Annotated in this window: 42 protein-coding genes and 1 pseudogene; 18 read left to right on the top strand and 25 right to left on the bottom strand. The window is 71.3% G+C overall.

The features are described 5' to 3' along the window. Positions 1-79: 79 nt before the first annotated feature. The 3 genes from V6V89_RS28305 to V6V89_RS28295 all read right to left on the bottom strand — a co-directional run bounded on the left by V6V89_RS28305 (position 80) and on the right by V6V89_RS28295 (position 2,321). Complete coding sequence (locus V6V89_RS28305) at positions 80-691, bottom strand: class F sortase (RefSeq protein ID WP_442935234.1); 612 nt, start codon at positions 689-691, stop codon at positions 80-82. Next, on the bottom strand, positions 688-1,152 hold the full coding sequence (locus V6V89_RS28300) for a hypothetical protein (RefSeq protein ID WP_334622505.1): 465 nt from the start codon (positions 1,150-1,152) through the stop codon (positions 688-690). Before V6V89_RS28300 ends, V6V89_RS28305 begins: the two co-directional genes overlap by 4 nt. 71 nt (positions 1,153-1,223) lie before the next feature. Then, the gene (locus tag V6V89_RS28295) at positions 1,224-2,321 is read right to left on the bottom strand and encodes a cellulose binding domain-containing protein (protein ID WP_334622504.1); all 1,098 of its coding nucleotides are present in this window, start codon (positions 2,319-2,321) and stop codon (positions 1,224-1,226) included. Between the two features lie 55 nt (positions 2,322-2,376). Here V6V89_RS28295 and V6V89_RS28290 point away from each other — a divergent pair, with 55 nt between their 5' ends. The 3 genes from V6V89_RS28290 (at position 2,377) to V6V89_RS28280 (ending at position 5,040) form a co-directional block, all read left to right on the top strand. Next, entirely contained in the window at positions 2,377-3,066 is a 690-nt protein-coding gene (locus V6V89_RS28290; protein ID WP_442935233.1) for a hypothetical protein, read from the top strand. A 327-nt stretch (positions 3,067-3,393) separates the two neighbouring features. Next, the gene (trmB, locus tag V6V89_RS28285) at positions 3,394-4,023 is read left to right on the top strand and encodes a tRNA (guanosine(46)-N7)-methyltransferase TrmB (protein ID WP_334622506.1); all 630 of its coding nucleotides are present in this window, start codon (positions 3,394-3,396) and stop codon (positions 4,021-4,023) included. 39 nt (positions 4,024-4,062) lie between these two features. Then, on the top strand, positions 4,063-5,040 hold the full coding sequence (locus tag V6V89_RS28280) for a C40 family peptidase (RefSeq protein WP_334622502.1): 978 nt from the start codon (positions 4,063-4,065) through the stop codon (positions 5,038-5,040). On the opposite strand, the gene V6V89_RS28275 is transcribed toward V6V89_RS28280, so the two are convergent. Genes V6V89_RS28275 through V6V89_RS28265 form a run of 3 tightly spaced genes read right to left on the bottom strand, consistent with a single transcriptional unit; the run spans position 5,029 to position 11,157 of the window. Next, positions 5,029-7,875 (bottom strand): AfsR/SARP family transcriptional regulator, encoded by a 2,847-nt coding sequence (locus V6V89_RS28275; RefSeq protein ID WP_334622500.1) that lies wholly within the window; start codon positions 7,873-7,875, stop codon positions 5,029-5,031. The two genes, V6V89_RS28280 and V6V89_RS28275, sit on opposite strands and share 12 nt — an antisense overlap. A gap of 25 nt (positions 7,876-7,900) precedes the next feature. After that, positions 7,901-8,032: a hypothetical protein gene (locus V6V89_RS28270; RefSeq protein WP_334622498.1), complete on the bottom strand. Its 132-nt coding sequence runs from the start codon at positions 8,030-8,032 to the stop codon at positions 7,901-7,903. Beyond that, positions 8,029-11,157, bottom strand: a complete 3,129-nt coding sequence (locus V6V89_RS28265) for a S8 family serine peptidase (RefSeq protein WP_334622497.1) — start codon at positions 11,155-11,157, stop codon at positions 8,029-8,031. The genes V6V89_RS28270 and V6V89_RS28265 overlap by 4 nt, the downstream gene beginning before the upstream one ends. A 232-nt stretch (positions 11,158-11,389) precedes the next feature. Here V6V89_RS28265 and V6V89_RS28260 point away from each other — a divergent pair, with 232 nt between their 5' ends. Together V6V89_RS28260 and V6V89_RS28255 are read left to right on the top strand one after the other, a co-directional pair. Next, on the top strand, positions 11,390-12,358 hold the full coding sequence (locus V6V89_RS28260; protein ID WP_334622496.1) for a TrmB family transcriptional regulator: 969 nt from the start codon (positions 11,390-11,392) through the stop codon (positions 12,356-12,358). 34 nt (positions 12,359-12,392) lie between these two features. After that, positions 12,393-14,861 carry a DEAD/DEAH box helicase gene (locus V6V89_RS28255; protein WP_334622495.1) on the top strand — a complete coding sequence of 823 codons (2,469 nt, stop codon included), beginning with the start codon at positions 12,393-12,395 and terminating at the stop codon, positions 14,859-14,861. Positions 14,862-15,071: 210 nt separating this feature from the next. Here V6V89_RS28255 and V6V89_RS28250 read toward each other — a convergent pair whose 3' ends face one another. Genes V6V89_RS28250 through V6V89_RS28210 form a run of 9 tightly spaced genes read right to left on the bottom strand, consistent with a single transcriptional unit; the run spans position 15,072 to position 25,932 of the window. Continuing rightward, positions 15,072-16,166 (bottom strand): DUF4185 domain-containing protein, encoded by a 1,095-nt coding sequence (locus V6V89_RS28250; protein WP_334622494.1) that lies wholly within the window; start codon positions 16,164-16,166, stop codon positions 15,072-15,074. A gap of 13 nt (positions 16,167-16,179) precedes the next feature. Then, positions 16,180-16,947, bottom strand: coding sequence for an SDR family NAD(P)-dependent oxidoreductase (locus V6V89_RS28245; RefSeq protein WP_334622493.1), 768 nt, complete (start codon positions 16,945-16,947; stop codon positions 16,180-16,182). Continuing rightward, positions 16,944-17,924 carry a DUF4432 family protein gene (locus tag V6V89_RS28240; RefSeq protein WP_334622492.1) on the bottom strand — a complete coding sequence of 327 codons (981 nt, stop codon included), beginning with the start codon at positions 17,922-17,924 and terminating at the stop codon, positions 16,944-16,946. The genes V6V89_RS28245 and V6V89_RS28240 overlap by 4 nt, the downstream gene beginning before the upstream one ends. Continuing rightward, positions 17,921-19,132 carry an enolase C-terminal domain-like protein gene (locus V6V89_RS28235; protein WP_334622491.1) on the bottom strand — a complete coding sequence of 404 codons (1,212 nt, stop codon included), beginning with the start codon at positions 19,130-19,132 and terminating at the stop codon, positions 17,921-17,923. Before V6V89_RS28235 ends, V6V89_RS28240 begins: the two co-directional genes overlap by 4 nt. After that, positions 19,129-22,152 carry a hypothetical protein gene (locus V6V89_RS28230; protein ID WP_334622490.1) on the bottom strand — a complete coding sequence of 1,008 codons (3,024 nt, stop codon included), beginning with the start codon at positions 22,150-22,152 and terminating at the stop codon, positions 19,129-19,131. The genes V6V89_RS28235 and V6V89_RS28230 overlap by 4 nt, the downstream gene beginning before the upstream one ends. Before the next feature lie 27 nt (positions 22,153-22,179). Further along, the gene (locus V6V89_RS28225; protein ID WP_334622489.1) at positions 22,180-22,986 is read right to left on the bottom strand and encodes a carbohydrate ABC transporter permease; all 807 of its coding nucleotides are present in this window, start codon (positions 22,984-22,986) and stop codon (positions 22,180-22,182) included. Then, positions 22,983-23,924 carry a carbohydrate ABC transporter permease gene (locus V6V89_RS28220; protein WP_334622488.1) on the bottom strand — a complete coding sequence of 314 codons (942 nt, stop codon included), beginning with the start codon at positions 23,922-23,924 and terminating at the stop codon, positions 22,983-22,985. The genes V6V89_RS28225 and V6V89_RS28220 overlap by 4 nt, the downstream gene beginning before the upstream one ends. Next, on the bottom strand, positions 23,924-25,204 hold the full coding sequence (locus V6V89_RS28215) for an ABC transporter substrate-binding protein (RefSeq protein WP_334622487.1): 1,281 nt from the start codon (positions 25,202-25,204) through the stop codon (positions 23,924-23,926). The genes V6V89_RS28220 and V6V89_RS28215 overlap by 1 nt, the downstream gene beginning before the upstream one ends. 17 nt (positions 25,205-25,221) lie before the next feature. Next, positions 25,222-25,932, bottom strand: a complete 711-nt coding sequence (locus V6V89_RS28210; RefSeq protein ID WP_334622486.1) for a FadR/GntR family transcriptional regulator — start codon at positions 25,930-25,932, stop codon at positions 25,222-25,224. A gap of 105 nt (positions 25,933-26,037) precedes the next feature. On the opposite strand from V6V89_RS28210, the gene V6V89_RS28205 reads away from it, so the two are divergent. The 3 genes from V6V89_RS28205 to V6V89_RS28195 all read left to right on the top strand — a co-directional run bounded on the left by V6V89_RS28205 (position 26,038) and on the right by V6V89_RS28195 (position 28,441). Further along, positions 26,038-26,748, top strand: coding sequence for a FadR/GntR family transcriptional regulator (locus V6V89_RS28205; RefSeq protein WP_334622485.1), 711 nt, complete (start codon positions 26,038-26,040; stop codon positions 26,746-26,748). A gap of 1 nt (position 26,749) precedes the next feature. Then, entirely contained in the window at positions 26,750-27,649 is a 900-nt protein-coding gene (locus V6V89_RS28200; RefSeq protein ID WP_334622484.1) for an AraC family transcriptional regulator, read from the top strand. 63 nt (positions 27,650-27,712) lie between these two features. Further along, the gene (locus V6V89_RS28195) at positions 27,713-28,441 is read left to right on the top strand and encodes a phytanoyl-CoA dioxygenase family protein (RefSeq protein WP_334622483.1); all 729 of its coding nucleotides are present in this window, start codon (positions 27,713-27,715) and stop codon (positions 28,439-28,441) included. Positions 28,442-28,500: 59 nt separating this feature from the next. On the opposite strand, the gene V6V89_RS28190 is transcribed toward V6V89_RS28195, so the two are convergent. Beyond that, positions 28,501-30,108, bottom strand: coding sequence for an alpha/beta hydrolase (locus V6V89_RS28190; RefSeq protein ID WP_334622481.1), 1,608 nt, complete (start codon positions 30,106-30,108; stop codon positions 28,501-28,503). 89 nt (positions 30,109-30,197) lie between these two features. Further along, positions 30,198-33,293, bottom strand: a complete 3,096-nt coding sequence (locus V6V89_RS28185; protein ID WP_334622480.1) for a M14 family metallopeptidase — start codon at positions 33,291-33,293, stop codon at positions 30,198-30,200. Between the two features lie 305 nt (positions 33,294-33,598). On the opposite strand from V6V89_RS28185, the gene V6V89_RS28180 reads away from it, so the two are divergent. Continuing rightward, on the top strand, positions 33,599-34,735 hold the full coding sequence (locus tag V6V89_RS28180; protein ID WP_334622479.1) for a metal-dependent hydrolase family protein: 1,137 nt from the start codon (positions 33,599-33,601) through the stop codon (positions 34,733-34,735). Here V6V89_RS28180 and V6V89_RS28175 read toward each other — a convergent pair. From V6V89_RS28175 to V6V89_RS28165, 3 genes and pseudogenes are all read right to left on the bottom strand, one after another. Then, positions 34,732-35,175 (bottom strand): DUF6232 family protein, encoded by a 444-nt coding sequence (locus V6V89_RS28175; protein WP_334622478.1) that lies wholly within the window; start codon positions 35,173-35,175, stop codon positions 34,732-34,734. The two genes, V6V89_RS28180 and V6V89_RS28175, sit on opposite strands and share 4 nt — an antisense overlap. An 80-nt stretch (positions 35,176-35,255) precedes the next feature. After that, a pseudogene (hrpA, locus tag V6V89_RS28170) lies at positions 35,256-38,903 on the bottom strand (ATP-dependent RNA helicase HrpA); the annotation flags it as partial. Between the two features lie 87 nt (positions 38,904-38,990). Next, on the bottom strand, positions 38,991-40,337 hold the full coding sequence (locus tag V6V89_RS28165; RefSeq protein ID WP_334622477.1) for a glutamine synthetase family protein: 1,347 nt from the start codon (positions 40,335-40,337) through the stop codon (positions 38,991-38,993). A gap of 73 nt (positions 40,338-40,410) precedes the next feature. Here V6V89_RS28165 and V6V89_RS28160 point away from each other — a divergent pair, with 73 nt between their 5' ends. Together V6V89_RS28160 and V6V89_RS28155 are read left to right on the top strand one after the other, a co-directional pair. Next, positions 40,411-41,277, top strand: a complete 867-nt coding sequence (locus V6V89_RS28160; RefSeq protein WP_334622476.1) for a response regulator transcription factor — start codon at positions 40,411-40,413, stop codon at positions 41,275-41,277. A gap of 194 nt (positions 41,278-41,471) precedes the next feature. Continuing rightward, on the top strand, positions 41,472-42,392 hold the full coding sequence (locus V6V89_RS28155) for a hypothetical protein (RefSeq protein WP_334622475.1): 921 nt from the start codon (positions 41,472-41,474) through the stop codon (positions 42,390-42,392). Here V6V89_RS28155 and pdxR read toward each other — a convergent pair. Then, positions 42,376-43,800: a MocR-like pyridoxine biosynthesis transcription factor PdxR gene (gene pdxR / locus V6V89_RS28150; RefSeq protein ID WP_334622473.1), complete on the bottom strand. Its 1,425-nt coding sequence runs from the start codon at positions 43,798-43,800 to the stop codon at positions 42,376-42,378. The two genes, V6V89_RS28155 and pdxR, sit on opposite strands and share 17 nt — an antisense overlap. A gap of 89 nt (positions 43,801-43,889) precedes the next feature. Between pdxR and V6V89_RS28145 the strand changes: the two genes are divergently transcribed. Beyond that, on the top strand, positions 43,890-45,158 hold the full coding sequence (locus tag V6V89_RS28145; protein WP_334622472.1) for an APC family permease: 1,269 nt from the start codon (positions 43,890-43,892) through the stop codon (positions 45,156-45,158). On the opposite strand, the gene V6V89_RS28140 is transcribed toward V6V89_RS28145, so the two are convergent. Further along, positions 45,110-48,112 (bottom strand): AfsR/SARP family transcriptional regulator, encoded by a 3,003-nt coding sequence (locus tag V6V89_RS28140; RefSeq protein ID WP_334622471.1) that lies wholly within the window; start codon positions 48,110-48,112, stop codon positions 45,110-45,112. The two genes, V6V89_RS28145 and V6V89_RS28140, sit on opposite strands and share 49 nt — an antisense overlap. A gap of 186 nt (positions 48,113-48,298) precedes the next feature. Beyond that, on the bottom strand, positions 48,299-48,748 hold the full coding sequence (locus V6V89_RS28135) for a hypothetical protein (protein WP_334622470.1): 450 nt from the start codon (positions 48,746-48,748) through the stop codon (positions 48,299-48,301). Positions 48,749-48,796: 48 nt separating this feature from the next. Here V6V89_RS28135 and V6V89_RS28130 point away from each other — a divergent pair, with 48 nt between their 5' ends. Both V6V89_RS28130 and V6V89_RS28125 read left to right on the top strand, forming a co-directional pair. Next, on the top strand, positions 48,797-50,173 hold the full coding sequence (locus tag V6V89_RS28130; protein ID WP_334622469.1) for an acyl-CoA synthetase: 1,377 nt from the start codon (positions 48,797-48,799) through the stop codon (positions 50,171-50,173). Between the two features lie 29 nt (positions 50,174-50,202). After that, complete coding sequence (locus V6V89_RS28125; RefSeq protein WP_334622468.1) at positions 50,203-51,249, top strand: winged helix DNA-binding domain-containing protein; 1,047 nt, start codon at positions 50,203-50,205, stop codon at positions 51,247-51,249. A gap of 139 nt (positions 51,250-51,388) precedes the next feature. On the opposite strand, the gene V6V89_RS28120 is transcribed toward V6V89_RS28125, so the two are convergent. Next, the gene (locus V6V89_RS28120; RefSeq protein ID WP_334622467.1) at positions 51,389-52,168 is read right to left on the bottom strand and encodes a hypothetical protein; all 780 of its coding nucleotides are present in this window, start codon (positions 52,166-52,168) and stop codon (positions 51,389-51,391) included. A gap of 186 nt (positions 52,169-52,354) precedes the next feature. Between V6V89_RS28120 and V6V89_RS28115 the strand changes: the two genes are divergently transcribed. Beyond that, positions 52,355-53,047, top strand: coding sequence for a FadR/GntR family transcriptional regulator (locus V6V89_RS28115; RefSeq protein ID WP_334622466.1), 693 nt, complete (start codon positions 52,355-52,357; stop codon positions 53,045-53,047). Between the two features lie 33 nt (positions 53,048-53,080). Next, positions 53,081-53,701 (top strand): bifunctional 4-hydroxy-2-oxoglutarate aldolase/2-dehydro-3-deoxy-phosphogluconate aldolase, encoded by a 621-nt coding sequence (locus tag V6V89_RS28110; RefSeq protein ID WP_334622465.1) that lies wholly within the window; start codon positions 53,081-53,083, stop codon positions 53,699-53,701. An 84-nt stretch (positions 53,702-53,785) separates the two neighbouring features. On the opposite strand, the gene V6V89_RS28105 is transcribed toward V6V89_RS28110, so the two are convergent. Continuing rightward, a complete protein-coding gene (locus V6V89_RS28105; RefSeq protein ID WP_334622464.1) occupies positions 53,786-54,901 on the bottom strand; it encodes a hypothetical protein in 1,116 nt (371 codons plus the stop codon). A 286-nt stretch (positions 54,902-55,187) separates the two neighbouring features. On the opposite strand from V6V89_RS28105, the gene V6V89_RS28100 reads away from it, so the two are divergent. Continuing rightward, positions 55,188-55,526, top strand: coding sequence for a PKD domain-containing protein (locus V6V89_RS28100; protein WP_334622463.1), 339 nt, complete (start codon positions 55,188-55,190; stop codon positions 55,524-55,526). After that, the gene (locus V6V89_RS41870; RefSeq protein WP_442935232.1) at positions 55,517-55,636 is read left to right on the top strand and encodes a hypothetical protein; all 120 of its coding nucleotides are present in this window, start codon (positions 55,517-55,519) and stop codon (positions 55,634-55,636) included. The genes V6V89_RS28100 and V6V89_RS41870 overlap by 10 nt, the downstream gene beginning before the upstream one ends. Positions 55,637-55,744: the final 108 nt, after the last annotated feature.

The following is a 55,744-nucleotide window of genomic DNA, read 5'->3' as shown; positions in this document are numbered from 1 at the left end:
GGCGCGGCAGGCGCGGCGCGGCAGGCGCGGCGGGCCGGGGAGGGCAGGCGCGGCGGGCCGGCGCGGGGCGGGGGTGGCGCTACGGGTCTGTGGTGTCTATCAAGGAGGCGAAGACGATGATGTTGTCGGCGTAGCCGGTGCTGCCGCCGCGCCACTGGCCGCCGCATGTGATCAGGCGGAGGCTGGGGCGCGAGAAGTCGCCGTATACGCGCTGGGTGGGGAGCTTTGCCTTGTCGAAGCGCTCGACGGAGTTCACCTCGAAGATGGCCACGGCGCCGTCGCGGCGGGTCACCTCGACGTGGGCGCCGGCGCGCAGCTTCGGCAGCTTGTAGAAGACCGACGGGCCGTCGCGGGTGTCGGCGTGCCCGACCAGGATCGCCGGCCCGAACTCGCCTGGTGTGGGGCCGTCCTTGAACCAGCCGGCCTCGTTGTGCAGGCGCAGCGACGGCACCGCGATCGAGCCGTCGTCGGCCAGTCCGACGCCGTGTACCGGGGCCTTCACCCCGATCGACGGAATCTCGATTTTTCTGGGGCGGCTCGGTTCCAGTACCGGAAAGTCATGCGGCGGCGGTTTCTTCTCGCCGCCGAGCAGCGCGCCCCAGCCGCTCTCCCATCCCAGCCCCGCGCCCACCGCGAACACGCCGACCAGGGCCAGCGCGATGGCGGCCGGCCCGGTCCAGCGGGTCTTCATGTGCGGCGCCGACGCACCGTGACCAGGCCGAGCGCGGCTGCGGCGGCGAGCGCCGCGAGCCCCGCGGTGAGCAGCAGCGTGCCGGTGCCGCCGCCGGCCATGCCGCCGAACCCGGTGGCCGGGCCGCGGCTCGGCTCGACGGCGGCGAGCACGTTGAGCGTCGCGGTCGTCGAGTCGTCCGCGCAGGTCAGGGTGACGTCGTACTCGCCGGGCTTGGCGGCCTTGGGCACGGTGACCGCCGCGGTGAGCTTTTGGTCCTGCGGTTGCACGGCGACCTCGCCGAACACGTCGGACTTCACGGTCACCGGTTTGGTGTTGTCGGTGCAGGTCGCCTCGATGCCGACCAGGTAGCCGGCTTGCACGGTCGAGGGCGTCAGTTTGAGCGTAGCCGCGGCGGCTCGCGCGGGCGCACCCGTCACGAGCACTGCCACGGCGGCGAGAAGGAGCGCCGCGACCTTCATAGACAGATCTTCCCCGCCTCGCGGCGGGCCCACAAGTCACCCATGTGGACACCCGCCGCGAGGTGCTGCTGTCAGGTCACGGTGCAGGTCGGTGTCGGGGCTGTGTTGGTGCCGGTCCAGGAGGCGAGGAACCCGAAGGTCGTCGTGCCGCCCGCCGGTATCGCGCCGTTGTAGCTGACGTTGGTGACGGTGACGTCGGCGCCGTTCTGGCTCCGGACGCCGTTCCACATCTGGGTCACCTGCTGGCCGTTCGCGAACGTGAACCGCACCGTCCAGCTCCGCGTGGTGCTGGTGCCGCCGTTGCGCACCGTAACCTCACCCTGGAAATTGCCCTGCCACTGACCCGCGATCCGGTACGTCGCGGTGCAGGCACCGGCCGGCGGCGTGGTGACGGGCGGTGTCGTGACGGGCGGTGTGGTCACCGGCGGGGTCGTGGTCGGCGGGGCGCTGCCGAGCGCGGACACGAGGGCCGGGTACCACTTGTCGGACATCTTCTGGTCACCGGCGCTGTTGGGGTGCACGCCGTCGTAGGTGTCGCTGCCGGTGCTGAACCCGGTCCACTGGTCGACGACCGTGATCGGCGACGCCGACGTGGTCTTGCCGGCCGCCCAGCCGGGGATCGCGTTGTTGAGGTTGATCACGCGCTGGGCGCACTCCGAGCAGCTCCGGGCCGAGTCCATCGGGATGATCTTGGCGACCAGGATGCGCATCCCCGCGTTGCTGGCCCGCATCTGGTCGACCAGCTTGCCGTACGCGGCGAGGATCGTGTCGGTGGGGCGGGCGCTCCAGACGTCGTTGGTGCCGAAGTGCATCAGCACGATGTCGGGGCGGGTCGCTGAAAGCCAGCCCACCAGCTGGTTCTGGTCGGCGACTGTGGTGACCAGCGCCCCGCCGTGCCCCTCGTTGTTGCCGTCGTGCGCCTGCGCGCAGCCCTGTGGCGGCAGCGTGCCGACAAAGTCGATGTCGGTGTGTCCGGTGCTCTGCAGGCGGTTCCACAGGAGGGAGCGCCAGCATCCGGGCGAGCCGGTGATCGAGTCACCGAGCGGCATGATGCGGACCGGCGCGGCTGCGGCGCTCGTTTCGACCGACAGCGCCGGCCGCGCGACGGCCAGCGCGAAGGCCACGAGCACGCCGGCGAGCACGGCGGCGAGGAGCGATCGGGTTCTCACGGAACGTATTGAAACATCTAGATCTAGCGAACTCAACCGGTTCAGATGCGTTAGAATGTATGTACGAAAGCAGCTCGCTACAGACAGCAAGGAGAGCGTCGTGATCGCCCGTACTTCCGGTGGATCAGCCCCCTACGCCACGCTCCTCACCTTCACCCGCTATGTCGGTCGCACCGGTCCCGGCAAGGCCACGTTCGTCAGCGGCGCGCGCAAGCAGCGCGAGTCCGGTTCCGGGTTCAACCCACACGGTTCACTGATCAAAGCGCTCAAGGCAGACATCCAGTTCCGTTCCGGCGGCGCCCACGTCACGGCGGCCGTCGACGTCGTCCGGCCCAGGTGGCGGCCGCTGTACGAGGCCCTGGTGCCCGGCACGCTCACCTACCTGCGCTCCCTCGGCGACCCCGCCGGCGTCGGCCTCGCGCAGACCCGTGACGCGCTCGGCGTACTTGGCGGCCTTTCCGTCAAGGTCAACCCGCACCTCGGCCTGCGATACGACGACGGTCGCGCCGAGGCGGTCCGGCTGTACTTCGACCCCGAGCCGCCCACAGGGGAGGCTCTCGTGGCGACCCTGCACCTGATGTCCCGCCACATGGAGCAGGTCCTGCCGCACGCCGAGCCAGTGCTGGTCGACGTGCGCCGGGGCGCGGTGCACCGGCCCGACCCGGCCACCAAGCCGGCCGACGTCGAGCGCTGGCTCACCGGCGAGGCCGCCGCCTTCTCCGCGATGTGGGGCGCCGCCGCCTAGGCCCGTCCTGTCGATCATGTCGAGCCGGGCAGGGCCTACCCCGTATCCTGGGCAGATCATGACGGTTACGCTCCCTCACCTCCGGTCGCGATGGCCACGCGCCTCTAAGCCGCCCTGTAGCCGCCAGTCGCTCCGGTCGCTGCAATCCTGGCCCGAAAGCCACCCCGTAGCCGCCAGTCGCTCCGGTCGCTTCGCTCCCTCCACTTGGTGGCGGCTGCGGGCGGCGCGCCCTCACAGCTGCCTACGCTTGGCGGCGGCTGCGGGCGGCGGCGCGTGACCATCGCTCACCCTGCCCGGGTACGCACGTTTCATCCGCGCCGCGGGCGGATGACCGGCCGCCATTTCGACGCTCTTGAGCGGCTCTGGCCGCTGTACGGCGTGCCCATTCCGGGCGCGCCGATCGATCCGGCCGCTCTCTACGGGCGGCGCGCGCCGCTAGTACTGGAGATCGGCTCCGGCATGGGCGAGGCCACACTGGCCATGGCCGGAGCCGATCCCGGGCGCGACTATCTCGCCGTCGAGGTGCACACGCCGGGCGTCGCCAACCTGCTCGCCATGATCGAGCAGCACGGGCTGACCAACGTGCGGGTCGGCTTCGGCGACGCGCTCGAACTGGTCCGGCACATGCTGCCGCCGGCCAGCGTCGACGCGGTCCACGCCTTCTTCCCGGACCCGTGGCCGAAGGCGCGGCACCACAAGCGCCGCCTGATCCAGCCGGAGCACGTGGCGCTGCTGCGATCGCGCCTCGCTCCCGGCGGGGTCTTCCGGTGCGCCACCGACTGGACCGAGTACGCCGAGGCGATGCTGGAGACGCTCGTGGCCGACCCTGAGCTGGTCAACGAGCACGGCGGGTACGCGCCGCGCCCGGCCGAACGGCCGGTCACCAAGTTCGAGCAGCGCGCCCTCGACGCCGGCCGCGAGATCCGCGACCTGTCCTTCCGTCGTGACAGGCGTTGATGTATTCGTCGTGTATCTCGGGCGCGCAACCTTAGGCACATGCTGGACACCACGCCACGCCTCGGCATCAACGGGCACGCCGCGCTCACCGAGGTACACGCCGACGTCCGCGCGGTAGCGGTCGCCGGTGCCAACCTCTGGACGTCTCCGGAAGCCGTGCGCGCCCTCGACGCGGCAGCCGTCTCCGCCAAGCCCGACCTGCGCCGCTGGACCGGGGCGCACGACGTGGAGGAGCGCCGGGGACTGTGGGGCCGGGTCACCAGCCAACTGCTGCTCGGCGAGCCGGTGACGGTACACGAGGAAGTCGACGGGTGGGTAAGGGTGACCGCGCCGTGGCAGCCTTCCGCCCACGACCCTCGCGGATATCCGGGCTGGCTGCCCGCAGGGCAGCTCGCGCCTTCCAAGAACGCGCCGTCCAAGAGCCTCGCCGCCCCCGTGAGGACGGCCGTGGTGACGGCCGCGACCACCGCGCTGCGCGACGCGCCCGCCGGGCGCGTCATCGTGGCGGACGTCAGCTTCGGCACCGTGCTGCCGCTACGCGACGAGACCCCCGGCTGGCGGCACGTCGCGTTGCCGGACGGCCGCACGGGCTGGCTGTCGGTGGCGCACACCCGCGCCCGCCCCGCGATCGTCGAGCCGCCGACCGCGACCCAGGTGATCGTGGCGGCCCGCCAGCTGCTCGGCACGCCTTACTTCGTGGGTGGCACGAGCGGCCTCGCGGTGGACTGCTCGGGGCTCGTGCACCTGGTCTACCGGCGGTTCGGCGTGACCGTGCCGCGCGACGCCGATGAGCAGTACGCGCTGGGCGAGCCGATCGACCCGTCCAACGCCGAGGCCGGTGACCTGCTGTTCTTCGCCCCGCCCGGCGCGGCACGCTTCGACCATGTGGCGCTCTGCCTCGGCGGTGACCAGATCCTGCACGCCTCGCAGGCGGGTTGGCAGGTGCTGGAGGAGCCACTCCCGACCGCACGCAAGAGCCACCTGATGGGCGTCCGGCGGTTCGTCTCACCCCGGTGAGGAGGCCCGCAGAGCGCGCAAGCGAGCCGCCACCGCCGCCTCCTGGGCCGGTACGGCCAGGTCACGCCAGGTGGAGAGGGCCCGCGTCAGGTACTCCTTGGCGCGGTTGGTGCGGCCAGCCGCGCCGTGCCACTCGCCGAGCAGCGCGGCGATGGTCGCCTCCGCCCGCCGGTCGCCGAGCCGTTTCTGCACGCTGAGCGAGTCGGCCAGGAACTCCCCCGCCCGCCGCGGGTCGCCGAACCGCAGGTGCAGCTCACCGATGCTCTGCCGTACGTAGGCGGCGCACGCGTCGTCACCCAGCTCCTCCAGCAGCCCCAGGGCGCGGTGCAGCTCCTCGCGGGCCCGGTCGGGCCGGCCGCGCCCCTGGCGCAGGGTGGCGAGCCGGTGCAGGGCCAGCGCCTGCCTGTGGCGGTCGCCCAGCTCGACGGCCAGCTCGTACGCGGCGGTCAGCCAGCGTTGAGCCGGCCTGTACTGCCGCAGCCCCAGGTGCGCCAGCCCCATCGAGCCGTACACGACCGCCTGGCTGTGCCTGTCGCCGAGCCGCTCGAATGCTTCCAGTGCCCGGCGGTACAGGTGCAGGGCCCGGTGGTGCCGCCCGGCGATGCGGTGCACGGTGCCCTGCCCGGCGAGCGCGATCGCCTCGCCGCTCGAGTCGCCGGTCGCGCCGAAAAGCTCCCGCGCCGCCGTGAACGCCGCCGCGGCCTCCTCGTACCGGTCGTGGTAGAGGTGCAGCTGGCCGATGTCGCGCAGCAGGATCGCCTCGCCGTGCCGGTCGCCGGCCCGCCGCGCGCTGGCCAGCCCGGTCTGGTGGACGCGCCACCAGGTGTCCCGCCGCCCCCGCAGGTCGAAGTACGGCGCGAGAGCGGCCGCGATCCGCCACGCATGCCCGTCGAACCCGTTCGCGTGCGCCAGCTCGACGGCGGCCACGAGCGCGGGCAGTTCGGCCCCGAACCACGCCATCGGGTCGACGACGAAAGGCGCCTCCAACACCTCGGCGGAGACGCCGAAATAGTGCACCGGCATGCGCTCGCGTGCGGAGGAAGCCAGCGCGAGCCAACCGTCCAGCACCCGTCGCACCGCCGCCTGCCGGGAAACGACCGTGTCGCCTTCGGCACGCTCGACGCCGTAGCAGCGCAGCAGGTCGTGCAGCCGGTACCGGGCCTGGCCGGCGCCGTCCATGCCGACGAGCTGGAGCAGGTTCGCGTCGACGAGCAGATCCACGACGTCTTCGGTGGCTGGCGCGTCGATCAGCGCACTCACCACCCACGCCGGCACCGGCCCGGGGCCGAGCGTCCCCAGCAGCCGGAACGCCCGCGCCGCCACCGGCGGGAGCAGCCGGTAGCTCAGCTCGACGCTGGCGCGTACCGCGAGGTCGCCGGCGCGCAGCTCGTCGAGGCGGTGCCGTTCCAGCTTCAGGCGGTCGGCCAGGACGGCCAGAGACCACCCCGGTCGCTGGGCCAGCTTGGCGCCGGCGATCCGCACGGCGAGCGGCAGGTGGCCGCAGGCGCGCAGGATGTCGCGGGCGCTCTCGGGCTGCTCCACGACCCGCCGCCGCCCGGCCACGCGGCTGAACAGCTCCTGCGCCTCCTGGTCGGTCAGCACGTCGACGTTGACTCCGAGGGCGTCGCACAGGTCGGGCAGGCGCATCCGGCTGGTGGCGAGCACGGCGCACGCCCCGACGCCGGGCAGCAGCGGGCGCACCTGCCCGGCGTGCGCCACGTCGTCGAGTACGAGCAGCATCCGCTGGGTGGACAGGCGGGACCGCAGCAGCGCCGCCCGGGCCGGCACTCCGGCTGGCAGCGCCGGCTCGGCGACGCCCAGCGCCCGTAGGAGCTCCGCGAGCACCTCACCGGGATCGCGGGGCGCCTCGCCGGTCCCCCGCATGTCCACGTACAGCTGCCCATCCGGGAACGCCGCCCGCACCGCGTGCCCGACGTGCACCGCGAGCGCCGACTTGCCGACGCCGGGCGCGCCGGAGATCGCGACCACCGCCGGGCGGCGGCCGGTCAGGTGCGCCACGATCTGGTCGACCAGCGGCCCCCGCCCGGTGAAGTCGGGCGGGTCGAGCGGGAGCTGGCAGATCGGGCCGGGCGCCTGCGGCGCCGCCCGCAACACCAGATCAAAGGCGGCGCGCAGTTGCGGTCCGGGCCCGACACCCAGCTCGTCGGCGAGGACCTGCCGGGCATCCGCGTACGCCCGAAGCGCCTCCGCCGTGCGCCCGCTCGCGTGCAGCGCGAGTACCAGCCGGCGCCAGAAACCCTCGTGCAGCGGGTCGGTGGCCAGCAGCCCGCGCAGTTCGGCGGCGGCCACCTCGTGCTGCCCGAGCCCGATCCGGATCTCCATCGCCAGCTCGACCAGCGCCGTCTTGAGCGCGGTCAGGCGGCTCTCCACCGCCTCCCACGCGGGGCTGGCCGGCAGGTCTTCCAGCAGCCGCCCGCGCCAGAGCCCGATCGCGTCTTCCAGCAGCCGCAGCGCTCCCGCCGCGTCACCGGCTGCCCACGCCATCCGGGCCTGCTCGGCGCGCGCCTCGAACAGGGTCAGGTCAAGGGCCGCCGGCTCGACCGCGACCGCGTACCCGTGCGGCTTTGTGATGATCGCGTCGTCGGACAGCCGCCCGCGGAGGCCGCGGACGTACGTGCGGAGGTTCGCCACCGCCGACGGCGGTGGCGCGTCTGGCCACAGGACGTCGACCAGTACGTCCGTGGAGACCACCCGGCCCGGCTGGAGCAGCAGGGTGCCCAGCAGGATCCGGGGCATCCGCCCGCCGAGAGGCACGGTGCTCCCGTCCGCTCCCACCTCGAGCGGACCGAGGACGCGGTACGAATGCGTATGCACCGGGGCCGATCGTACGGATAGGGGGTTACCAGATCCAGAGCTCGGGGCGACCGCGCTCCGACCGTTTGCTGACGTCCACGAGCACCGCCTCGGCGCGGCGAGCGGCGGTCTCCCTATCCTTCTCGTCGGGCGGTGGCTCGCCGCAGATCGGGCTCATCGGGTCACCTTCCAGGCACGGGTAATGGTCTGGTCGATCCGGTTGCCGGCACCGTCGGTGGCGATGACCCGGATCGTCGCGAACTTCGCGCCGGGCGGGGCCGCCGGCACCGTCGCGGTCACGCTCCGCCCGCCGGTGGTCGGCACCGCGCGCCAGTGCGCGCCGTCGTCGTAGGAAACCCGGACGTCCGCCGCGATGCGGCCGCCGCGCTGATAGCCGGGCTGGTAGCCCAGTTCCAGCTTCATCGCGTACGGCCGACGGGCGCCCACGGTGTTCGATAGGTCGGTGCGGATGTCATACCCGATCTGGAGCAGCGGCAGCACGGCGACGCTGTCCCCGCGCGGCCGCCCGGACCGGAACGTCCACGTCGTCGTCGTCGCCGTCGAGGTGGTCCACCACTCGCGATCGTCGGTGAACCGGTCCCGGGCCACGTCCAGCGTCAACCGGTACGTGGCCTCGCGCCCCGGCACCGTGAACTGCGTGTACGGCAGCGTGGTGTCGCCGACCACGGTGTTGCCCCGGCGCAGGGTCAGCCGGCCCCGGTCCGAGCGGTAGTCCAGCCAGCCGTACTGCCCGACGCCGCCGTCCGCGTACTGCGGCACCGCGACCCGGATCGCGTTGTGCGCCCGGTTGACCGGTGCCCCGTACGCGTAGTCCGCCCCGGTGTCGGGCAGCGCGGGCCGCACCAGCGCCCCGAACCACACCTCGCGCGCCCGCTCGCCGGCCTTGTACGCGCGACTGAGCTGGTGCATGCCGCCCTTGCGCCCGAGCCCGAAGTCGAGCTCCTGCACCACCTCGTGCCGCCACGTCACGCCCCGGGTGCTGACGTAGTCGGTGCGCACACCGGCCCGGTCGACCGACCGGCCGAAGCCGAGCGCCACATCCACCCCGTCGGCGAACCCGCCCCGGGTGTCGCGCGCCCGCAACTCCACGCCGTGCCCGTGGAACTCGCTCTCCACTGTGGCCAGTTCGGTGGCGGCCTGCCGCGGCTTGGCCGGCACCCGCCCGGTCTCCACGAAAAGCAGGTCGTACCGGTAATCCGTCCCGGCGAGGTCCCAGCGGGTCAGGAAGCGGAACGTGCCCACGGCGGCCTGGCCCGAGGCGGTGGCGTAGACGGCCGTCTCCGGGTTGAACGAGTTGCCTTCCAGCAGCGACCGGTTGGCGGTGACGCGCTGCCAGACGACGCCCAGACCGGCCACGGCGGCCGGTCGCGGCGTGTCCACGCGCAACCGGGTGGCGGTGCGGCCGTCGTAGCGCAGCTTCCGGTCGCCGGCGACGGTCAGCTCCGGCTCCGAGACCGCGGTGGCCTCCCGGATCTCACCCGTCCCGTCGATGCCGAAGAGCAGCCCCGTCAAGGCGTACCGGCCTTCGGGCACCTCCACCGTGGTCGTGGCGTTCCCGCCGAAGTGGGCGTAGTGGCGGGCGCCGCTGTCCAGGTTCCAGAGCATGACGTTGCTCCAGCTGTCCGGCGCGCTCCCGTCGTGGTTGACGCCCTCGACGGTCAGCGTGCGCACCGGGGCGGTCTTCGTCACGCCCACCGGGGTGCGGACCTGCTGGCCGCCGCCGCGGGCGGTGAGCAATCCCGCGTACGTGCCGGCCGGGGTCCCGGCGCCGACGCGTACCGTTGCAGTGATCGTCTCCCCCGCCGGCACCGTCAGGCGGCTCGGCGAGACGCGGAGCGTGGCTGGCGTGGGGGTGGCGCCGGTGCTTGCCGCGGTCGCGGAGAGCGTGAGCGTCACCGGCTTCTTGCCGGTGTTTCGGTACGTGACCTCTGCCGACCCTTGGTCGACGGTGAGCGCGGCTGGCTCGGCGACCACCTGCTGCGTCATGGCGGCCGCCACGTCGACCCGTCCGCTGCCGACCGCCCACAGCGGCCCCTTCACCGGCGCCGCGCTCGCCACGAGCGCCGCCTTGAGTTGCCCGGCTTTCCAGTCGGGGTGCCGCTGGGCCAGCAGCGCAGCGGCGCCCGCCACGTGCGGGGTGGCCATCGAGGTGCCCGACATCGCGGTCAGTGACCCGCTCACCACCTCGCCGAGGCCCGTGCCGGCGGCCCGCGCGGCGACGATGCCCACGCCCGGTGCGGTGATCTCTGGCTTGACCGCGCCGTCGCCGAGTCGCGGGCCGCGCCCGGAGAACGGCGCCAGCCCGTCCTCTTTGGACACCGCGCCGACGGTCAGCGCCGAGGTGGCGGTGCCGGGCGTGGTGACGGTCTGCATGCCGGGGCCGGAGTTACCGGCGGCCACCACGAAGAGCGCGCCTGAGCTGGCGGTTAGCGCGTCGACCGCTTCGGTGACCGGGTCCGGTCCTTCGAACGCCTCGGCGCCCAGACTGACGTTGACGATCCGGGCGCCCTGACTGACCGCCCACTCCATGCCGGCGATGACCCACGACAGGTCGCCGGCGCCTGTCCCGTCGAGCACCTTGCCGACCAGGAGATCGGCGCCGGGCGCGACGCCTTTCCTGGCGCCCCGGCCGGCCACGGTCGCCGCCACGTGCGTGCCGTGGCCGAAGCGGTCGACGGTGTCCGTCTCGTCGGTGAAGTTCGCCGCGGTGCTCACCCGGCCCGTAAGCGCGGGGTGCGTGGGGTCGTACCCGCTGTCGAGCACCGCCACCTTGACGCCCCGCCCGTCGTATCCGGACCGCCACGCCGTGGGTGCGCCGATCCGCGGGACGCTGTCGTCGAGCGTCGCCCGCACGCGGCGGTTCAGCCACATCTTGCGCACCTGGCCGGCGGTGAGTGCCCCCCAGGACTGGCGCGCCTGGTCCTTGTCCTGGTCCAGGGCGAGCGCGCCGATGCTGCGCAGCTCGCGACCCCGCGTGGCACCCAGGGTGGCGGCCCCGGGCCCGGTCACCAGCAGCGGCAGCGTCTGGCTGGCCCCGTCGTGGTACCCGGCGGCCGCCAGGTCGGTCAGGTTGAACAGCGCCTCGTCCACCTGACCGGAGCGCACGTACGGCACCGCGGCGTGTGGCACCGCGTACACATCGCCGTTTCGCTGGGAGATCTGGAAGCCGCGACCCTCGTCGACCGTGGCGACCTGCCGCCCGTCGGCCAGTGTGGACAGTCGCACGACGTCGCCCGTGACGAGGGTGAGGTCGTGCGCTTGGCGGACGGTCGCGGGGGCCAAAGATGGCGCTACTGCGCCACTGGGGGGCTCGGCCCCCGCGGGTCCGGCCGCTGCGGTGACGGTGATCAGGGAAGCGGCCAGAATGAGTACTCTGCGTAACGGTCTGACCACGACTCCCCCAGTAACGTCCCGCGCTGTGCCGAGGGCAGCGTCACACCTTGTCATCACCGCCGTAAAGGATCTACGGTCAGCGCAGGTGCGCCATGTCCCAGTTGCGTCAAAGGAGGCCCGAGTGCTCCAAGCGGCCGGCCTCACCGCCGCGGAAGAATCCACCTACCTCACGCTGGTGCGGCAGGGCAGCGCACCCCTCCCCCAGCTCGCCGACCGCACCGAGCTGACCGCCGCACAGGTCCGCCGCGCGCTCGCCGGGCTGCACCGCAAAGGGCTGGTGCACCGCACGCCGGCGCCACACGACAAGGTGGTGCCGGTGCCGCCCGACCTGGCCGTCGAGCAGCTCATCCAGCGCCGGATGGAGGAGCTGGAGCGCACCCGCGAGGCCGCGCACCGGCTCGCCGACGAGGCGCAGCACCGCGTCGCGGACCGCAGCACCGAAGATCTCATCGAGATCGTGTCGGGGAGGGCTGCGGTCGGCCGCGCCTTCGACCGGGTGCAGCGCACCGCCCGCCGCGAGATGCGGGTGCTGGTGGCGCCCCCGTTCGCCAAGCCCAACGAGGTCAACCGCACCCAGCTCGACCGGGAGGCTGCCGGCGTGGTCTACCGGGGCGTGTACGACGCCTCCGTGCTGGACGACCAGGCGAGCGCCGCGGCCGCCGCCGTGCACGTGCGCTCCGGGGAGCAGGCCCGGCTCATCCACTCGCTGCCCACCAAGCTCGCCATCGCCGACAGCGAGCTGGCCCTGCTGCCGCTCTCGTACAGCACGACCGCCCACGACGCGGCCCTCCTCGTGCACCCGTGCGGCCTGCTCGACGCCCTGGTCGCCCTCTTCGAAACGGTGTGGGCCCTCGCCACCCCGCTCTCCCTGGGCGCCCGCGACGAGCTGGCCGGCGACCAGGGCATCTCGGCCGGCGACCGGCAACTGCTCTCGCTCCTCGTGGCCGGCCTCACCGACGAGGCCGCCGCCGCCCGCCTGGGTGTGAGCCGCCGCACCGTCGTCCGCCGCGTCCAGCACCTCATGGAGATGACCAACTCCCGATCACGCCTTCAACTGGGCTGGCAGGCCCGCGAGCGCGGCTGGCTCTGACCGGCGCCCCGGGACCTGGCACTATTGACGGGCCATGACGCTTACCGCCCGGATTCCCCCTGACCCCAGCCCCGACGCCGTCTTCGACGCGTTCGCGGGCTGGGCCGCTGATCAGGGGCTCAGCCTCTACCCGCACCAGGAAGAGGCGCTGATCGAGGTGGTCTCAGGCGCCAATGTGATCCTCAGCACGCCCACCGGCTCCGGCAAGAGCCTCGTCGCCACCGGCGCGCACTTCGCCGCGCTCGCCACCGGGCGCACCACGTTCTACACCGCGCCCATCAAGGCGCTGGTGTCCGAGAAGTTCTTCGCGCTCTGCGACGTCTTCGGCGCCGCCAACGTCGGCATGCTCACCGGTGACGCCAGCGTCAACGAAGACGCGCCCATCATCTGCTGCACCGCCGAGATCCTCGCCAACATGGCGCTGCGCGAGGGCGCCGACGCCGACGTGGGCCTCGTCGTCATGGACGAGTTCCACTTCTACTCCGAGCCCGACCGGGGCTGGGCCTGGCAGGTGCCGCTACTCGAACTGACGCAGGCGCAGTTCGTGCTCATGTCCGCGACGCTCGGCGACGTGACGTTCTTCGAGAAGGACCTGACGCGGCGCACCGGGCGGTCGACCGCCGTCGTCCGCTCGGTGGAGCGGCCGGTCCCGCTCATTTTCTCGTACGCGATGACGCCGTTGCACGAGACCATCGAGGAGCTGCTCTCCACCAAGCAGGCGCCCGTCTACATTGTCCACTTCACCCAGGCCGCCGCGCTGGAACGCGCGCAGGCGCTCATGAGCGTCAACGTCTGCACCCGCGCCGAGAAGGACGCCATCGCCGAGATGATCGGCAACTTCCGGTTCACCGCGGGCTTCGGCAAGACGCTCTCCCGGCTGGTCCGGCACGGCATCGGCGTACACCACGCGGGGATGCTGCCCAAGTACCGCCGGCTCGTCGAGACTCTCGCCCAGGCCGGGCTGCTCAAGGTGATCTGCGGCACCGACACGCTCGGCGTCGGCATCAACGTTCCCATCAGGACGGTGCTGTTCACCGCGCTGAGCAAGTACGACGGGACGAAGGTGCGACTGCTCAAGGCCCGCGAGTTCCACCAGATCGCCGGCCGGGCCGGGCGCGCCGGCTTCGACACCGTCGGCACCGTGGTCGTGCAGGCGCCCGAACACGTCATCGACAACGAAAAGGCACTCGCCAAGGCCGGCGACGACCCCAAGAAGCGCCGCAAGGTGGTGCGCAAGAAGCCACCCGAGGGGTCCGTGGGCTGGGGCCATCCCACGTTCGAGCGACTGGTATCCGCCGAGCCCGAGCCCCTGACGTCGGTCTTCGCGGTCAGCCACTCGATGCTGCTCAACGTCATCGGCCGGCCCGGCGACGCGTTCGCCGCCATGCGGCACCTGCTCACCGACAACCACGACGACCGCTCCGCCCAGCGCAAGCACATCCGGCGAGCCATCGCCATCTATCGCGCTCTGCTGGCCGCCGGTGTCGTTACCGCGTCACCGGTAAGACTCACCGTCGACCTCCAGCTCGACTTCGCGCTCAACCAGCCGCTGTCGCCGTTCGCGCTCGCCGCGATCGACCTGCTCGACCGCGAGTCGCCCACGTACGCCCTCGACGTGCTGTCGGTCATCGAGTCCATCCTGGACGATCCGCGCCAGGTGCTCTCCGCGCAGCAGTTCAAGGCCCGGGGCGAGGCGGTCGCCGCGATGAAGGCCGACGGCATCGAGTATGAGGCGCGCCTCGAACTGCTCGACCAGGTGACCCACGCCAAGCCGCTCGCCGACCTGCTCGACGTCGGCTACGAGGCCTACCGCAAGGGCCACCCGTGGGTCTCCGACTACCAGCTCTCGCCGAAGTCGGTCGTGCGCGACATGTACGAGCGGGCGATGACGTTCACCGAGTACGTGGCCTTCTACGGGCTGTCCCGGTCGGAAGGGCTGGTGCTGCGGTACCTGGCCGACGCGTACAAGGCGCTGCGCCAGACGGTGCCCGACGAGGCCAAGACCGAGGAGCTGATCGACCTCATCGAGTGGCTCGGCGAGCTGGTCCGGCAGGTCGACTCCAGCCTCATCGACGAGTGGGAGCGGCTGCGGTCCGGCCTCTCCACCGTCCCGTCGACGCAGCAGCGTCCGCCCGAGGTCTCCCGCAACGTGCGCGCGTTCCGCGTGCTGGTGCGCAACGCCCTCTTCCGCCGCGTCGAGCTGGCGGCTTTGCGCCGTTGGGACGAGCTGGGCCAGCTGGACGCCGAGTCCGGCTGGGACGCCGACGCCTGGGAGGAGGCGCTGGCGCCGTACTTCGACGAGCACGACGAGATCGGCACCGGTCCCGATGCGCGCGGCCCCGCCCTCCTGATGATCGACCAGGGCCGCGACAGCTGGACGGTACGCCAGATCCTCGACGACCCCGAGGGCCACCACGACTGGGCCATCACCGCCGAGATCGACCTGGCCGCCTCCGACGACCTAGGCGCAGCCGCCATCCGCATCACGTCCGTGGGCGCCTAGCGCGCCGCTCTCGCGCCCCGCGCACCCCTTCGTCCCGCCGATCAAGGGCAAACGCACGTACTTTGATCTCAGATCCGCGTGCATTTGCCCTTGATCAATGCGAAGTTCCTTGATCGGCGGGGCTACGGCAGTGCTCCGGCCCGTGCTGCCCGACGTACGGGCAGCGGTGGACTCGGCGGAGACGGTGGTGCTCCGCCGAGCCCACCGAGGTCAGGAGAAGGTGACGTTGACGAAGCGACCGCGGTAGATGGTCACGTCTTCGTACAGGTCGTCGCCGTTCAGGCTGTTGACGTTGTACGAGACGACCACGCGGTTGTCGGTGCTCAGCTCGGGATGGGCATGCGGGTTGTACGTGTACACGTTGGCGTTGCGGTAGGTGCCGAGCGCGCCCGTCTCCGGCGTCGTGTAGAGCAGCGTCTTGTCGGTGAACGGACCGGTCGGGCTGTTGCCGACATAGCCGACGATCTTCGCGCTGAACAGTTCGGTGGTGTCCTGGGTGACGAGCAGGTACTTGCCGCGCCACGGCGTGACGCTGTGCTCATTGCTGACGCCTTCCAGCACGCGCACCGAGTCGGCCTCCCGCGTGGACCAGCCGCTGCCCGTCCAGTACTCCCACTGGGCGCGCAGGTTGCGGCCGGGCGCGCGGGCGACGTGCAGGTACTTGCTTACGCCCAGGTCCTCGACGCCGTACACGTACACGTGGTCGCCGATGACCTGGAGCCAGGCCGCCCAGGTCACCTCGGTCGACGACGGGAGCGGTGTGATGCTGATCGGCCGGGTGAGCTGGGCGGCGGGGATGCGCGCGAGGTACGTGCCCATCCACGCGAAGTCCCACTGCCCAGGGCCGGTCTTGCCGAACTCGACGACGGTCTGGTTGAGCACGCCACCGATGCAGATGCCCGCTCCTAGCCAGAACCAGTTGTCGGGGTTGGACGGCTTCAGCAGCGTGTCGGGCGCGGAGGCGGTGCCGCCGTGAACGGTGGTGAGCCTGCTGCCGTTCTGCACGATGAAGGAGTTGCGCAGGAACGGGGTGTCGAGGGGGCGGCCGAGGTTGGAGTCGACCGGGCCGAGAAACGTGTCCGAGTAGATCCACAGCCGCTTGCCGCCGGGGATCGAGGTGGAGTAGGTGCTGTCCGCGCCGGTCCAGCCGACACCGCTGTTGCCGTACCTGTTGAAGAGGTTGTTGAGTGCGGTGTTGGGGGCGGCCGACGCGACGGGGAGGGCGGCGGCGGAGGCGGGACGGGCACCGGCGAACGTGAGGGCTGCGGCGCCGGCCACGCCACCGAGGAGGGTGCGTCTTTGCATGACTCTCCTTTTCCTAACGAGGGGGTGGTTCAGGAGGCAGAGCGGCCGGGTTGACGGCGAGGAGGCCACCGTCGACCCGGTATTCGGCACCGGTCACGAACGACGCACGGTCGCTGGCGAGGAACGCCACCACCTCGGCGACCTCTGCGGCGCGCGCGACCCGGCCGAGCGGGTGGCTGCGTCCCCAACCGGCGACCGTGTCGTCCACGGTGGACCCACCGCGGAAGAGGTCGGCGGCCCAGCGCAGCATGGGTGTGTCGACAGAACCTGGACAGACGGCGTTGACCCGGATGCGGTCGGCGGCGTGGTCGAGTGCCATCGATCGGACCAGCGCGTTGATGCCGGCCTTGCTGGCGGCGTACGCGGCCACGCCCTGCTGCGACACGAACGCCTGGACGGACGAGACGGCCACGATGGCGCCGCCGCCCCGGGCCCGCAGGTGCGGCACGGCGGCCCGGCAGGCCAGGAAGACGCCGGTGAGGTTGACGTCGAGCACCTCGCGCCACAGGGCGTCGGTGGTGCTTTCGACGGTGCCGTACCGCTGGATACCGGCGCTGGTGACGAGGATGTCTACGCCGCCGAAGCGCTCGACGGCGGTGGCGACGAGACGTTCCATGTCGGCGGGCACGGTGACGTCGGCGCGAACGCCCACGACCGTGTCGGTTGCCGGCGGTGGCTCGTCGAGTCCGCAGTAGACGACCGAGGTACCGTCGGCGGCGAGCCGCTCGACGACGGCGGCGCCGATCCCCTGCGAACCACCGGTGACGACAGCGACCTTCATATGACCTCCACCGACCAGTCGACGGATTTGGACGACCACGGGGCCAGGGTCAGAGCCGAGCCGTTGGCGACGGCGTCGGGCAGGCCGTTGGTCGGATAGCTGGAGAACGGTTCGAGGCCGGCCACGTAAGCCCGACCCCACCACGGGTGCCCGGTCATGTCACCGAACTCGTGCCACAGCCACAAGTACGGCAGCGTGGCGGCGTCCCACTCGACGCGCACCCCGGCGTCGCCGTCTGGCCGGCGCAGCTCGTACCAGCCCTCCGTGAACCCGGTCAGGTAGCAGACGTCGCTCGGCGCGCCCGGCTCGGGAATCACCGACAGGTCGACCGTGCCGCCGTCGGGTGTGGGCACGACGGGCCACGGGTACGGGCCGCCCTCGACGACCGCCCGGCGCGGCGGGTTCAGGTTGACCTCGTGCGGCCGCACCGTCACGCCCGGCGGCAGGGTGATCCGGGATCCGGGCACCAGGAATGGCGCCCCGTACGCCAGGTGCTGCCCCCACATCGCGTGCGTCCGCACCGGTGCCTCGCTGGTGATCGTCGACGACACGGACAGGCGCGCCTCGCCCGAGGCGAGGCTGAGCACCTTGGACACCCGGAACGGCGTGCGCCGGGTGCGCACGGTCAGGCGCACGGCGACCCGCTCGGGCTCGTCCTCGACCACCTCGCACTCCCACGGCAGCGCGACCGCCTCGTCGTGCTGGTCCAGCACCGCGCCCCGGTACGTCGCCGGGGCGCCGCCGTTTGGGAAGACCTCCTGCCAGCCGCCCGGGTACGAGTCGAAGAAGTCTCCCTGACCGGGCCAGGAGTTGCCGGGCCGCAGCCAAACGAAGTCGAGGTCGCGCGGCTTGTGGTTGAACTCGATGACGTGTGCGCCTTGCAGCAGCACGGTGATGCGGAGCAGTTCGTTCTCCAGCACCACGGCCGGTGTGCCGCGTAGGGCGGCGTGATGTATGCGAGCAGCGAAGTTTCTCAAGATGGGTCCGCCCAGCGGTCGTTGGGGATCAACGGGTACCAGCCGGGCCGGGCGGGGTCACGGTCGTACGGGTAGCCGCCCAGTTCGCGGTAGAGCTCGGCGTATCGGGCCACCCGTTCGCGGTCGAGCCGCACGCCGAGTCCCGGCCCGTCCGGCACCGCGATCGTACCGTCCACATAGGGCATTTTGCCGCCGACGATGACGTCGTCGCGCAGGTGGTGGTAGTGCGCGTCGGCGGCGTAGGTGAGGTTGGGCAGCACGGCGCCGAGATGCAGCATGGTGGCGAGCTGGATGCCCAGCTCCCCCGACGAGTGCACGGCCACGCCGAGCTGGAACGTCTCGCACACCGCCGCCGCCTTGACGCACGGCCGGATGCCTCCCCAGAACGTGGTGTCGAGCAGGATCACGTCGACGGCGGGGTCGCGCACGTTCGTGGCGAGCTGCTCGAAGTTGACGACGACCGTGTTGGTGGCCAGCGGGATGCCGAGGTCGCGCAGCTGCCGCAGGCCGTTGAGGCCCCAGGTCGGATCCTCGAAGTACTCGTTGGGCAGGTCGCGGATGGCGGTACCGAAGCGCCGCGCCTCGGCCACCGACATCGACCCGTTGGGGTCGTACCGGTACCGGTCGCCCGGCCAGGCCTCGGCGAGCGCCCGGTAGCACTCCAACTCGTACTCGGGCGGGAAGACGCCGCCCTTGAGCTTGTGGACGGTGAACCCGTGCGCTTCGCGCAGCTCCCGCGCGTGCGTCACGAGCTGGTCCGGCGTCCGCACCTCACCCTCGCCGCCCGCGGAGGCAAGCCGGAAGAACAGGTACGACGCGAACGGCACCCGGTCGCGCAGCTTGCCGCCGAGCAGGTCGTACACCGGCACGTCGAGGTGCTGCCCGATGAGGTCGAGGCAGGCGAACTCGACCGCGGCAAGCAGCTGCGTGCGGTTGTTGTAGAGGCTCGCGGTCGGGTTGGCGATCGCGAACCGCAGCGCCTCCAGCGCGAACGGGTCGTGCCCCACCAGGTACTCCCGCAGTCCCCGGATGGCGGATTCCGCGCTCTCTCCCCCGCCGCCGAGCTCGCCCAGGCCGATGAGGCCGTTGTCGGCTTCCACCTCGACGATCGTGCGGACGAACCGCCCCCAGTGGGCTCCGTTGGAGTGCCGCAGGGGCGCTTCGAGCGGCACCGTCACGGTCGTGGCGCGGATGTCGACGATTTTCATCGGGCGGTCCGGTCGCGTCGGGCGGTCCGGTCAATCGAGACCGCGACGAAGCCACCGGCCGGCACCTCGACGTCGATAGCGCCGTCCGATATGGACAGCAGTTCCAGCGAGCGTTCCAGGCTGGTGCCCAGCCAGGCGCGCTCGACACCAGGGAAGCGCAGGAAGGTGCGCACGGGCGCGTCCGAGACCGACGCCAGATACACCACCGCGTCGTGGCCGCGGCGCGACGGCCCGACGCCGGCGACCCGCACCAGCGGGTGGTCGACGGAGGCGACCCGCCCCTCGGCGGGTGACGGGGCACCGGTGCCGGTCAGCGGCACCGCCACGAACGCGTCGGTGAACCCGGCGGCGGTGGCCGGTCCGAGCACCCTAGGGTCGGCGCCGGCCGCCGAGGCGACCGCGTACCGGAACGTGGTCTCGCCCTGCTGCTGGGCGGGGAAGTTGGTGTCCCAGATGTTGTTCATCGCCCAGGAGTAGACGGTGCCGGGCTCGGCGGGTGACGGGTCGAGCGTCGGCGGGAACGGCGCGTACGGCAGGAAGATGTCACCGAACATGACGAGCGGCGCCTGCAATGTCGCCCACACCGCCGTCACCTCGCCGTCGTCGAACGCGACCCAGTGCCGCACCGGCGTCATGTGGCTGGCGGCACCCGGCACGATCGGGGCGTCACCGCCGCCTACGCCGCCGGTCAGTTCCCACGCGACCGGGGCCGGCATCGCGAAGGGGAAGGCGAAGAACACGCTCTCCTTGGCGGGCGCGCCGTCCTTGTACAGCTTGTTGGTGATGTCGACGCGCGGCACCCCCGCGCTCAACGTGATGGTGGTGCGCAGCCAGCGCACGCCGTCACCGTCCAGCTCGACCTCCAGCGTCTCGCCGATGGCCGAGCGCGTCGAGCGGACGAGCGATGCCCGCCGCCCGATCGACCGTCCCGCCAGCAGCGCCAGGTCACCATCGGGCGCCTCGATGTGCCCGGAGAGGTGGTTGACGTGCGGCGCGGTCGAGTACCGCTCGTACACGTACTGGTTCATGCCGGCGTACGCGCCGCCATTGACGAGCTCGCGGCCGGCGCGCTTGTCGAAGATGGAGGTCAGCACGGCGTCGCGCGGGTCAACGCTGACCCGGTAGTACTCGTTTTCGATCTGCCAGGAGTCGAGCGCCTCCACCGGGCCCGGTCCGCCACCCGCGACCACGTCGACGCGCAGGTGGCCCACCGCCGGCACGTTCGGGGCCACGAACCGAAGGTGGCGCCCGGCCGGTCGGGTCGGCCACTCTTCGGGCCGCACAGCCTCTTCCTCGTGTGGCAGCACGGCGCCGCTGCGGCCATCCACGATGGACACGGGTTCGTCGAGCGGCACGACGCTGGCCGGCAGGAAGGCCTCCGCGAGATCGGTGCGGTCCGCCGGCCCGAGGTTGGTGACGAGGTACGACGTGAGCGCGGCGGACGCCGGAGCGAGGCGCGCGCCCAGCCGGTGCGCGCCGGCGTGCCGCAGGTCGTCGGCGTCGTCGGCACCGGAGTACGCCATTTCGCACTTGCGGGCCCACTGCAACCCGCCGGAGTCGAAGCCGTCCTCGTGGTCGTGCCACGGGTTCGCGGCGCCCCAGGTGTGCTCGTCGAAGAGGCCGAGCTTGTCGTAGACGGCGTCGACCTCGGCGGTGGCGTCGGTGCCCGCGAGCGTGTGCAGCGTCTCGGCGTGACGCACCGCGTGCTGGGCCCGCCGGGCGTATCCGAGCGGCCGCGCGCCGGAGCCGAGCCCGTCGGCCCACCAGTCGGTCCAGTCGCCGCTGTGCTCCGGGACCCGGTCGCCGAAGCGGGCCTCGGCGTCGACGAAGAAGTCGGTGTTCGTCGACATGCGCAGCTTCGGGTAGGCGTACTTTTCGTTCCAGGCACGCACCACCGACGGCGGCACGATCGACGGTCCGGCGTTGTCCGCGTTGCCGCCCTGCACCCGCAGGTGAAGCACGTCGTGTGGATAGGGCTGCTTCTCAAGAAGGGCGTGCCCGTTCCACCCGAAGGCCTCCCGGCCGTACGGCACCGGCTCGTTGGCGAGCAGCCACAGGTACCCGGGCAGGAAGTCCTCCGCGGCCGGGAAGCTCTCCGCCAGCCCGACCACGTTGCCTTCCATGTACGCCATGCCGTGCGGGGTGTCGGTGAACCACACCAGCACCCTGTTGCCGGCCGGCGACCGCCACCAGAACGGGCGGCCCAGTTCCTGCCCGCCGGTGAGGAACGGCACCGAGCGGCCGGCCCAGTTGTGTGCCGCCGACAGGTACCGCACGCCGCTCGCGGCGAGGGCGTCGACGAAGCCGACGACCGCGCCGGGCACGTCGGTGTGCATGGCGGAGGTGATCGGGATGCCGTGGCGCTCGCGCAGGTCGTCGGTGAACCGCAGCAACCGGTGCAGCTCCTCCACCGAGCACGCCTCGGTGTGCAGCTGGAACGGCATCGCGGTCACCTCGATGCGCCCGTCTCGGGCCAGCGCCACGAACCGGTCGACGGCCGCCTTGTCGCGGGCGTCGAGCCACCGCCGCACCGGCAGCGCCGACTCGACGCTCCACCGGAAGCGGGCGTCGTCGGGCCAGTCCTCGGTGGCGGCGGCCAGGTCGAGCGCGGAGTCCAGGTACTCCAGGTGGTTGCGCAGCACCACGCCCTGCCGGTCGGTGTAACCGATGTCGAGGTGCGAGTGGTGTACGACGTGGACGGTCCACTTGCGCTGCGGTTCGACGACGAAGGCGCCGGAGCCGACACCCTCGACGGACACCGTGACGGTGCGGGGCTCGCTGACCTCTGGCAGCCACAGGTCGTCGCCGGCGGTGCCCCGGTCGAGCACCTCGTCGCCGTCGCGCAGCTCGATCGCCGCTCCGGCGGGCGCGCCGGTGACCCGTACAGCCTGGTGGAGCGGGTCGCCCCTGAACAACGGCAACGCCGCCGCGCGCACGCCACCGTCAAGGGAGGTGCCAGCGAGCCGGAGCGTCGTGCGCATGTCGTCGTAGCCCGGCGAGCCCAGGCTCGCGCGCAGCAACCGACTGGTTATGGTGTCCTTTCGAGGTCAGAACTGGCCCAGGGCGAGACCCCGCGCGAAGATGCGCTGGGCGCCGAGGAAAACGAGCACGGTGGGCAGCGACATGATGATGCCGGCCGCGAGCACCACCGGCACGGTGCTGCCGGAGTACGCGCTGGACAGCGACAGCAGCGCTGTCATCATCGGACGGACGGTCTCGCCCTGCGACAGGGTCAGGCCGAAAAGCAGCTCGTTCCAGACGAAGACGAATGACAGGATCAGCACGGCGCCCAGCGCCGGCACCGCGAGCGGCAGGTAGATCCGCCAGAAGATGCGCCAGACGGTGGCGCCGTCGACTCGGGCCGCCTCGTAGATGGTGTAGGCGACGCCGGTGAAGAAGCTGCGCATCACGAGCGCGGCCAGCGGCACGCAGACCGCGGTGTAGATGAGCACCATCCCGAGCCGCCGGTCGTACAAGTCGGCGCTGCTGTATCCGAGGAAGAGCGGGATCAGCAGCATCTGGGTGGGGAAGATGGTGCCGCCGAAGAGCAGGAGGAACCACCAGAACCCGGCCCGCAGCCGCAGCACCACGATGGCGTACCCGGCCATGGCGCCGATGACGACGGCGATAACCGGCGACGCGACGCTGTAGAGCAGCGTGCTGGCGATGCTCGGCCCGAGCCCGGCGGCCTCCCACGCGAACTTCACGTTGTCGAAGAACCCGAGGTTGGAGTCGGGCACCCAGATCTTCGACGCGTCGAACTCGGTGCTCGGCCGGAACGCGTTGACCAGCAACAGATACACCGGGATCAGCCAGATGATCCCAAGGACGCCGAGGACCCCTCTACGAATCACGACAAGTCCTCCCGTGCCTTGACCTGGCGGCGCAAGTACGCCAGCGTGACCGCGCCGGTCGTGAGCGTCAGCACCATCGCGACCGCCGAGCCGTACCCGTACTCACCCGCCACGAACGCGTCCCGGTACATGGTCACGGCCAGGGTCTCCGAGTTGCGCCCCGGGCCGCCCTGCGTCATCACCCACACGATGTCGAACGTCTTGAGGCTGGACACCAGCGCGAGCCCGACGACCACTGTGGTCAATGGCGCGAGCAGCGGCCAGATGACGTGCCGGAAGAGCCGCCAGCCGGTGGCGCCGTCCAGGCGGGCCGCCTCCAGCGGCTCCTTCGGGATCGACTGGAGACCCACCAGAAAGAAGAGCGTGTTGACGCCGGTCTGCTGCCAGGTCCAGGCGACGATCATCGAGATCGTGTTCCATGGCTCTTCCAGCAGGAACGACGTCTCGGCACCCGGCAGCCCCAACGCGCCGAGCACGTCGTTGGCCGCGCCGCCGCTCTGCAGGATGAAGCCCCAGATGACGCCGAGCCCGGCCCCCGAGAGGGCGTACGGGAGCATGAACGGCAGCCGCAGCCAGGTGCCGCCGCGGATGCCGAAGCTGAGCAGCGCCACCAGCAACCCGAGCGCAACCGGTATGACGGTGGTGCCCACCACCCACATGACAGTGTTGCGCACCGACGTGCCCATGGCCGGGTCGTCGAAGAAGCGGGTGAAGTTGTCGATGCCAACCCACTGCGGAGACGTCAACCCGTCGTACTCGGTGAAGCTGAGCACGACCGTGTAGAGGAACGGCGCGTAGAGCAGAAGCAGCACGACGATGGCCGCCGGCGAGACGAACCCGAGGGCTCCCCACCGCGCGCCGGAGTCGCCGCGCCCGGCCCGTTCCCCGGCGGCCGGAGCCGCCGGGGAACGGGTGGGAGTCGCCGTGGCGACCGACATCAGCGGCTCTTCCAGTACTCGTCAGCCGCCTTCTGGATGTTTTCGAGCTGCTTCATGTAGCTGCCCGGGTCGACCATGAACGCGCCGAACGCGTCGAGCGCGGCGGTCAGCACGGGCGCGGGTGCCGCCTCGAAGTAGCGGTTGGCGAGGCTGTACTCGCCATCGCCAGCCGCCTTGGCGATGGCCGCGAGGCCGGGGTCGGGGATCGCCACCTTCGGGTTCGCCGAGACGTCGCCGCGGCTGTTGGCCCACTTCTCCTGGGCGGGCTGCTGCACCCACCACTTCATGTACTTGGTGCTGGACGCGGTGTCGGGCGCCTTGGCGAGTGAGCACAGTGGACCGCTCTCGAACGCCACCGTGTTCTTGCCGGAGCCGGGGGTGACGGTGGGGATGACGAACATGCCGTAGTCCTGGCCGGGCTTCATCCCCTGCTGGGTCATGCTCGTGTTGAACCAGGTGCCGAAGATGCCCATCGCCGTCTTGCCGGTCTTCAGCTGGACGGCCGGGTCCTCCTTGCTGCCCGGGTCGGAGAAGTACCCACCGTCGATCATCTGCTTCCAGCGCTCCATCACCGCGACCACGCCCGGGTCGGTGTACTTCGCCTCACCGGTGGCGAGCCTGTTGTACAGCTCGGGGTCGGTGCCGATGAGCAGCTGCTGGAACCACACGAAGCTGAACAGCACGGAGGTGTGGTAGAAGGGCTTGATTCCCTTGCCCTTCAACGTGTCCGCCGACGCCATCAGCTCGGCCCACGACGTCGGAGGCTTGACGCCGTTGTCGTCGAAGACCTTCTTGTTGTAGAACATCACCCAGTACGAGATGTTCAGCGGGATGCAGTACTGCTTGCCGTTGTACGTGTACGCGGTCTCCAGTTCCTTGGAGAGGTCGCCCGCGGCGACGGCTTCCTTCCACAGGTCGGTGGTCTCCGCGACCTGCCCGGCCTCGACGATCTCCTCCAGCCGCCCACCGGTGCTCCAGGTGAACAGGTCCGGCTTGTTGTTGGTGCGGAAGGAGGCCTTGATGAACGCGGAGTACGTCGGCTCGTCGGTGTATCCGACCGGCGACATGCCGATGCCGATCTGCTCCTTGCTCAGCTTGCCCAGGTCTTCGAAGAACGGGCTCCAGGCCCCTTTGTCGTTGTAGAGCTTCAGCTCGGTCTTGGTGCCGCCGCCGCTGTCCTTGTCGTCGCCGCCTCCGCAGGCGGTCAGGACCAGCGAGGCGGCCGCGACCAGAGCGGTGAGTACGCGTGCCCGCACGAACATCACCTTTCTTTGTGTCATAAGTCGAAGGTGGAATTTCAGGGGGTGGAACGGCGGCGCGCCACAGCGGCCGCCACGTCTTCCAGGTGTCGCCGCATCAGATCGCGCGCCAGTTCCTCGGAGCCGGCTTCGATCGCGGCGAGGACGGCCCGGTGCTCGTCATGATCGCGAGACCGGTCGTCGAAAATCAGTAGGATCTCCCGCTGCTCGCCGGCGTGGACCGACAGCAGCGAGTCGAGGACTTCGTGCAGGATGCGGTGGCCGCTGGCGGTGGCGACCGCACGGTGGAAGGCCATGTTGGCTTCGTGCAGCCGCGCGTCGTTGCCGTCGGCCAGGTGCTCCTCCGCCGCGTCGAGTGCCCTCCGCAGGGCCGCCGTGGTGGCCGGGCCGCTGCGCCGCGCCGCCAGCCCGGCGAGGTGCGGCTCGATGACGAGTCGGGCGTCGATCAGCTCGACGAGCTGGTCGACGTCCAGCGCTGGCTGGTTGGGGTTGGCGATGACGATCCGGTCCAGCGCGGCGTTCACGTACATGCCGGAGCCGTGCCGGATGTCGATCGCGCCGGTGGCCTGGAGCTGCCGCAGCGCCTCGCGGATCGTCGGGGTGGCCACGGCGAAGCGTTTGGCCAGGTCACGGGCGGCCGGCAGGCGATCACCGGGCCCGAGCCCCTCGCTGCGGATCAGGTCGACGACGCGGGCGATGAGCGCGTCGGAGAGGCTCCGCCGCAGCACATCCTCGTCGGCGACCGTCACGCCTCCGCCTCCTTTTATTTCCGAATGGTTAAAAGTGAGCAAGAGATTAGATGACTTGTTCACCTGGTGTCTAGCCCTCTGGGCGATCAACCGCGAGAATGGGGCGTGTCCCAACCCATCGCCCGCCGTCGCCTGCTCGACGAGGTGACCGAGCGCATCCTGGCCCACATCCGCGACGAGGGCCTGCGCCCAGGCGACCGGCTGCCCTCCAACCGCGCGCTCTCCGAGCGTTTCCTGGTCGCGACCCCGACGCTGCGCGAGGCCCTGCGCCGCCTGGAGGCCACCGGCGCCGTCGAGCTGCGGCACGGCTCCGGCGTTTACGTGCGCGCCGACCTCGCACGGATGATCATGGTGAACCCGAACCGGCTGCGCCTCGACCGGAACGCGATCCTCGACCTGCTGGAGGCGCGCGAGCTGATCGAGCCGCACATCGCCGAGGCGGCCGCCCGCAACGCCACCGACGCCCAGCTCGACGAGCTCGCGGCCAGCCTCGACGCCGCCGGCGCCGCCCTTGTCGAAAGCAGTGCCCTGCGCAGTGACGCCGAATTGCATGAAGCCAACATGAACTTCCACCGCACCCTCGCCCGCCTGGCCGGCAACGGCGCCCTGGCCCAGGTACTCGACTCGCTCGTCGACCTGCACGACGAGGAGCAGCGGCACATCCTCGCGCTGTACGGCGACCGCGACCACGACCACCACGCGCACCGGGCGATCCTCGCCGCCGTGCGCGGCCGCCACCCCCGCAAAGCACGCCGGCTCATGACCGAGCACCTGCGCGACGTGCGCGAGGTCGTCACCCGAGCGCTGGACCGGTGAGATGGGCTGGACCGAACGTCTGAACGCCCACCCCGGCCGCGTCGACCTCGGCGGCGCCGAGGTCGACGTGTACCACTGGGCCGAGATGGCCGACACGGTCGTCAACCCGCCGCACCGGCACACGTACTTCGAGGTGTGCTGGGTGGAGGGCGGGCACGGCGAGTTCGTCGTCGAGGGCGAGACGCATCCCATCGGGCCCGGGTCGCTGCTCTTCGCGCGGCCCGGCGTCCGGCACCAGATCATCAGCGCCGAGCCGCCCGGCATCCAGCTCGCCTGGGTGGCGTTTCACCTCCGCGTGGCCGGTGACGGCGCGCTCGGCGGGCTGTTCGACGGGTTTGCCGCCTCCGCGCGGGCACTCACCCACGACGCGCGCGACCAGGTCGCGACGCTGTGGACGGCGCTGCGCGCCACCGGCAACGGGCCCGTGCTCCCCGGCCAGGACGCGGCCACCGCGGCGGTCGCACAGGCGCTGGTGGTGGCGCTGGCCCAGGCCGGCACCGAAACGCTGCGACCCGAGCCGGTCGAGCCACCGGACGCCGGGGCGAGCAGCGTCCAGCAGGCGCTGCGGTACGTGCAGGACAACCTCGACCGGCCGCTCGCCGTCGACGAGCTGGCGCGGCACGTGCACGTGTCGCGCCGCCACCTCACCCGGCTCTTCACCGAGCACGTCGGGCGCTCCCCCGCCGCGTACGTGGAGCAGGCCCGGCTGGACCACGCGGCCGCGCTGCTGGTGCGCACCGACCTGCCGATCAAGCAGGTGGCGAGCGCCGTCGGTTACGCCGACGTCACGCAGTTCACCAGGGCATTCGCGCGTCGGCTGGGCGCTCCCCCGGGCCGCTTCCGGGCCGCGGCCACGCTTGCGCCGGTACTCAGCGTTCAGGAGATGCCAAGCGTGTCCTGAATCGCCAAGCCGGTGGCCGGCCGGCGCAATGACCGGCACCGGTGGCGGCCACAGACTTTTCGCATGACTGAGCTAATGGTCCAGCAGTTCGAAACCGACGGGTACGTCCTTCATCGCCAACCGGTGCTGCCAGCACCCGCGTTCGAACGCCTCAAGGCGATCTTCGAAGAGCACCTGGCCGACGCCTCCCGCGGCGACAGCGGCGAGCTCGACATGCCGCACCAGCGCGATCCGCGGCTGCTGGAGTTCCTGCTGGCCGACGAGCTGCTCGACCTGGTCGAGCCGGTCATCGGCCCCGACATCGGGCTGTTCGCCAGCGCGTTCCTGTCCAAGGAGCCGCGCAGCGGGCGCGCCACGCCCTGGCACGAGGACTCGTACTTCTGGGAGGACCGGTTCGACCGCATGAGCGGCATCGCGACGGTCTGGCTGGCACTGGACCGGGTCGACCGGGAGAACGGCTGCATGCGCGTGCTGCCGGGCACCCACCTCGACCCGGGTGCCGAGTACGACTTCGCCGACCTGGACGCCAACAGTTTCGACCGGGTGGTCAAGGGCGAGGTCGACGAGAGCCGGGCGGTCTACTTCGAGCTCGACCCCAACCAGTGCTCGCTGCACGACGCGCGGATCATCCACGGCGCCGAGGCCAACCGCAGCGACCGCCGCCGCGCCGGATACACCATCCGATACTTCAACCAGTCCCTGCGCTTCAACAAGGACCACCCGAAGAACGCCGGCCACCTCCTGTGGCACGCGAGGGGCCGCAACGTAGCCGGAAACCCGGTGCAGAACTAGGGCCCAGGCCGGCGCGGGGCGCCGCCCCGCGGCGTGGCGGGGCGGCGCGCTCGCGCGTCTTACCGGCTCCAGCCCGGACGGCCAGGACGTGGGCCGGAGGGCAGGTCGCGCTCGCCCGTGGTGCCCGTGGCGCGGGCGCCGTTGGTCGCCGCGAACGGCTCCGCTGCCGGGCAGCTCGTGCCCGGTGCGGGCAGGGTCAGCGAGACGAGGTACGCGTCGACGGCGTTGTCGATGCACGGCGTGCGGGCGTAGGAGCCGTGGCCCCAGCCCTCGTACGTCAACAGCGTCGCCGCGGCCCCCAGCTGGCCCGCCGCACCGAGCGCCCAGTTGTAACCGGTCGCCGGGTCGTGCAGGTTGTTGATGAGCAGGAGCTTGTTGCCGGTCGCCGGCACGTTGAGCGGGTGCTGCGGATTGTTCGGCTTGGCCGGCCAGCCGTGGCAGGTGACGGCGGCATCCAGGCCCAGCGGCGAGAACCGCATGTCTGGCGCGACGGCCCGCTGCTGGGCCATGAGCGTCGTATACCGCTGGAAGCTCGACAGTGGGAGCGCCCAGTCTTCACAGAAGACGGCCGGGAACGGGTACTCGTACGCCTCGTCGATGGGCGCGTACGCGCGCAGCGCCGTGCGAGCCTCGGCCACCGTGGCCGACTGCGGCTGGCTCGACCCGCCGTTCAGCCAGTTGATGGTGTCGGCCAGGAAGAACCAGTCGGGGCCGTAGAAGGAGCCGTACGCGAAGCCGATCAGATCGAGCGCGCTGTAGTGCCACGTCGGGTCGTCGGGATCGGTGAGGTCACCGTTGTCGGCCTTGACGAGCAGGCTGCGCCAGACCGCGCTGATGTCCTGCCCGTACATGGGACAGGCCGGCTCGGCGTTGCAGCCCTTGACGAACTCGTCGAACGAGTCCTGGGCGCTGGCCGCCTCGGTCTCCAGGAAGGCGGCGGTGTCGAGGCTGTGGTCCATGTTGCTGTCGAGCGCGAGCGCGCGCACCTTGCCCGGGTACAGCTCGGCGTACTGCTGGCCCATCAGCGTGCCGTAGGAGACGCCGTAGTAGGTCAGCTTCCTGTCGCCGACCGCGTGCCGGATGGCCTCGATGTCACGGGCCACGCTGATCGTGTCGACGTGGTCGAACAGCGGGCCGGTGCGCGACCGGCAGTCGTTGCCGAGCGCCTGGTTGTAGGCGCCCCGCCGCTGGAACTCGCCGCGGGTCTCGATCAACGGGGACGGGAACTTGAGCAGCAGGTCGCCGCCGCACACCACCGGTTGGCTGCGGGCCACGCCGCGCGGGTCGAACCCGACGATGTCGAACTTGTTGCGCAGTTCTTCGCTGAAGTAGCTGTAGTTCCACAGCGCGAAGTCGACGCCGGATCCGCCGGGACCGCCGGGGTTGACGACCAGCGAGCCGATCCGGTTTTCCGAGTCGAGCGCGGGCCGCCTCGCGACCGCGATCTTCATGGTCGCCCCGGACGGCTGTGACCAGTCGATGGGGACGGTCAGCGTGCCGCACTGGGCGGGCGGTTCGAAGGGCTCCGGCTCGGGGGCGTCGACACAAGGCCCCCAAGCGATGCGTGGGACGTAGGGAGGTGGTTTTGGCGCTGCCGCCGCGGCGCTTGGCGGCACGAGGACGGTGGTGACGAGAGCGAGAGCGATCAACTTCCCCGTTGTACGCATCCGCCTACGGTATGCCTCGAAGTCAATGCCGCGTGCCCCCGAAAACCGGTGTGGGGCCCCGCGAAACGCGGGGCCCCACAGTACGTAGATCAGGACCCGAGAAGGTGGTCCATGGACCGCGCGACGAGGTCGTCGCGAACGGCCGGGGCCAGGCCTTCCAGCCCGAATCCGGTGTACACGGTGTCGGGCGTGACGACGATGCCGCCCTCTTCGAACGCGGCCTGCGTACGCGTCCAATCGGAACTGTTCGGATCGGATCCGGGTGCCGGACCGGCCACCGTCCAGCCGCCGAGGTCGGTCTCGAACGACGTCTCCGTCAACGGTGAGCCGCCCGAGAGGACCCGCACGTCGTCGAGGAAGACGCCCAGGCCCTGGGTCGCCCAGTCCGACACGTACGAAATGGACAGTTCAACCTGCTTGCCGGCGTATGCCGACAGGTCGACCGACCACTCCTGCCAACCGCCCGACGCCCCGGTCGCCGCGTTCCACGTGCCGGTCGTACCGGTCGGCGAGCAGTCCGCGCCCTGGTAGTGGGCGAGGAACGGGTGCAACTGCGACACCCAACCGGAGGCGCAGCTCTCGCCGGTCTCGGTGTGGGTGTGGCCGTTGGCCTCGGGCAAGGTGGTCCAGTTGTCGGTGCCCACCTCGTGCGCCTCGACGAAGAGGAAGTCCCACTCCGCCTCGGTGTCGTACGAGGTCCAGAAGTTCAGCTCAGCCGCCGTGACCCCGGTGAGGTCGACGGTGCGCATGAGCCGCTTGTACGACTGGTCCGCCTGTCCGCTGTAGACGTACCAGTCACCGGTCAGCGGGTCGAACGGCGCCGCGCCCGGCCGCACCCAGTTCGCCGCGATCTCGCTGGTGAACTGCGGAAACTGTGCCGGCGGCAGGAAGCTCGACGTCGGCAGGAACGAGGCCGTGTGGTCCTGGTTACCGGCCGAGCCGGGAGCGTTGAGGTCGCCGGTCCACCCGGCGAACTCCCCCACGCCGCGAAGCGGGTAGGTGCTGCCCTCGGCCGTGGTGCCCGCACCGTCGACGTACGTGTGGGCGCCCAGGTAGTACTGCTGGAAATCGTTCACCAGCGGCAGGCACGGGTACGTGTCCGGCGTGGTGCACTCCGGTGGCGAGTACGGGTTGTAGTCGTAGGTGTTGAACGCCTGGGCGTAGAGCGCGTACTTGCCGGACGCGAGCAGCTTGCCGCCCTCGTTGACGTAGTCGCGCACAGCCAGTTCGGTCTCCAGCGCCGACAGCGTGGTCGTACCGCCGACCTGCCCGGTCGACCGCGTGATGATGTCGTCGCCGGTCTCCCAGACCACCGCCTTGTAGTGCGAGAGCACGCCAAGGTGGTGTGGCGCCTTGCGGCCCCGGGTGTCGAAGTCGTACACGTCGGACGTGTACCCCGCGGCCGTGAGCGCCGCGGCGTACTCGTCGGCGTACTTCGCCGAGGTGACGCCCTGCGCCGGGCTGATGCCGGTCACGTCTTCGGCGGCCAGCACCAGCACGTCACCACCGATGTCGGTGCTGACGGTGTAGGTGAAGTGCGCGCTCGCCACCGGCCCGACCTTCGGCTTGCGGCCGGAGAACCAGACCTCGACCCGGTCACCCGCCTTGGTGCCGGTGACCGTGCCGCGCAGTTCGGCGTAGTAGTCGTCGTGCGTGTCGCCGTACCGCTCGCCGCCCTTCCACTGTCTAACCCCGACGGTCCTGGGGCGGCCGCCGTTGATCGTGTAGTGCATCTTGACGTCCTGGAGCGCCCGGCGCGCGATCGTGGCGACCGGCTGCTTGGTGCCATACGAAACCTCGAACGGGTCGGTGACGAAGTCGGGCGTGCTGCGCCCCACGACGGACACCGGCTCGTCAGGGTCGAGCGCCGACTCGCCCACGGCCAGTGCGAACGGGATGTTCTTCTCGACCTCGGCCGCGATCAGGGCCTCGTCATCCGGGAAGATGAAGCTGCTGACGCAGTCTTCGGGCTCCCACTCGTCGTCCGGCACCGACGCGGACGCCACCTGGCAGGTCGACATCTCGGGTGTGAAGCCGAGCGTGCCGTACTTGACCGTCAGGTGTGTGTCGGTGTCGCCGTTGGTGATGTAGAGCTCGGCTGAGAGGTCCGGGTCGTAGCCGGGCACTGCCGGGTTGGCGTCGTCGCCGGCCATCGCCTTGTAGATCTCGTCGTCCGGGCTGGGCGTGCTCTGCTGCCAGCCGATGCCGTAGAGGATCAGCTCGGCCGCCGAGTGGTAATTGATGAGGAACTCGAAACCGACCCGCCGGAACAGCCGGTCGATCACGCGGGTCTCCGGCTCGGACGCCGGCCCGGTGCCGCGGTACGTGTCGCTGGCCGGGTCGGGCGAGGAGCCCTCGTTGTCGTAGCCCCACTTGTAGGGGAAGTTACGGTTCGGGTCGACACCGTCGAGGGTGGTGATCTGGCCGTCGCCGTCGTTGTCACGCAGGTTCTTGCGCCACAACCGGTTGCCTTCGGTGAACGTGTGGTCGTAGCCGTCCGGGTTGGCCACCGGCAGGAACCACAGCTCCGTCTTGTCGACCAGCGCGGTGATCCGCGGGTCGGTCCCGTACCCGGTCAGGACGTGGTGCATCAGACGGCGCACCATCTCCGGGGTGATCCACTCTCGGGCGTGCTGGGCACCGAGGTACATCGTGGCGGGGCGCTTGCCGTCTTCGACGTTGCGCGCGTTCTTGGTGACCTTGACCGCCAGGATCGGCTGCCCGTTGAGCGACTTGCCGGTGTTCACCAGCTTGGCGATCCTGGGGTACCGGGCCGCGGTTGCCGTGAGCTCGTCACGGATGCCGCCCGGCTCGCTGTACGAGCGGAAGGAGTCCCAGCCGGCGACCGCTTGCGCGCGGAGCACCTCCTGGGCATCCTTGCCGTTGACCTTCTTCGGCGTCAGCTTGATGCCCTTGGACGCCAGCCGCGCCGCCTGCCGCTCGCTGAGCACGGCCTCTACAGTGGAATTGCCAGATTTGTCCGTCGAAACCGCTAAGTCTTCGTGATCGAGACCGGTCTCACGCAGCTCCTCCAACTGCGGTGCGGTCACCGTGCCCACGAAGATGCCGAGCTCGTCCTGGACCGCGCCCGGTTGCGTCGGTCCTTGCGCCCGCACCGGATCGGCCAGTGCGAGCGCCCCTACCAGAGTGAGCACGCAGGCTGTCGCCAATCGTGCTTTCCTCATCGCGCCTCCTCTATGTTGAAGCAGGTCCACGCGTGAGCCTCCTGTCACTCCAGGTAGCTGTCAATCGACCCTTCGGTCCCCGCCAGTCCCTGATCTTCTCCGGGAGACAGCGATTCGTGCGGGTGACACGCGGATCTACCGTCGTATCCCGTAGGCGCCGGCGACAGTCTGGGTAACCGTCGCGCCATCGGGCCCGACAGCGTGTACGCGAAGTGAAACCGGGGATCACCGCAGCGCCCGCGGCGACGCAACCGGCCGTCAAACAGACAAGGCGCTAAGGCGACAGCCCGGTAGGGTGTGGCTCCATGCTGGCCATCCGGGCCGCCCGCCTCTTCGACGGCCGCTCCGTGACCCTCGACCCGGTCGTGCTGGTCGACGCCGGCCGCATCGCGGCCGTGACCGACTCCGCTCCGGCCGGATCCGAGATCCTGGACCTGGGCGCGGCCACGCTGATGCCCGGGCTGGTCGACGCGCACACGCACCTCGCGCTCGACGCCAGCGACGACCCCATCGGGCGCGTCGTCGCCGCCAGCGACGACGAGCTGCTCGACCACATGCGCGCCGCCGCGCGCACCGCGCTTGCCGCGGGCGTCACCACCGTTCGCGACCTCGGCGACCGCGGATACCTGTCGCTGGTACTCCGGGAGGAGCTGGCCCGCGACCCGATGGCCGGCCCGCGGGTGCTCGCGGCCGGCCCACCGATCACCACGACGGGCGGCCACTGCTGGTTTTTGGGGGGTGAGGCGGACGGCGTCGAGGGCATCCGGGCAGCGGTTCGTGAGCGCGCCGAGCACGGCGTCGACGTCATCAAGATCATGGCTACCGGTGGCGAGCTGACGCCCGGCTCCCGTGCGGACACGCCGCAGTACGGGCTCGACGAGCTGCGCGCCGCCGTCGACGAGGCCCACCGGCACGGGCTGCCCGTCACCGCGCACGCGCACGCCGCTGGCACGATCGTCGACGCGGTCGCGGCGGGCGTCGACATGATCGAGCACTGCTCGTACGCGACGGACGAGGTGATCGACGCTCTCCGCATGGCTGGCACCGTGGTGTCCGTGACCGTCGGCGCGGATCCCGGCGTCCCGTACCCACCGCGGCTCATCACGCTGCTCGTCGAGTACTTCCAGATGGTTACCCGGCTCCGCACGGCAGGCGTGCCTGTCGTGTGCGGCAGCGACGCCGGCATCCGTGAGGCCAAGCCGCACGGCGTCCTGCCGTACGGGGTGGCCGCCCTGGTCGAACGCGCCGGCTTCTCCCCCGCCGAGGCGCTCCGCTCCGCGACATCCCTGGCCGCGGAGGCGTGCGGCCTCGGCGACAGCAAGGGCGTCGTAGCCCCCGGCTACGACGCCGACCTTCTGGCGGTAAACGGCAACCCTCTGATCGACATCGCGGCGCTGACCCGCGTCCGCGCGGTTCTCCGCGCCGGCACCCTGGTGTCTTAGTACCGTTGCTGGTGTTCGATAGCGCGCAACAGTGCGCGGCTGACCTGGCCGAACTCCTGCTCGTCCCAGGTGGCGAAGACCAGCGTCGGCCGGTGCTGGTATTCCGCCCAGAGCTGGAAGCTCGCCGGCCAGCGGCGGCCGCAGAAGAGCACCCCACCGGCGGCGGCAAGCCCGATGAGCAGCGCGAGGGCGATGACGACCGGCGAGCGGAAGAATATGGCCACCGGCGTGACCACCAGCAGCTCACCCAGCGCGACGACCATGGCGGCTCGGGTGGGCGGCGAGAGCGGGCCGCGAGCCCGCTCGATGCAGAAGAGGTCTGCGATCGGGAAGCGCGCGCCGTAGACGAGCAGGCACTGGTCGTCGACGATCACACCACGTTGGTTGTAGAAGGTGGTTCTGGCTGGCCTTGTGGGCCGGTTGAGGCGGTCGATGGTCATCGTGACCTCCTTCGGTACCCTCATCATGAGGTGCCAGGAGGCATCGTGCAACAGGTCAGGTAGCCAGGTAGCAGATAGCGCTATAGCTCGTCCATGGCGCGGTATATGCGCTGCTCAGAGATCGGGTACGGGGTGCCGAGCGCCTGGGCGAAGAGGTTCACCCGCAGTTCCTCGATCATCCAGCGGATCTGGAGCAGTTCGGCACTCGCCGGCAGCTCCCGCCGCAGCTGCGCGTACTCCTCCTGGACCCGCTCGATACGCCGGGTCTGCTCCAGGTCGCGGCCCGGGTTCTGGGTCAGCCGCTCCAAGCGCCGCTCGATCGCGGTCAGGTAGCGCGGCAGGTCCGGCAGGCGCTGCCAGCCGGTCGCCGTGACGAAGCCCCGGTACACGAGCCCGCCGAGCTGCGCGCGGATGTCGGCCAGGGAGGGCATGAGGTCGAGGCGGTTGGTGGTCTTGAGTCGCTGCTCAACCGTGTACGCCGCCGCGAGCACCTGACGCACCCGCGCGATGATCTCCAACAACGCGTCGACGAACCCGGCCCGCACATGGTCCCGCAGCACCCCGAACCCGGCCTCGTCCCACGCCGGGCCGCCGTGCTCGGCGAGCAGCCGGTCGACGGCCGCACCGGCGCAGTCGTCGAGCAGGTCGACCACGCTGCGGTGCGGGTTGCGGCTGAGCGCCAGCTTCGCCTCGTTCGTCAACCTGCCCTGCATCACCTTCGCGGGCGCGGGCAACCCGAGCAGCAGCAGCCGGCGGGTGCCCTGCCACATCGCGTTGCGCTGCTCCGCCTCGGTCTCGAACACCCGCACGCCCGCGGTCTCGCCCTCGTCGACCAGCGCCGGATAGGCGGTCACCGCGTAACCCGCCCGGTCCTGCCGGATGGCGCGCGGCAGCGTGCCCACCTCCCAGCCACGCATACCCTGCCGGGACACGCCGGGCGCCGCCGCCGCGACCGTCTGGAGCACGGTCGGCTTCAGCTTCGCCTGCAACGCGGCCAGATCCTTGCCCTCGCCGAGCGAAGCGCCCTTGTCGTCCAGCACCCGGAAGGTCATCCGCAGATGATCGGGCACTTTGGACAGATCCCATGCGTCGCGGGGCACCGGCGCGCCGGTCAGCCGGCGCAGCTCCCGCTCAAGGGCATCGAGCAGCGGACCGTCACCCGCCGCGATCCGGTCCAGCACCGCGCGCGCATAATCGGGTACTGGCACGTAGTTGCGCCGCGCCACCTTCGGCATCGACCGGATCAGCGCGATCACCAGGTCTTCGCGCAGTCCCGGCACCTGCCAGTCGAACCCGGCCGGCGACAGCCGGGGCAGCAGCGGCAGTGGAATGTGGACGGTCACGCCGTCGGCGTCCGTGCCCGGCTCGAACTGGTACGTCAGCTTCAGCGCCATGCCGTCCTGGCGCCACTCGTCGGGGTAGTCCGCCGCGTCGACCCGCCGCGAGCCGGAGTTGATGAGCATCGCCTTTTCGAACGTCAGCAGGTCTGGCTGCGTGCGGCGGATCTGCTTCCACCAGCTGTCGAAGTGCCGCGCCGACACCACGTCCGGCCCGATCCGCTGGTCGTAGAAGTCGAAGAGGGTCTCGTCGTCGACCAGGATGTCGCGCCGCCGGGCCCGGTGCTCCAGCTCCTCGACCTCGTCGAGTAGCGCCCGATTGTCGTGGAAGAACTGATGGTGGGTGTCCCAGTCGCCCTCCACCAGGGCGTGGCGGATGAACAGCTCCCGCGACAGGCGCGGGTCGATCCGGCCGAAGTTCACCTTGCGCGAGGCGACCAGCGGCACGCCGTAGAGCGTCACCTTCTCGTACGCCATCGCCGCGCCCTGCTTCTTTTCCCAGTGCGGTTCGCTGTAGCTGCGCTTGACGAGGTGGCCGGCGAGCTTCTCCACCCACTCGGGCTCCACCTTGGCCACGATGCGCGCCCACAGCCGGGACGTCTCCACCAGCTCGGCGGCCATCACCCACTGCGGCTGCTTCTTGAAGAGCGCGGAACCCGGGAAGATGCCGAACTTCGCGCCGCGCGCGCCCAGGTACTCGTGCTTCTGGCTGTTCTTGAGGCCGACGTGCGAGAGCAGGCCCGCGAGCAGCGAGTGGTGGATCAGCTCTGCCGACGCCTCCGGCGCGCGCGGCGGCTTGACCGCTTGGCGCAGCTGGGAGTACAGATCCTGCCACTCGCGCACCCGCAGGTAGTTGAGAAACTCGGTGCGGCACATCTTGCGGAACTGGCTGCCCGACAGCGCCTTCTGCTGTTCCTGGATGTGCTTCCAGAGGTTGAGGTACGCGAGGAAGTCCGACTCCTTGTCGGCGAACCGCGCGTGCAGCTGGTCGGCCGCCTGCTGCCGGTCGGTGGGCCGCTCGCGAGGGTCCTGAATAGACAGTGCGGCGGCGATGACGAGCACCTCGTGCACGCAGCCGTTGCGCTCGGCCTCCAGCACCATCCGCCCGAGCCGCGGGTCGATCGGCAGCTGCGCGAGCCGCCGTCCGAGCTTGGTGAGATTGGGGTCGAGCGCACCGAGCTCGTGCAGCAGGTCGACGCCGTCCTTGATGTTGCGCCGGTCCGGCGGGTCGATGAACGGAAACGCCGCCATCTCGCCCAGCCGCAGCGCGGTCATCTGCAGGATCACCGAGGCGAGGTTGGTGCGCAGGATCTCCGGGTCGGTGAACTCGGGGCGGGACAGGAAATCGTCCTCGGAGTACAGCCGGACGCAGATGCCGTCGGAGGTGCGGCCGCAGCGCCCCTTGCGCTGGTTGGCCGACGCCTGCGAGACCGGCTCGATCGGCAGCCGCTGCACCTTCAGCCGGTGGCTGTACCGGGAGATCCGCGCGGCGCCCGGGTCGATGACGTACTTGATGCCCGGCACGGTGAGCGAGGTCTCCGCGACGTTCGTGGCGAGCACGATGCGGCGGCCGGTATGCGCCTGGAAGACCCGGTGCTGCTCGGCGATGGACAGGCGGGCGTACAGCGGCAGGACCTCGGTGTTGCGCAGGCTCTGCTTGTTCAGCGCGTCGGCGGTGTCGCGGATCTCCCGCTCGCCGCTGAGAAACACCAGGATGTCGCCCGGCGCCTCGGCGCACAGCTCGTCGACCGCGTCGAGGATCGCCTGGATCTGGTCGCCCTCTTCATCCTCCTGCGGCCGGTACCGCACCTCGACCGGGTATGTGCGGCCGGACACCTCGACGATGGGGGCATCACCGAAGTGGCGGGAGAACCGCTGGGGGTCGATCGTCGCCGACGTGATGATCAGCTTGAGGTCGGGGCGCTTGGGCAGCAGCCGCTTGACGTACCCGAGAATGAAGTCGACATTGAGGCTCCGCTCGTGCGCCTCGTCGATGATGAGCGTGTCGTACTGCCGCAGCATCCGGTCATGCTGGATCTCGGCGAGCAGGATGCCGTCGGTCATCAGCTTGACGAGCGTGCCGTCGCTCACCTTGTCGGTAAACCTGACCTTGTATCCGACCGTGGTGCCAAGCGACGTGTCCAGTTCCTCGGCGATCCGGTCCGCGACCGTGCGCGCCGCGATCCGCCGCGGCTGGGTATGGCCAATGACCCCGTCGACGCCGCGGCCCAGCTCCAGGCAGATCTTGGGAAGCTGGGTCGTCTTACCCGAGCCCGTCTCGCCGGCGACGATGACGACCTGGTGGTCGCGGATCGCGGCGAGGATCTCGTCCTTCTTCTGGCTGACCGGCAGCGCCTCGGGATACGTGATCTTGGGCACGCTTGCCCGACGCCGGCTGGGATCCATTTCGCCAGCAAGGCTACCCGCCCCCACGGTTTCCCCCCACCGACTTTCCCCGCGGCGGCAGGAGCGGCCTGGCTAGTAGCGCCAGCGGGTGGCTTCGGCCAGCTCGGCGGGGGACGCGTCGGCGAAGAGGCGGTGTTCGGCCTCGCGGACCGCGCAGAAGGCCTCTAGCAAGGGCCCGCCCAGCGCGGCCGGGAGCAGATCGTCGGCGCGGAGCGCCGCCACCGCGTCGGGTAGGGAGGTGGGCAGCCGCGGCGGTTGGTCACCCTCGGGCAGATCTGCCGGGTCAACGGTGACCTCGGGCGGCAACGTCAGGCCGGCGTCGCGAGCCGCCGTCACCACCGCGGTCACGGCGCCGGCGAGCAGGTACGGGTTGGCGGCCCCGTCGAAGCACTTGAGCTCGGCGTTCGCCGCCGTCTCCCGCTCGCCCTCGCTGCCGGTGACCAGGCGCAGGCCGGCCTCCCTGTTTTCACGGCCCCAGCACTGGTACGGGCCGGCCCAGTGCCGCGGCACCAGGCGCAGGTAGCTGGCCGGGCTGGGCGCGCCGATCGCCACCAGAGCGGGGAGGCGGTGCAGGAGCGCGGCCAGGATGGATTCGCCTTCGGCGGTCACACCGTGCGGGCCGTCACCGCCGGCGAACAGGTTCTGCTCGCCGGTCCACGCCGACAGGTGCAGGTGTCCGCCGTTGCCGACCTGCCCGGCCACCACGACGGGCGCGAACGAGACCTGGTAACCGAAGGTGGCGGACACCGCGCGGATGGTCTGCCGCACCAGCACAGCCCGGTCGGCCGCGGTCACCGGGTCGGCGGGCGCCACCGACACTTCCCACTGCCCGGCCGCGTACTCGGGATGGAACTGCTCGACGGGCACCCGCTGGTCGGCCAGCGCGGCGAGCACCGCGTCGGCGTATCCGGACAGTTCCACCAGCCGCGTCATGCCGTACGCCGGACCCGTGGTGGACGGCGTCGCGTCGACCGTGCCCGCGAACCACTCGAACTCGTACGCCATCCGCAGCTCGAGCCCGGCCTCGCGGGCCCGCTCGGTGGCCGCCCGGGCGAAGCCGCGCTGGCAGCCGGGGTACGGCTCGCCCTCCTGGGTGTGCCGGTCGACGGGAGCCCACGCCCAGCCGGGCTGCGCGGCGAGCGCGGTCACGTGAGACAGGTCGGGGTGCAGCCGCAGGTCACCGACAGGCCCGCCCGCGTGCCGGCTGGTGGTGATCGAATCGTCGACACAGAACACGTCGAACACCGGCGACATGCCGACGCCCCACTCGGCGGCGCGCTCGAACCGATCGACCGGCACCGCTTTGACCCTGGTCACGCCCGCGTTGTCCACCCAGGTCAGAGCGACGTTACGGACGTCCTGCGCGGCCAGGTCGGCGGCGACGCGCCGGGCCTCCGCGGCCCGCTGCTGGCGATCCACGCACCTGATTATCCCCATCCCAAATTCCCCTGGGGGTGATGTGCGGGGCGGCGCGCCGAACGAGACTGACGCCGTGGCCGGAATTGGAACGACACCAAATAGCGGTGCAACGGTCGTGGCGCACAGCGGCCGCCGGCTCTTCCGGGACGCCCTGGTCGCGTGGCTGGGGCGGCAGCAGCGGTTCGCAGTCGTGGGGCAGGCCGCCGACGTGGCCGAACTCCCCCGTCTGTGCGCGCTGCGGACGCCCGACCTGGTGCTCGTCGATGGGGGCGTCAATGTGGTGGCCACGTTGGGGCCACTCACCGCGATCCGGGAAGGCTGTGGGCGTACCCGAATAATCGTCATCTGCGACGAGTTGACGGCGGCGGCCGTGGTGGCAGCTCGCCGCGCGGGGGTCGACGCGCTCGTGCCGGGCGCGCTCGGCCTGGAGGCGCTGCTCAGCGTCCTGCGCCAGCAGGCGCGCGGGCCGCGCACGGGTGTGACGGTCTCGGCGCCTGGCGGCCTGACACCGCACGAGCGCGAGATCCTCTCGCTGCTCGGCGCGGGCCATCCGGCCCGGCGCATCGCCGCCATGCTGGGCAGCAGCGTCGGCGCGGTCGAAAACAGCAAGCGGCACATCTACGCCAAGCTCAATGTGGCGACGCAGTGCCAGGCCGTCGCAAGGGCGGCGGCGCTGGGACTGGTACCGACCCGCCGCGTTCCCGTGCGGCCGGATCAGCCCCTCCGAATACCGGAGCTGACCGGGCGAGAGGCGGACATCCTGCGTTCGATCGCGATGGGCCATTCGGTACGCCAGACCGCGGCGCTGCTGGCGATCGCCGAAAAGACCGTGGAGAACACCCAGGCCCGGCTGTTCCTGAAGTTGGGCACGCACAACCGGGCCGGCGCCATCGGTGCGGCCCACGGCCTCGGCATGCTGGACCAGTTCGTCCCCGAATAGTCGCTGTTTATTTCGAAGTCAGCAGATCCGAATACATCGCTTGCCCTTGAGGGCTAATATCCTCTGGGTTTCAGTCGCCATTCTCTTGAATCGCAAGGAACCGATATACATTCCTTACGATTGCCCTGAGCGGCCGATCAGGATACTCTCCACGCCGCGTATTGGTCTTGGGGGCCGGGGGGACGAGAGGTGGCATGACCAAGCCAGGTGACGATCCGCCGGACCGGTTGAGGGTCGGTGGTTGGCTGAGTGGCTCACCGGCCGGCAACGGCCCGGCGAGCGTGGGCGACGCGCCCGCTGCTGGCGGCCGGCACGCCGCCGAAGGTGCCGACACCGCCGATAGAGCCGACGAATCCGACGAAGCCGACCGGACCGATCGGGCTGTGACCGCCTACGCGGCGCCCGCCCTGCCCGACGACGACGGGCCGGCCAGCGGCCCGGCGCACCGGGTACGCCGCCGCCGCACACCGCTCGCCGTGATCGCCGGCGGTGCCGTCGCGGTCGCCCTCGCCGTGACGGTTTCGATCATCACGCTCGACGACCCGCCGGCCGGCGAGGGGGTGGCGCTCGGCACGCCGAGCGTTTCCCCGGTTCAGGTCACCGCCGACTCCGGTCTCGGCTCCGGCCCTACTGGCGGCGCGCCCACGACCGGGCCGCCTGGGAGCCCGTCCCCAACGACGCCATCGGTCAGCCCGACGAACACCAGCAGCGGTCCCGGCGGCTCTGTGACGACCTCTGTCGAGGCCGAGGACGCGTTGCTGGTCGGTACGGCCGAGGTGCTCGCCGAGCCGGCCGCCTCGGGCGGTCGGCTCGTGCACCAGATCGGCACCGACCAGGCGGGCAACGCCGGGCAGCTCGTCTTCAACGAGGTGACGGTGGCGCGGGCGACCCGGTACGCGCTGACCGTCGCGTACGTCAGCGGCGAGGACCGCAACGTGCTGCTGGCCGTCAACGGCCAACGCCCGCTGCTGCTGCGGTTTCCGTCGAGCGGCGGGTGGAACACGGTAGCGACGCAGACGTTCACGATCGAGCTGCGGGCGGGGAGGAACCGGCTGGCCTTCAGCAACCCGACCTACTTCGCGCCGAGGATCGACAAGATCAACCTGCTCGGCTAGCCGCCAGCCGGCGCATCCCCTCGGCGATGCGCTCGGTCGGCACCGCCCCGTACCCGATCACCAGCCCGTGCTGCGCGGGCCGTTGGCCACAGAAGCGGGCCAGCTCCGTCACCGCCACACCGGCCTCGGCGGCACGGCGTACCACCCCGGTGAGATCGACCTCGGCGCCGGGCGTGAGCCGGGCGCACACGTGCAGCCCGGCGGCCGACGGCACCGGCTCCAGCCAGCTGGCGAAGTCTCGCCGCAGCGCACCGACCACCAGGGCGTGCCGGTCGGCGTACACCCGGGTGGCCCGGCGGACGTGGCGGGCCAGGTGCCCGTCGTCGAGGAACCGGGCGAGCGCGGCCTGGTTGGACAGCTCGCCATGCCAGTCCGTCAGGCGCTTGGCACCCACCAGCGCAGGCCGCAGAGACGCGGGCGCGATCAGGAAGCCGAGCCGCAGCATTGGCAGCATCGTCTTGGAGAACGTGCCGACGTAGACCACCCGGCCGTCGCGGTCGAGGCTCTGCAACGGTTCGAGCGGGCGGTCCTCGAAACGGAACTCGCTGTCGTAGTCGTCCTCCACCACCACAGCGCGGTGCCGTTCGGCCCAGGCGAGCAGCGCGGCACGCCGGCGCAGCGACATCGGCACGCCCAGCGGGTACTGGTGGGACGGCGTGACGTAGACCAGGCGGGTATCGGTGGGCAGGGCCGCCACGTCGAGGCCGTCGCCGTCGACGGGTACGCCGGCGACCCGCGCGCCCAGCGACTCGAAGAGCAGCCTCGCCGGCGGATAGCCCGGCTCCTCCACCGCCACCCGGGTGCCCGGCTCAATGAGGACCCGGCCGACCAGGTCGAGGGCCTGCTGCGCACCGTGCGTGACGAGCACGTCGTCGGGTGCCGCCCGCACCGACCGGGCCACCCCGACGTACCGCGCGATCGCCGCCCGGAGCCCGGGATGGCCGGCGGGCTCGCTGTAGTCGGCCTGCTGGATGGTGGTTAGCCGCAGCTCCTGCGTCACCAGGCGGCGCCACGTCTCCAGCGGGAAGATATGGACGTCCGGTACCCCGACCGTGAAGTCGTATGGCCCTTCACCTAACCCGGTGACCGGGGAGGGTGCCGTGCGCCAGAACCGCCTCGGCCGCACGCCCCGCCCAGCCGGCGCGGTCCGCGGCCGGCGCCGGTCGAGCGCCTCGACGCACACGAACGTGCCGGCGCCGACCCGCCCGATGAGGAAGCCCTCGGCGGTCAGCCGGTCGTAGGCCACCGCCACCGTGTTGCGCGACACCGCGAGGCGCCGGGCCAGCTCGCGGGTCGGCGGCATCCGCTCGCCGGGGCGCAACCGGCCGTCGACCACCGCGTCGAGGATCTGGCGGTAGATCTGGGTGGCCAGGTCACCTCGGCCGGTGAGGCTCACGTGCAGGTCCATGGATTGGCCCAATCAGGATGGCCAGCATTGGCACTTCTACGGGGCCAATGTACGTCCCTACCGTAGGGCGTGACCAAGTTAGCTGGCGCATGACCAGAATGACCGTGCCGCAAGGCGCTGCCCTGTCGATCGGTGCCGTACTCGGTACCGGCGTGATCGCCCTGCCCGCGCTCGCCGCCGAGACGGCCGGACCCGCGTCGCTCGTCGCCTGGCTGGCGCTGATCGCACTGTCCGTGCCGCTCGCCACCACGTTCGCGGCGCTCGGCGCCCGGTACCCGGACTCGGGCGGCGTCTCCACGTACGTGCGCCGCGCCTTCGGCCCGCGCGCCGCGGCGGTCGTGGGCTGGTGCTTCTACTTCGCGATCCCGGCCGGCGCGCCCGCGGCCGCGATGTTCGCCGGCGCGTACGTGTCAGCGGCCGTCGGTGGTGGCAAGAGCACCACGCTGATCACCGGGGCGCTGCTGATCGCCTTCGTGACCGCCACCAACGCGGGCGGGCTGCGGATCTCGGGCCGGCTCCAGTTCGGCCTCGCCGCGCTGCTTGTCGCCCTACTGCTGACCGCGACGCTCACCGCGCTGCCGCACGCGCGCCTCGACAACCTCCAGCCGTTCGCGCCGCACGGCTGGCTCGCGATCGGGCCCGCGGCCGCGCTGCTGGTGTGGGGCTTCGCCGGCTGGGAGGCGGTCACCCACCTGGCCGCCGACTTCCGCCACCCGGCGCGCGACCTGCCCCGCGCCACCGTCATCGCCGTGGCCGTGGTCGGGCTGCTGTACTTCGCCATCGCCGCCGCGAGCGTGCTGGTGCTCGGCGCCGCCGCAGGTACGTCCGACGCGCCCCTCGCCGAACTGCTCGCCATCGGGGTCGGCGGCGAGGTCCGGGTACTGGCGGCCGGGGCGGCGCTGCTGCTGACCATCGGCGCGATGAACGCCTACTTCGCGGGCGGCGCCAAGCTCGGTGCCGCCCTCGGCCGCGACGGCGCGCTGCCGACCTGGTTCGCCCGTGGCAGCGAGGCCGGCACGGTACCCCGGCGCAGCCTCTCGGTGATCGCAGGACTGTCCACTGTGTCGCTGGGCGCGGTCGCCGTCACCGATGCCGACCCGCGCCCCTCCGTGCTGCTGACGACCGGTTGCTTCGCGATGGTGTACGTGCTCGGCATGGCCGCCGCCCTCCGGCTGCTGCCCCGGGGCACCTGGTCGCACCGCACGGCGACGGTGGCGCTGGTGGCGGTGGTGGCGCTGCTGTTGCTCACCGGCCGGTACATGGTGGGCGCGCTGGCGATCGCGGCCGCCGCCCTGATCTACGACGCCCGTTACGCGGGCAGGGACGCCGCCGCCTCCGCGTTGTCCAGTCGGAAATAGAGGTCGCGGGCCTCGTCGAACGCCGCCTTCGCCAACTGCGGGTCGATCTCCGCGTACGCCTTGCCGAGCTTCGCCAGGGCGTTCGCCAGAAACGACAGCCAGCCCCGGGTGCGCCACAGCGCCACCGACTCCTCCAGGTGCTTGGCCGCCTTGTCGGGCCGGCCGGCGGCCAGCTCGATCTCGCCCAGCACGCCAAGCGAGTCGGCGACGTGGTGACTCATGTTGTACTCGCGCCCCAACGCCAGCGAAGTCTCCGCCACCGTCCGTGCCCGCGGATCGCCCCGGTGCAGGTACAGGCGGGCCAGCTCCAGCAAGGTCAGCACCTCGGTGTAGCTGTCGCTGAGTCGTCGGGAGATCGCGAGCGACTCGTCCAGTACCCGCTCGGCCGAGTCCAGGTCGCCGGCCCTCACGAACCCGATGCCCATGAACTGCAGGACGGCGGCCTCGTAGCGCGGGTTCCCCAGCGTGCGTATCCGCTCCAGCGCCTGCGTCAGGTGTGCGAACGCGTCCATGAGGTCGCGCTGCTCACCGCGGGCGACCGCGATCGCGACGTGCGCGCGGGCCTCGCCACCGAGGTGACCGGTCTGTTCGGCGAGGCGCAACGCGCGCAGGCCGTGCTCCACCGCCTCGCCCGAGGCACCCTTCGCCGAGGCGGCCCACGCGCAGTTGACCTCCGCGTCGGACATGCCGCGCCGCTCACCCAGCGCCTCGAACATCTCGACCAGCTCGTGCGCCTCGGTCTCGAACCGGACCATCGCCTCGCCGGTGTGGTCGATGGTGTTCCAGGTGATGACCTCGGTGAGGCCCCGCCGCATGACCGCCTCGCCGCGCAGGTTGCCCTTGGCACGGCACAGCTCGATGACCCGCGTGTTGACGGCCTGCCATTCGGTGTACATGCCACGGATGTCGAAGTACTTCTCCATGCACCCGGCCAGGTCGAACGCGAGCTCGTCCAGCCCCAACGCGCACGTCTGACGGATCGCGGCGATCAGTGTGCTGCGCTCGGCGTCGAACCACCGCAGCGGGTCGGCGCCGTCGTCGACCCAGCCCAGCGCGGGGCGCGGCGCAGAGCCACTGATCGGCGCGAACGGCGGCCCCGGTACCCGAGCGGCCAGGCGCTCGGCGATGGCGAGCCACCCCCCGAACCCGCGTGCGAGCGCGGCGGACCGGTCAGCCTCGCTGTCTTCCAGCTCGGCGCGTTCGCGGGCGTAGAGCCGCACCAGGTCGTGGAAGCGGTACCGGTTCTGGCCCGCCTCGTCCGTGCCCGTGCCGCTCAGCAACTGCGCGTCGACCAGCGCCTCCAGGTGCGTGGCGGCGTCGTCGACGGGGCGTTCGAGCACCGCGGCGGCCAGCCACGCGGAGAAGTGCGGCACGTCGAAGAGGCCGAGCAGCCGCAGGAGCCGCTGGGATTCCGGGTCGAGGGCCTGGTAGCTGAGGGCGAGCGAGGCGCGCACCTCAAGGTCGCCGGTCGCCAGCCGGTCGAGCCGCTGGCGCTCGTCGCCGAGCATCCGGGCCAGGTGCGCGAGGCGCCACGTCGGCCGGGCGGTCAGCCGCGCGCCGGCCACCCGTACCGCGAGCGGCAACCCGCCGCAGAGCCGGGCGATCTCGGCCGCGTCGGACCGCTGCGCCGCGACCCGCCCGTCGTCGGCCACCACCGCCAGCAGCTCGATCGCCTCGCCGGGGCTGAACACCTCCAGGTCGATCCAGCGGGCGCCCTCGACGCCGGTGAGCCGGGCGCGGCTCGTGATCAGCACGGCGCAGGTGGGCGCGCCGGGCAGCAGCGGGCGGATCTGCTCCTCGGAGGCGGCGTTGTCGAGCACGACCAGCACCCGGCGGCCGGCCACCTTGCTGCGGTACAACTCGGTGCGCTCCGCCAGGTCGTGCGGGATCGCGCGGCTGTCGACGCCGAGCGCGCGCAGGAACCTGGCCAGCACGTCACCGGGGTCGAGCGGGGTCGCCTGCGCGCCGCGCAGATTGACGTAGAGCTGGCCGTCCGGGTACTCGGTCGCCGCGAGGTGCGCCGACCTCACCGCCAGGGTGGTCTTGCCGACCCCGCCCATGCCCGCGATGCCGGCGATCGCCAGCGCCGTGGGCTGGCGGTTCTCGGTCAGCAGCCGGTAGACAGCGTCGACCTCGCCGCCCCGGCCCGTGAAGTCCGGGATGTCGGGCGGCAGCAGGGCCGGAACGGGCGCCTGCTCGCGCGGGGGCGCCTCGGGCAGCTCCGCCCGCAGGATCAGGCTCTCCAGGTCAGCGATCTCGCGCCCAGGGTCGAGCCCTTCGTGCTCGGCGAGCAGCGTCCGGTACGCGCGGTAGCTCTGCAGCGCCTCGACCTGCCGGCCGCTGCGGTACAGCGCGGTCATCTGCCGGGCCCGCAGGCGCTCGCGCATCGGGTACTCGTCGACGAGCGGCGCGATCTCGGTGACCACCGCCTCGGCGCGGCCGAGCTCCAGTTCGGCGTCGGCCAGGTCCTCGTACGCGGTCAGCCGGCGCTCGACGAGCCGGGCGCGGGCGGCGTCGACGTAGGCGCCACTCGCGTCGGCGAGTGGCGGGCCCTGCCACATCGCCAGGCCCCCGCGCAGCAGCGCGACGGCCTCGTCGTGCGCGCCCCGGCTGGCCACCTCCCGGGCCCGGCGGACGCTGGCTTCGAACGCCGCCGCGTCGACCTGGTCGGCCTCCACCAGCAGCTGGTATCCGGACGGCCCGCCCACGAACACGTCGCCAGCGCCCAGCTCGGCGAGGCGGGCACGGATCACCGTGATCGCGTTGTGCACCTGCGACTTGGCGGTGGACGGCGCCGCCCCGCCCCACAGGGCCTCGATCATCGCCTCGCGTGACACCCGCTGACCGAGGTTGAGCAGCATATATGCCAGCAACCCGCGGGTCTGCGCGCGCGGAAGCCGGTGCTGGTGCTCCGCGGTGACCACCGTCACCGGTCCGAGCACCGTGAACCGCATCCAACCTCGCAGGTGTGTGGGGTGTATGAACGTTTGTATCACGGGGTCCGACAGGCTGGTCTTCGTCCACGGGGTTCCTGCGCGAGTGCCCACCGGTCACACCGTTGCGATACGCACGGGGGAGCGTGAGCTTGAGTGTGACCGACGGTCACCACATGGGGGCGTGGGAACCCCGCTTGGACGCTTTCAGTTGTAGTGGCTCGCGCTCTGCTCAAGAGCGATCAGCTCGTCGCGGATCTCGTTGCCCAGCTCTCGGGCCTCGCCTGTCGCCGTGTCTTCCAACCGGATCACGCACGAGGCGTTGACGGGCATCTCCCGGTCACCGCCGCCGGGCCGCACCCGCACCGCGATCGTGAACGACGCCGGCCGGAACTCCTTGGCGCTCGCGGTCACCACGATGTCCGCCGGGCGGCCGAGCAGCGCACCGCTCGGCAGCGCGGCCGTCCGGTGCCGCAGCGCCACGCCGGGCTCCCGCCCGGCCGCGGCCAGGGTGGGACAGCCGTCCAGGTAGGCCTGGCGCGCCGCGTCGACCCAGCGCACCAGGGCCTCGTCGCTGACCACGCCGGCCGCGTCGAGGTCCTGTTCGCTGACCGGGTACTCCGCCAGGACGGCCCACTTCGTCATTATCCCACTCATCGGGCTCCACGATAGGGGTGCTTTAGCGTGGCCGGCATGATGGGGGCCGTGACACTCTTTCCGTCCCTTGACGACCCGCTGCTTGGCGACCGGCCGGCTCTGCGCTTCGGCGACGAGGTGACCACCTATCGCGAGCTCAACCGGTGGACCGCCGAGGTGGCCGGCGCGATCGCGGGGGCGCGCCGGGTCGCGGTGTGGGCGAGGTCGCGCGTCGAGACGGTGGTCGCCGTCGTGGCCGGGCTCCGCGCCGGGGTTCCGGTGGTGCCGCTCAACCCCCAGGCCGGCGAGCGGGAGGTCGCGCACATCCTCGGCGACAGCAAGCCTGATCTCGTACTGGATGAGGCGCTTCCGGTCTCTTCCCGGGTCGCGCTGGCGCCCGTCGCGCCTACGGCACCCGCCCTCATCGTCTACACCTCGGGCACGACCGGGCCGCCCAAGGGCGTCGTGCTCCCCCACAGCGCCATCGCGAGCAACCTCGACGCGCTCGCGTCGGTGTGGCAGTGGACGGCCGACGACACGGTGGCGCACGGGCTGCCGCTCTTCCACGTGCACGGCCTCATCCTCGGCATGCTCGGGCCGCTCCGGCTCGGCGGCACGGCATACCACATCGGACGCTTCTCTCCCTCGGCCGCCGCGGCGGCGCTGCGCACCTGCGCGACCGTCCTGTTTGGAGTGCCCACGATGTACCACCGGCTGGCCGAGGCGGCGTCGGTGGACCCGGACGTGGCGTCGGCGCTGGCAGGCGCCCGGCTGCTGGTCTCCGGCTCGGCGGCGCTGCCCGTCGTCGACCACGAGCGCATCGCGCGGGCCACGGGGCAGCGCGTTGTCGAGCGGTACGGCATGACCGAGACCCTGATGAACTGCGCCGTACGCGCCGACGGCGACCGCGTCCCCGGCACCGTCGGGCCCCCGCTGCCCGGCGTGGACGTCCGGCTCGTCGACGACGAGGGGCGTGAGCTGCACGCGGCCGGCGAGGTGGGCGAGATCCTGGTCCGCGGGCCGAACCTGTTCCTGGAGTACCTCAACCGCCCGGCCGCGACCGCCGAGGCGATGCGCGACGGCTGGTTCCGCACGGGCGACGTCGCGACCTGGACCGACGACGGCGCGATCCGGATCGTCGGGCGCCGCGCCACCGACCTGATCAAGAGCGGCGGATACAAGATCGGGGCCGGCGAGATCGAAAACGTGCTGCTCGACCACCCCGCGGTCGCCGAGGCGGCGGTGACCGGCGCACCCGACACGGATCTCGGCGAGCGCGTGGTGGCCTGGATCGTGGCCGCCCCCGGCGCCCGCCCCGATCCGGAAGAACTGGCCCAGTGGGTGGCAACGCAGCTGGCCCCCCACAAACGCCCCCGCGAGATCCACCTCCTCGACTCCCTTCCCCGCAACGCCATGGGCAAGGTCCTGAAACACGCCCTCTCGTAGTGTCGGAGGGGTGGCCTACGGTGGGCGTCATGGACATCCCGCTGCTCCGGCTCGCGGCGCTGCGCATCGCCGGCCACCACCTGCCCAGCGCGGTCGAGACGGTGCGGTGGCTGACCGCCCTCCAGGCGCAGGACCCCAACGGCGCCATCACGTCGGTCGCGCTGCGCACCGAGTCGGGCACCCGCGCCGGCGTCGAGCAAGCCTTCGACGCCGGCGAGGTCGTCAAGAGCTGGCCGATGCGCGGCACCCTGCATCTCGTCGCGGCCGAAGACCTGCCGTGGATCCTCCCACTCACGACACCCCGGATCATCGCCACCTCGGCCAAGCGCCGGGCAGAGCTCGGCCTCGACGCCCCGACCCTCGGGCGTGCCGAGGAGGTCGCGGTGGGCGCGCTCGCGGGCGGCGGCAAGCTGTCCCGCGCCGAGCTCATGGCCGTATGGGACGAAGCCGGGCTCGGCACGACCGGCCAGCGGGGCTACCACATGCTCGGTTACCTCGCGCAGACCGCCACCGTCTGCTTTGGACCGACGCGCGGCGGCGAGCAGCTCATCGTGCTGGTCGACGAGTGGATCCCCAATCCGCGACGCCCCGAGCGCGACGAGGCGCTCGGGGAGCTGGCCCTCCGCTACTTCCGCGGCCACGGCCCGGCCACCGCCAAAGACTTCACCCGCTGGACCAACCTGACAGCCGCTGACGTGCGCACCGGCATCGCGCTCGCCCGGCCCGAGCTGGCCACCGTCGAGGTGGACGGCGTCGAGCACCTCATGGCGCCGGAGACGCCCGACCTGCTGGCCTCCTGCGGCCGCCGCGCCAAGGGCGTCTTCCTGCTGCCGGGCTTCGACGAGTTCATCCTGGGATACCTCGACCGCACCGCGGCACTGCCCGCCGAGTACGCCAACCAGGTCGTGCCGGGCGGCAACGGCGTCTTCCAGCCGACGGTGGTCAGCGCCGGCCGGGTCGTCGGCACCTGGAAGCGCGGGCGCGACGAGCCAATCGTCACGCCGTTCACGACGCTGTCCGACACGGTCGCCAAGGCGATCCCCAAGGTGTACGCCACCCTCGCGCTCCGCGCCTGATGGCTTCCGGCGGCGGTACTGGGCGTGGTGGTGTTCCACGAGCCGATGGGCCGCGTGCGGATCGCCGCGAGCGTCGCCGCCGCCGCTGGCGTCGTGCTGCTCGCCCTCCCCGCCTGACCCATCCGCCCGGCGTGAGCGGCTACTTTGGCTCGGACAGCAGGGCACCTACCATCGCGGCGCGGTCGCCCAGTGCGGCGCGGAGCCGCGCGGCCACGACCTCGGGTGAGGCGCCCTGCCCGATCGCCTCGACGACCGCCTCGTCGACCTGGTCGACGGACGTCATCAGCTCGTCGTGCGCCGCGTCGATCTGCTCGAACTCGACGCGCAGCTTCACCGCCACCTCGTCGTCGATCGCGGCGATGGCGGTCGTCAGCGCGTTGACCTTCTGCTCGATGGCGACGATTCGCTGGTTGATCGCGACGGGCTCGCCCCTCGTCGGGCCGCCCGCGACGGTGAGGCGCCCCGAGACGATCCCCTCGACGCGCCAGATCAGCGCCCTCTGGTCGGCGTCGGATATCGCTGCCATGAACTCCTCCTCCAGTAGGCCCCACGCGCGCCGGTCCTGCTCCGCCGCCGCTGTCTGGCGGATGCTGAAGTGGACGTGCCGGGTGTGGGGGTTGGCGCCGCTGTAGGCGCGGCGGCGCCAGCCGTCGTCCTTGTCAGCGATCTGTCGGTTGTAGATCCAGTAGTGCGACGAGGGGTGGCGCTGGAACGCGCCGATCACCGCCCACACGTCCACACCGTCCTTGTCCATGTCCCATGCGTCGACCGACTCCCGCGAGTTCGGGTTGTGGTCGGATCGGCTCGCCTGATGAGCCGCGTCGCCGATCGTGCCGTCGGAGGTCTTGTCCCGCTTGGGCCAGCGGCGGTTGACCTCCGAGCGGCCGACGGCGAGCGCCGGCGCCAGGTACCAGGCCATGTGCCCATCTCCAGTCGGGTCGGGGGGATCACCGTAGCGTCGTGAACACGGTCAAACCCGCCTTCGGAGTTCATGTTGCCCAGAAAATCGGGTCGGCTATGCGACATGGCGTCCCGGTTCATCCTGATCGGCGGAGGCTGGCACAATGTTTTCGTAATTAATGGTTAGTCGGAGGCGGTGTGGTGGATGGCGGCGCCGCGCGGGGTGCACGGGCAGACCGTCGAGGCGCTCGGCAGGCGGATCGTGGCCGGCGACATACCCGAAGGCGCCACCCTCGACATCGCGGCGCTCCGGGCCGAGCTCGATGTCAGTCTGACGGCGCTGCGCGAGGCGCTGAAGGTGCTCTCCGCCAAGGGCATCATCGACGCGCGCCAGAAACGCGGCACCTTCGTGCGGCCGCGCGCCGACTGGCACCTGCTCGACGTTGACGTCATCCGGTGGCACTTCGCCGCGAGCGCGGGCGAACGGCTCTGCGAGATGCTGCACGAGGTACGCGAGATCGTGGAACCCGCCGTGGCCCGGCTGGCCGCCCTGCGGGCCTGCGCCGCCGACCTGGTCGCGCTCGACCGCGCTATCGACCAGATGGCCGTCGCGGAGGGCGACCCGTCGGCGGCCGTCGCCGCAGACCTGAACTTTCACCGGACGCTGCTGGCCGTCTCACACAATGAGCTTCTGCAGCGGATGGAGGTCGTCCTAGCGACCGGCCTCGCCGAGCGCGACCGCGTTGTCCACGGTGGACCGCACGACGATCCGGTGCCGAGTCACCGCGCGGTCGTCGACGCTATCCGGGAGGGCGACGCGGCGGGAGCCGAGAAGGCCATGCGACGCCTGCTCGACAAGTCCATCCATGACGAACGGAATGCGCGGGACGCGGCGTGAGGCCGTTCGCGGAGTGGTAGGTAGGGGTACCCGATGAATTTGATGAGCGCGCTGCGTGAGCACCGGCTGCTGGCAATCGTGCGCGGACCCGACCCGGCGGCGGCGCTCGCCGCCGTGCTGACGCTGGCCGACAGCGGTGTCGCGCTGATCGAGGTGTCGCTCACCGGTGCGGAGGCTCTGGAGACGGTACGCCGTGCGCGCGCGACGCTAGGCGATGGTTTCGCGCTCGGCGTCGGCACCGTGCTGAGCGTGCTCGACGCGCAGCGGGCAACCGAGGCGGGCGCGAGCTTTCTCGTCACGCCAGCCATCGCACCCAGCGTCGACGAGTCGTCCCTGCTCGGGATACCGGTGCTGGCCGGCGCGCTGACGCCCAGCGAGGTCGTGCAGGCGGTGTCCGCGGGCGCGGCAGCGGTGAAGCTTTTTCCCGCGTCACTGGGCGGGCCGAGCTACCTGAGCGCGCTGCGCGACCCGTTCCCGTCGGTTGCTTTCGTACCGGTCGGCGGCGTCGACGCGACCAGCGCCCGCTCGTATATGGACCGCGGCGCGGTGGCGGTGGGTGTGGGTTCACCGCTGCTCGGCGACGCGGCGCGCGGCGGTGATCTGTCGGCGCTGCGCGACCGGGTGGCCGAGTTCCGCGCGGCGGTGGCCCCCTGAGACGAGGACTGGGAGGGCCTTCCGACCCGGGCGGACCTCCCAGTCCTCGACCACCCCGAGGGCACCGCCCTCGGCTGGTTCGTGCTACGGGGACAGCAGCGAGAAGACCGTGTTGTTCGTGCCCGTCCCTGCCGGGCCGGTCAAGGCGGACCACGCGGAGCCGTTCCAGCGGGCGACATGGTTGACGGTCACGCCACCGGCCTCGTCGAAGAACCCGCCGGCAACGAGGTCGCTGCCGTACACGCCCAGCGAGTAGACGAAGTCGTCCGTGCCGCTGCCCAGCGCCGACCACGTCGTGCCGTTCCAGCGCGCGATGTGGTTGGCCGCGACGCCACCCGCCTGCGTGAACCAGCCGGCCACGACGACGCCGCCATTGTGGACGGTGATGGCGCGGGCGTGCTCGTTGAGCCCGGTGCCCGACGGGCCGGGCAGCGCGGACCAGGTGCTGCCGTTCCAGCGTGCGATGTTGCCGACGGACACGCCGCCAGCGTCAGCGAAGCTGCCGGCCACGACCAGCTCTCCGTTGTAGACGGTGACCGCCAGGATGTCGCCGGAGGTGCCGCTGCCGAGCGCGGACCACGTCGTGCCGTCCCACCGGGCGACGCGGCTGGCCGGTACACCGCCGGCCGCGGTGAAGCCGCCCGCCGCGATGAGCGCGCCGTTGTAGACGGTGAGATCCCACACCGACGCCATGTCCATGCCGGTGCCCGACGGCCCGGTGAGCGGCGACCACGTGCTGCCGTTCCAGCGCGCGATGTGGTTGACGAACTGCCCGCCGGCCCGCAGGAACTGGCCGCCCGCGATCAGCTCGCCGTTGTACACGGTCAGCGCGTCGACGAAGTCGAGCGCCATCGTCATCAGGCCGTTGCCGAGCGGCTGCCAGGCCGTGCCGTCCCACCGGGCGATGCCGTTGACCCGCACCCCGTCGGCGTTGAGGAAGTTGCCGCCGATCACCAACTGCCCATTGTAGACGGTTTGTGCGTGCACCGAACCATCCAGCCCGGTGCCGCCGGGCCCGGTCAGCGCGGACCACGCCGCGCCGTTCCAGGTGGCGATGCGGTTGGCGGTGACGCCACCGGCCTGCGTGAACGTGCCCCCCGCAACGAGCGTGCCGAAGACCGGCGAATCCGCCCGCGCTGGCGCGCCTGGCAGCAGCGCGCACATGACGGCGATCGCCAGCATCAGGACTCTTGCCCGCATGTTCATGACCCTCCAACCGATAGTCCTCAGTGGACGCGGTGGCGGGAGCGCGCCGGCGGGCAGGTGTCCGCAACCGAACCAGCCTTTGGTCCGGATCGCCCCCGCGTGTGGACACCGCTAGGCATTGAGTCTTTGCAATGCCTAGCCCGTTGTCAACGCCCGCCCGCGACTGTGACGGCCGCCATACAAGCGAACGGCGAACGGGGTGGAGTCGATCACACGTTCGAGGGTTGGATAGACCTTGGTGGTGCTACGGGGGCGCCACCAGACACATATGGAGGCTGACATGCCCCATCGTTCAATCGTGTCCACATTCGCTGTCCTTGCCCTGGCTGGCACCCATTCCAGCGTCCCAAGCGGCGAGCGCCGCGCCGGCCAGCGGGCGGCCGGTCTACGTCACCAACAGCGCGATGGAGTTCGGTGGCGTTCCTCCCGGCCGACCACCGACCGTCGCGCGCTTCGCCGCCGGCGATACCCGACGACCTTCAACGCGTCCGGCTCGGCCGACGCCGACGGGCGTGTGGTGCGCTACCGCTGGGACTTCGCAGACGGCACGGTGCTGCGCGATGGCGGCGCGGCGCCCCGCACGTCTACGGCGCCCCGGGCAACTACGCAGTGCGGCTGACCGTCACGGACGACGAAGGCTGCGCCGCCACGCTCGTCTACACCGGTCAGGTGGCGTCATGCGTGGGCACCCCGGGTGCGACGGCAGCCCGCACCATCGCGGTCCCCTGACATCACGGCGCCACTGCTCGGCGCCGCCGATCAAGGAAGCCCCCGTCGACGCTTCTATAGGGGTGGTGATCGGGCCCGGGGGTTCGTGATCCGCTAGGTTCGATGCCG

The organism is Micromonospora sp. CPCC 206061, from assembly GCF_036906915.1.
Taxonomy (GTDB): domain Bacteria; phylum Actinomycetota; class Actinomycetes; order Mycobacteriales; family Micromonosporaceae; genus Phytohabitans.
This window is presented reverse-complemented; position numbering and strand designations above follow the sequence as displayed.

Excerpts from the sequence above, each read along its gene's own strand:
- V6V89_RS28305 (WP_442935234.1), bottom strand. The coding sequence starts at position 691 with ATGAAGACCCGCTGGACCGGGCCGGCCGCCATCGCGCTGGCCCTGGTC.
- V6V89_RS28300 (WP_334622505.1), bottom strand. The coding sequence starts at position 1,152 with ATGAAGGTCGCGGCGCTCCTTCTCGCCGCCGTGGCAGTGCTCGTGACG.
- V6V89_RS28290 (WP_442935233.1), top strand. The coding sequence starts at position 2,377 with ATGTATGTACGAAAGCAGCTCGCTACAGACAGCAAGGAGAGCGTCGTG.
- trmB (WP_334622506.1), top strand. The coding sequence starts at position 3,394 with ATGACCGGCCGCCATTTCGACGCTCTTGAGCGGCTCTGGCCGCTGTAC.
- V6V89_RS28280 (WP_334622502.1), top strand. The coding sequence starts at position 4,063 with ATGCTGGACACCACGCCACGCCTCGGCATCAACGGGCACGCCGCGCTC.
- V6V89_RS28270 (WP_334622498.1), bottom strand. The coding sequence starts at position 8,032 with ATGAGCCCGATCTGCGGCGAGCCACCGCCCGACGAGAAGGATAGGGAG.
- V6V89_RS28255 (WP_334622495.1), top strand. The coding sequence starts at position 12,393 with ATGACGCTTACCGCCCGGATTCCCCCTGACCCCAGCCCCGACGCCGTC.
- V6V89_RS28250 (WP_334622494.1), bottom strand. The coding sequence starts at position 16,166 with ATGCAAAGACGCACCCTCCTCGGTGGCGTGGCCGGCGCCGCAGCCCTC.
- V6V89_RS28245 (WP_334622493.1), bottom strand. The coding sequence starts at position 16,947 with ATGAAGGTCGCTGTCGTCACCGGTGGTTCGCAGGGGATCGGCGCCGCC.
- V6V89_RS28235 (WP_334622491.1), bottom strand. The coding sequence starts at position 19,132 with ATGAAAATCGTCGACATCCGCGCCACGACCGTGACGGTGCCGCTCGAA.
- V6V89_RS28220 (WP_334622488.1), bottom strand. The coding sequence starts at position 23,924 with ATGTCGGTCGCCACGGCGACTCCCACCCGTTCCCCGGCGGCTCCGGCC.
- V6V89_RS28215 (WP_334622487.1), bottom strand. The coding sequence starts at position 25,204 with ATGACACAAAGAAAGGTGATGTTCGTGCGGGCACGCGTACTCACCGCT.
- V6V89_RS28200 (WP_334622484.1), top strand. The coding sequence starts at position 26,750 with ATGGGCTGGACCGAACGTCTGAACGCCCACCCCGGCCGCGTCGACCTC.
- V6V89_RS28195 (WP_334622483.1), top strand. The coding sequence starts at position 27,713 with ATGACTGAGCTAATGGTCCAGCAGTTCGAAACCGACGGGTACGTCCTT.
- V6V89_RS28190 (WP_334622481.1), bottom strand. The coding sequence starts at position 30,108 with ATGCGTACAACGGGGAAGTTGATCGCTCTCGCTCTCGTCACCACCGTC.
- V6V89_RS28185 (WP_334622480.1), bottom strand. The coding sequence starts at position 33,293 with ATGAGGAAAGCACGATTGGCGACAGCCTGCGTGCTCACTCTGGTAGGG.
- V6V89_RS28180 (WP_334622479.1), top strand. The coding sequence starts at position 33,599 with ATGCTGGCCATCCGGGCCGCCCGCCTCTTCGACGGCCGCTCCGTGACC.
- V6V89_RS28175 (WP_334622478.1), bottom strand. The coding sequence starts at position 35,175 with ATGACCATCGACCGCCTCAACCGGCCCACAAGGCCAGCCAGAACCACC.
- V6V89_RS28155 (WP_334622475.1), top strand. The coding sequence starts at position 41,472 with ATGACCAAGCCAGGTGACGATCCGCCGGACCGGTTGAGGGTCGGTGGT.
- pdxR (WP_334622473.1), bottom strand. The coding sequence starts at position 43,800 with ATGGACCTGCACGTGAGCCTCACCGGCCGAGGTGACCTGGCCACCCAG.
- V6V89_RS28145 (WP_334622472.1), top strand. The coding sequence starts at position 43,890 with ATGACCAGAATGACCGTGCCGCAAGGCGCTGCCCTGTCGATCGGTGCC.
- V6V89_RS28140 (WP_334622471.1), bottom strand. The coding sequence starts at position 48,112 with ATGCGGTTCACGGTGCTCGGACCGGTGACGGTGGTCACCGCGGAGCAC.
- V6V89_RS28135 (WP_334622470.1), bottom strand. The coding sequence starts at position 48,748 with ATGAGTGGGATAATGACGAAGTGGGCCGTCCTGGCGGAGTACCCGGTC.
- V6V89_RS28125 (WP_334622468.1), top strand. The coding sequence starts at position 50,203 with ATGGACATCCCGCTGCTCCGGCTCGCGGCGCTGCGCATCGCCGGCCAC.
- V6V89_RS28120 (WP_334622467.1), bottom strand. The coding sequence starts at position 52,168 with ATGGCCTGGTACCTGGCGCCGGCGCTCGCCGTCGGCCGCTCGGAGGTC.
- V6V89_RS28115 (WP_334622466.1), top strand. The coding sequence starts at position 52,355 with ATGGCGGCGCCGCGCGGGGTGCACGGGCAGACCGTCGAGGCGCTCGGC.
- V6V89_RS28110 (WP_334622465.1), top strand. The coding sequence starts at position 53,081 with ATGAATTTGATGAGCGCGCTGCGTGAGCACCGGCTGCTGGCAATCGTG.
- V6V89_RS28105 (WP_334622464.1), bottom strand. The coding sequence starts at position 54,901 with ATGCGGGCAAGAGTCCTGATGCTGGCGATCGCCGTCATGTGCGCGCTG.
- V6V89_RS28100 (WP_334622463.1), top strand. The coding sequence starts at position 55,188 with ATGCCCCATCGTTCAATCGTGTCCACATTCGCTGTCCTTGCCCTGGCT.